Origin of the sequence: Alloalcanivorax balearicus MACL04, assembly GCF_025532145.1 — a bacterium.
GTDB lineage: Bacteria > Pseudomonadota > Gammaproteobacteria > Pseudomonadales > Alcanivoracaceae > Alloalcanivorax > Alloalcanivorax balearicus.
Genome location: NZ_ARXS01000005.1, coordinates 172,187 through 229,857 on the forward strand (window position 1 = coordinate 172,187; position 57,671 = coordinate 229,857).

Below are 57,671 nucleotides of genomic sequence, written 5' to 3' on the forward strand. Positions count from 1 at the left end.
ACGGCCATCAAAGACGTGAAGTTGCGGAGCCACCGGCGTGCCGGTGAGCAAATGCATGGCCAGCAGTGCCTGCAGGGTGCCCACGGCACCCACCACCGGTCCCAGAATCCCCGCCTCGCTGCACAGCAAATCCCCTTCGGTACCGTCGCCAAACAAACAGGCGTAGCAGGGGCTGTCGGCTTGCCGCAGATCGAACGCGGCGATCTGTCCTTCCAGACGAATGGCGGCGCCGCTCACCAGCGGTTTGCGATGACGCACGCAAGCGGCATTGACCGCTTGCCGGGTAGCGAAGTTGTCGGTGCAATCCAACACCAGATCCACCTCCGACAGTTGTTGATCGAGCCAGGCGGCATCGACACGGACCACCACGGGGGTGACCGGCACATCGGGATTCAACGAACGCAATTGCGCCGCCAGAGCCAGGGCCTTGTGCTCTCCCACCTGATCGGCGCGGAAAGCCACCTGACGATGCAGGTTGGAGACTTCCACGCGGTCGTCGTCCACCAGCAACAAACCGCCGACACCGGCGCCGGCCAGATACAGGGCGGCCGGATTGGCCAGACCGCCGCATCCCACCAACAGCACCCGGGCGCGACTCAGCGCTTCCTGACCGTCCAGATCGAAGTCCGCCAGCAGCAATTGGCGGCTGTAGCGCATTAACTGGTCGTCGTTGAACATGGTGTCTCCGCCTATCGTCGGCCCCGGTTAGGGTCAGCGCCGTTATCTTTGCCCGAAAGTAACGCGATCCTGTCCTCCCAGATCGCAGAGCGTCTCCACCTCGCGATACCCTCGCTCCGTCAACAGGGTGCGCACCGCCTCTCCCTGATCATAACCATGCTCCAGCACCAGCCAACCGCCTTCCACAAGGCGCGTTATTGCCTGATCGGCAAGCACGCGAATATCCGCCAGCCCCCGTTCCGCCGCCACCAGGGCGGTACGCGGTTCATAGCGGACATCCCCTTGCCCCAGATGCGGGTCTTCGGGATCGACATAAGGCGGGTTGGATACGATCAGCTCAAACGGGCCGGGCAGCGCCTCCAGCCAGGTTCCGCCGACGACCCCAACTTCCGCTCCCAGAGCCCGGGCATTGTCCTTCGCCACCCGCAGGGCGGCATCGCTGATATCCACCAGCAACACCGACCAGGCCGGCCTTTCCAGCGCCAGAGTAATGCCGATGGCGCCGGTGCCCGTGCCCAGGTCCACCGCCCGCAACGGCGATTCCGGCAGCCGCTCCAGCACGGCGTCAATGAGGGTTTCAGTGTCCGGGCGCGGGATCAGAGTATCCGGGGTAACCTTGAACAACCGCCCATAAAACTCCCGCTCGCCGATCAGATAAGCCACCGGCTCACCAGTTTCACGGCGAGCCAGCAATTCCAGGAAGCGCCGCTGCTGGGATTCGCTCAGGGTCCGTTCCGGCCAAGTGAACAGATAGGTGCGGGATTGGGACAGTACATGGGCCAGCAGACACTCGGCATCCAGCGCCGCACTGGGCGAGGCCCGCAAACGGGAACGGGCCTCTCGCAACGCCTGGTCGATGCGCACCGGTTACTCCGCACCACCGGCGCCCGCCAACGCCGCCAGTTGTTCCGCCTGATGTTCGGCGAGCAGCGCGTCCAGCACTTCGTCCATGTCACCGGCGACGATTTCGTTGAGACGGTACAGGGTCAGGTTGATGCGGTGATCGGTGAGGCGGCCCTGGGGGAAATTATAGGTGCGGATACGCTCGGAGCGGTCACCGGACCCCACCAGAGACTTGCGCTGGGCGGCCTGTTCCGCCTGGGAGGCGCTTTCGCGAGCGTCCAGCAAACGTGCTTTCAGCAGGGACATGGCCTTGGCCTTGTTCTTGTGCTGACTGCGTTCGTCCTGGCATTCCACCACCACCCCGGTGGGCAAGTGGGTGATCCGTACCGCCGAGTCGGTAGTGTTGACGTGCTGGCCGCCGGCGCCGGAGGAACGATAAGTGTCGATGCGCAAATCCTCGTTGCGGATCTCGATATCACCGGCCTCCTCGGCCTCCGCCATCACCGCCACGGTGCAGGCGGAAGTATGGATGCGACCCTGGGATTCGGTGGCGGGGACACGTTGCACCCGATGGGCACCGGATTCGAACTTGAGGCGGGAATAAACGCCGTCGCCCATCACCCGTGCGATCACCTCCTTATAACCACCGTGTTCACCCTCGCTGGCGCTGACCGTTTCCACTTTCCAGCCACGCTGGTCGGCGTAGCGGGAATACATGCGAAACAGATCGCCGGCGAACAGAGCCGCCTCATCACCGCCGGTGCCGGCACGGATTTCCAGGTAAACCCCGGCATTGTCACGGGGGTCCCTGGGCAGCATCGCCCGTTGCAGGTCGCTTTCCAGTTGCTCCAGACGTGCCTGCGCCTCGCGCACTTCTTCCTGGCCCATGGCGCGCATTTCCGGGTCGCTGTCCTCGGTGAGCGCACGGGCGGTTTCCAGGTTGTCCTGAGTGGCTCGATACTCCCGGAATCCCCGTACCACCGGTTCCAGCTCCGCGTATTCCTTGGAAAAGGCACGAAAGCGCTTCTGCTCGGCGATGACGTCCGGGTCGGACAGCAGGCCGCTCAGTTCCTCGAAACGTTCCGTCAATTTCTCGAGCTTGGCGCTCAGCGAAGCTTTCATAGAGGTTTCCGATGTTGAAAAAGAGGGATCGGGCGACGCGGCGTCAGGTCTGATCGGGCTCGTCGCCGAGCAGCAGTTCCCGGGCGGTGCGCAGATCCTCCACACGACCTTCGGCGGCCATCCGCCGCAGTGACACGCTGGGCTGGTGCAGCCATTTGTTGACCAGATTGTGCTTGAAGCGGCGTAGTACGTCCTCCGGATCGGCGCCGTTCTGCAGCTGCGACAACGCGCGTTCCAGTTCCTGGTCCGCCAGCACCCCACGCTGTTGTCGATAATCACGCAACACACCGGCGGCACGTTGCTCACGACGCGAACGACGATGACGGTGCACCGCCTCGCGGATCAGCTCACCGGCCTCGCGCGCGGCTTCCTGACGGGCGCGTACATTTTCCTCGATGGCTTCCTGAAGGTGATCCACCGTATATAAATAGACGTCGTCCAATTTACCCACTTCCGGCTCGATATCCCGGGGCACGGCAATGTCCACCATGAACATGGGGCGGTGCCGGCGCCGTTTCAGCGCCCGTTCCACCGTGCCTTTGCCCAGCACCGGCAGTGGCGAAGCGGTGCAGGAAATGACGATGTCCGCGTGCTCCAGCGCCACCGGCAATTCTTCCAGACCGATGGCGCGTCCCGCCACTTCGGCCGCCAGTTCACTGGCCCGTTCCAATGTCCGGTTGGCAATGACGATCTCCCGCACCTGCTGCTCATGCAGATGCCGGGCCACCAGTTGGATCATTTCCCCGGCGCCGATCAACAGTGCCCGGCTCTTCTTCAGGTCGGAGAAAATGTGCCGGGCGAAGGAGACCGCGGCATAGGCCACCGACACCGGATTGGCGCCAATACCGGTTTCGGTGCGAATACGTTTGGCCACCGAGAAAACGTCCTGGAACACTCGCCCCAGTTCGCTGTTAAGCAGGCCGGCCTCGTGAGCACGGGCATAGGCCTCACGCATCTGCCCGAGAATCTGGGGTTCCCCCAAAACCAGGGAATCGAGCCCGCCGGCCACGCGCATCATATGTTCCAGCGCCTGCTCGTCCCGATACTGATAGACCACATCACGCAGACGCTGCGAGGACATGCGCCGGGCACGGGCCAGCCAGTCGCTGAAGTCGGGGATGGGGCCGTCCACCAGGCAATAAAGTTCGGTGCGATTACAGGTGGACAATAGCGCCGCTTCGCGAACGCCGGGCAGCTCATCGCGCAAGACGGCCAGCACCTGGTCGGCCTGATCCGCTGAAAACGCCAGTTGCTCGCGCAACTCCACGTCCGCGGTGGTGTGATTGACCCCGACTGCGAAGAGATTCATAAGAAACGACGACGACCCGGCCTGGGTTGGCTACACGCGCAAGGGTCACGCATTTTGCGCGAAAGCGCCCGTGGAAACAATGAGAGCCTGTTTATAGTCTATACACCACCACGCCACCAAGCCCAGGATCAGCAGCGGGAAACCCGGGGAGAGGCCCCTTGGGTGACGCAAATGTCTGTGCCATGATAGCCGCTCACCCGTGCCGTGACAGCGAGTTCGATGAAACCACGTTCGCCGTTTTTTGCCGCGATCCCGCCACTGATCGCCAGTTTCTTACTTGGCGGTTGCGCCAGTCCGGCCCCCCGGGTCGAGGCTCCCGCCGCCACCGCCGAGCCCACGCCCCCCACCCGGCCGATCGAGTACGATGGCACCGATATCGGTGATCTACTGGTGGCGGAAACCGCCGCCCAGCGCCAGGCGCTGGCTCTGACCCTGGATTACTATGCCCCAGTGGCGGAGCGTACCGGCGACCCCAGGGTGCTTGGCCAGGCCACCCAACTGGCCGCCTATCTCGGCCACTTCGAGCAGGCCCGGGCACTATCCAACCAATGGCTGCGGCATTCCCCGCAAGACCCTGACGCGCTGCGCCTGGCCGCTCTTGCCGATATCCAACTCGGTGACGGCGACGCCGCCGCGGCTCATGTGGACCAATTGGTGGCCCATCATGGCACCGAAGCCCTGGTACCGCTGGTGGCGGAGGCTCAGAACCTGGACCAACAGGGCAATCGGGAATTACTCCATGCCCTGTCCAGCCTGGCCGACCGCTACCCGGAACATGCCCCGCTGTGGTATGCGCGGGCCCTGGAGCGGCGTGAGCAAGGCGATCTGGAAGGGGCCATGGAGGCCACCGACAAAACCCTCAAGCTCAACCCGGATCATGACGAAGCACTGCTGCTCAAGGCCCAGCTCTGGCATGACATGGGCCAACAAAAGCGCGCCCAGCGGCATCTGCGCAAGATCGTCAAAAAAGCACCGGAGCAACGCCGTTACCGCCTGGCCTATGTTCGTGTGCTGTTGGCCGATGGCGAGCACGAACGCGCCGAGGAGCAACTGGAGATTCTCGCCGCCCAGGACCCGGACGACCTGGATCTGCAGTATTCCCTGGCCCTGATGGCACTGGAGTCCGGCGCCGCCGAGGTGGCACAGGAGCGCCTCCAGGCCTTGCTGGATCAGGGTTACCGTCCGGATGAGGTGCGCATGCAGCTGGCCCAGGCGGCGGAACAGCAGGGCGTGCCAAGCCAGGCCATCGACCTTTATATGCAGGTGCAGGGCCCTCAGACCCTGCCCGCCCGGGTGCAGGCGGTACGGCTGATGTACGAACGCGGCCAGACCGCCAAGGGCCACGCCCTGATGACCAGTCTGGTGCAACAGCACCCGACCCACACTTCGCTGCTGTACGTCACCGAGGCGGAGATCCGCACCGATACCGGCGACGTGCCCGGGGCCATGGCCCTGCTGAATGAAGCCGTCGGCGAGCAACCCGATGATCCCGATCTGCTGTACGCCCGCGCCATGACCGCCACCTTGCTCAAGGATTGGGACCAGGCCACCGGTGATCTGCGCAAGGTGCTGGCGCTGAGTCCGGACAATACCGATGCTCTCAATGCCCTGGGCTACACCTGGGCGGATCTGGGCATCAATCTGGATCAGGCCCACGACATGATCCGCCAGGCCCTGGAACAGGAGCCGGACCATCCTGCCATTCTCGACTCCATGGGCTGGGTGCTGTTCCGGCTGGGGCGCCCCCAACAGGCGCTGGATTATCTGCAGCGGGCCTACGCCCAGTTTCCGGACGCCGAGGTCGCCGCCCATCTCGGCGAGGTATTGTGGAATCTCGGTCAACGCAACGAAGCCCGCACAGTCTGGCGCGATGCCCTCGCCGACGACCCGGAGAGCGAACTGCTGCACGGCACCCTGCAACGTCTGGGAGTGTCGTTATGATGCGCATCGCCGCCGTGGCACTGGCCTTGCTGCTGGCCGCCTGTCAGCAGCAGCCGGTCAGCACTGATTTCACCCGTCCCGACCAGATCCTGAAGTGGCGCATGTCCGGCAAACTGGGCTACCGCACCGAAGCCGACGGCGGCTCCGCCACCTTCGACTGGCATCAAACGCCGCGCCAGGGCGAGATCCAGTTTTCCGGCCCTCTGGGTTTCGGCAGCGCCGAACTGCGCTGGGACCCGGGGCTGGCCCATCTGCGCACCGCCAAGGGCGAATGGCAGGCCCGCACCCCCGGGGAGCTGGCCTGGCATCTGACCGGATTCTGGTTGCCAGTATCGGCGCTGGAGTACTGGAGCCGCGGTCTGGTCTGGCCGGGCGCGCCAGCGCAAAGCGACCGCGATCAAGCCGGCAATCTGATCACCCTGAATCAACTAGGCTGGCAACTGCAATTCGACCGTTATCAGCCGGTGGGCCGGGTCACCCTGCCCCATCGCATCAAGGCGGAGCAGGACGGCAACCGGTTCACCTTGTTGATCCGCGACTGGCGCCCTCTGCCATGACCACCTTCGATCTGCCGGCTCCGGCCAAACTGAATCTGTTTTTGCATATCACCGGACGCCGGGAGGACGGCTACCACGAGCTACAAACCCTGTTCGTGATGCTGGACCATGGCGATCGTCTCCACTTTGAACCGCACTCTCATCTCGACCTCCAGTGTGACGATCCCGATTTGCCCTCCGATGACGACAATCTGGTACTGCGGGCCGCCCGGCTTCTGCAGGAGCACACCGGCTGCCGCCAGGGCGCGCGCCTGCGCTTGCAAAAACGACTGCCAACCGGGGGCGGGGTCGGCGGCGGCTCCTCCGACGCGGCCACCACCTTGTGCGGCCTGAACCTGCTTTGGGATCTGAACCTGGAAGAGGCGGAATTAATCGCCCTGGGGCTGAAACTGGGTGCCGATGTACCGGTGTTCGTGGCCGGCCACAGTGCCTGGGCGGAAGGCGTCGGCGAGCGCCTGACCCCGGTGTTCATACCCGAGGAATGGTTTCTGGTGGTGCATCCCGGCATTGCCGTTCCGACCGCTCGAATTTTCAGCGACAAGGAATTGACAAGGCACACACCCCCCATTACAGTACCGGCCTCGCTGGACAGGGGCTCCTTGGACAGTCTGCAAAACGACTGTGAAAGCGTGGCCAAACGGCACTTTCCGCCCATAGCGGAAGCCCTGGACTGGCTCCAGCGAGAAGCGGGCAACGCCCGCATGACCGGCACCGGCGCCTGCTGTTTCGCACGCCTTGCCGGTGAGCAAGCAGCCCGGCAATTGCTGCCGAGGTTGCCACAGCACTGGACAGGTTTTGTGGCACGAAGCAAACAAATCTCCCCTCTCCGGGAGGCACTGGCAACGCTTCGGGCCAGACAGAATTCAGGAACGTCCTGAGCAAGTTAGTGTTGGGGTATCGCCAAGTTGGTAAGGCAACGGGTTTTGATCCCGTCATTCCCAGGTTCGAGTCCTGGTACCCCAGCCATCTTTCCTGTAGTACTTCAAAACGGTACTTTCAACATCCTAGGGGACGCCAGTGTCCAAACTCGTCATCTTTTCCGGTAACGCCAACCCGGTTCTGGCCGACGCCATGGCCAGACACCTTAGCCTTCCCCTGGGTGATGCCGAAGTCGGCACCTTCAGCGACGGCGAAGTCGCGGTGGACATCCAGGAGAATGTGCGCGGCAAGGACGTGTTCATCGTCCAGTCCACCTGCAACCCCACCAATAACAACCTGATGGAAGTGCTGGTGATGGCGGATGCATTGCGCCGCTCCTCCGCTGGCCGCATCACCGCCGTCATGCCCTACTTCGGCTATGCCCGTCAGGACCGCCGGGTGCGCTCCGCGCGGGTACCGATCACCGCCAAGGTGGTGGCCGACATGATCACCGCGGTGGGCATTGACCGGGTGGTGACGGTGGATCTGCACGCCGATCAGATTCAAGGGTTCTTCGATATTCCGGTGGACAACGTCTACGCCACACCGCTGTTCGTGGCCGATATCGAGCGCCAGAAGTACGACGACGCCATGGTGGTGAGCCCGGACGTGGGCGGTGTGGTTCGCGCCCGTGCCCTGGCCAAGCAGCTCAATGACCTGGATCTGGCGATCATCGACAAGCGTCGCCCGAAAGCCAATGAATCCCAGGTCATGCACATCATCGGTGAAGTCGAAGGCCGCACCTGCATCCTGGTGGACGATATCGTCGATACCGCCGGCACCCTGTGCAAGGCGGCCCAGGCCTTGAAAGACCACGGCGCCGCCAAGGTCTACGCCTACTGCACCCACGCGGTACTGTCCGGTCCGGCCATCGACAATATCCGCAACAGCCCTCTGGATCAGTTGGTGGTCACCGACAGTATCCCGCTGTCCCCGGAAGGCGAAGCCTGCCCCAACATCCGCGTGCTCAGCCTGGCGCCGATCCTGGCTGAAACGGTACGCCGGGTGAACAATGAGGAGTCTCTGTCCGCCATGTTCGACCGCCTGGAACTGGTGTGAAGGCAGTCGACAGCGGAAAGACAAAAAGCAAAAACAGGTAATCTTTAGCCGCTGTGGGAGCTTGCTTGCAAGCGAATATTTCCAATCGTTCGAGTGAGCCCCATTCGCTTGCAAGCAAGCTCCCACAGAAAGCGTATTGGCCGGGGCATCTGGCGTCCGGCGGCCTTTTCCGGCATAATCCGCCCCCTTCCGGCCCGTTGCCGGTTTTATTCGACTGATCCCTCCCGGTGCGCCTGGTCGCGGGGTGCCGTGGAGCTTTACTGGAGAACACTCATGAGCAATGAGTTTGTACTGAACGCTGAAGCACGCAGCGACAAGGGGAAAGGTGCGAGCCGCCGCCTGCGTCGTCTGCAAGACCGGGTTCCCGCCGTTCTCTACGGTGGTACCGCCGAGCCCACCATGTTGTCCCTGGAAATGCGCGAGCTGCGCAAAGCCCTGGAAAACGAAGCCTTCTACAGCCACGTGCTGACCCTGCAACTGGAAGGCAAAGAGCACCAGGCGGTACTGCGTGATCTGCAGCGCCATCCGTCCAGCGGCTTCCCGATCCACGCTGACTTTCTGCGCGTGGACACCAGCCATGCCATCACCATGACCGTTCCGCTGCACTTCATTAACGAAGAAACCAGCGTCGGCGTGAAGAAGGAAGGCGGTGAAATCCACCATAATGTGTCCGAGGTTCAGGTCAGCTGTCTGCCGCAGGACCTGCCGGAATTCATCGAAGTGGACATGGCCGACGTCGCACTGGAGCAGGTGGTTCACCTGTCCGATCTGGTGCTGCCGAAAGGCGTGACCCTGGTCGAGCTGAGCCACGGCGAGAGCCACGACCAGCCGGTAGCCGCGGTGCACAAACCGAAAGTGCGTGGCGGTAGCGACGACGCCGAAGAAGGCGGCGAGGCGGAAGAAGGCGAAGGCCAGGAATAATCGGCCCGAGACGAAACGGGGGCCTCGGCCCCCGTTTTTTTTGATTCCAGGATAAGGAAATGGCACAGGTTCAACTGATCGTCGGCCTCGGCAACCCGGGGCAGGAATACGAGCAGACCCGCCACAACGCTGGCGTCTGGTACGTGGACGCGCTGGCCCGTGCCCATGGGGTTCACCTCAACGAGGAGAAGAAGTACTTCGGCGTCACCGGTACTTTTACCTTCGAGGGCGAAACCATCCGCCTGCTGGTCCCCACCACCTTCATGAACCGCAGCGGCCAATCCACCTCCGCCCTGGCCAACTTCTTCAAGATCCCCACCGAGCAAATCCTGGTCGCCCATGATGAACTGGATCTGCCGCCCGGCACCGCCCGGTTCAAGCAAGGCGGCGGGCACGGCGGCCACAATGGCCTCAAGGACATCATCAGCCGCCACGGCAACAACCGGAACTTTTACCGGCTGCGCATCGGCATCGGCCACCCGGGCAGCGCCCAGCTGGTCACGCCCCATGTGCTTAACAAGCCGTCCACCGCCGACCGTACGCTTATTGAACACGCCATCGACGAAGCGGTGCGTTATACCCCCGATTTGCTGCGCGGCGATCTGAACAGCGCCATGAACCACCTGAACGGCTTTCGCGCCTGACCTCCGGATCCACGCCCCGCACTATCTATCACGCAGGTAACGTTCCTTCACCCATTGCCCGGCAGGGCGTTCACGGACCAACCGGAACTGATGCCGGACCGGCTCCGGCAAGCTGGAAACCTCGATCCCTTCCCAAGGGGTACCGGCAATTCCCATCATCGGCGCCAGCAGACTGGCGGCGGTAATGTCCGCCAGCGTCAGACGATCCCCCACCAGATAGTCTCCCCCGTTTTGTACCAGCAGCGTCTCCACCAGGGTCAGACCGTCCTCCACCCGCTCACCGGCATAAACCACCGATTTCGGATTGATGGCGTATTTGCGGCGGATGGCTTCACGCAATGGCGGCGCCAGCAATCGTGTCAGCCAGGGGGCCATTCCCGCCGGTGCCAGCAGTAACTCCATGGTTTCCGGGCGATCCAGCACATGCCCGTACATCCAGGTTCGCAGATGGACACCCAGGCGATCGAACTGCTGCTCCAGTTCAATGACCCGGTGACGCGAAGCCGCATCCTCGGGAATCAGGGAGCGCTCGGGATAGTACTTCTCCAGGTAATAGGCGATTTTGGTGGAATCCCCCACCTTGCGATCACCGTCGCGCAACACCGGCACGGTACCGATCCGGGCCAGCCAGCGGGTCCGTGGCCAGTGCGCCCCGGGCAGCAGGTCACGGGTCTCGTAGGCCAGTCCCTTATGCTCCAATTGCCAACGGCTTTTCTCGCAGTAATGGGAAATGGGAAACTGGTAAAGGATACGCATGATCATCAGACTCTTGGTTTTCTGACCGACCAGTCTAGCGGCGCCTCATAGCCGCCCTCCCGGCGCCAGCGCCTGGCCGCCCCGGCTCCCTGGCAACCCGCCGGGACGGTCGCTTTTTGCCGACGGCTTGAGTAGCATTGCGCCCTCGAACGTGGAGGTATGGCTATGGGTATTCAGTGCGGCATCGTGGGACTCCCCAACGTGGGCAAGTCCACTCTTTTCAACGCCTTGACCAAGGCGGGCATCGACGCCGAAAACTTCCCTTTTTGCACCATCGAGCCGAACACCGGCGTGGTGCCCATCCCTGATCCACGGCAGGATAAGCTGGCCGCCATCGTCAACCCGGAACGGGTGCTGCCGGCCACCATGGAATTCGTCGACATCGCCGGCCTGGTGGCCGGCGCCTCCAAGGGCGAAGGCCTGGGTAATCAGTTCCTGGCCAACATTCGCGAAACCGACGCCATCGCCCATGTGGTCCGCTGCTTCGATGACGAAAACGTGATCCACGTGTCCGGCAAGGTGTCGCCACTGGACGACATCGCCGTCATCAATACTGAACTGGCGCTGGCCGATCTGGACACCGTGGAACGCGCCCATCAACGCGCTACCAAGGCCGCCAAAGGCCAGAACAAGGAAGCTCAGGCACTGTTGCCGGTACTGGACAAGGTGCTGCCGATGTTGAACGAAGGCGAACCAGCCCGGGCCGTCGAACTGAGCGACGACGAACGCAAGCAACTGCGCAGTCTCAACCTGCTCACCCTCAAACCCACCATGTACATCGCCAACGTGGACGAGGACGGCTTCGACAATAACCCGCTGTTGGACGCGGTGCGGGAACTGGCGGAAAAGGAAAACGCGTCGGTAGTGCCAATCTGCGCCAAAATCGAAGCGGAAATCGCCGAGTTGGACGATGACGAAAAAGCCGATTTCCTGGCGGACCTGGGCATGGAAGAGCCTGGCCTGAACCGGGTGATCCGCGCCGGCTACACCCTGCTCGGCCTGCACACCTATTTCACCGCCGGCAAAAAGGAAGTACGCGCTTGGACCGTCAAGGTCGGCGCCACCGCCCCGCAAGCCGCCGGCGTCATCCACACCGACTTCGAAAAAGGCTTTATCCGCGCCGAGGTCACCGCCTACGACGACTATGTCGCCTACAACGGCGAACAAGGCGCCAAGGACGCCGGCAAGTGGCGCCTGGAAGGCAAGGAGTACGTGGTCAAGGATGGCGACGTGGTGCACTTCCGCTTCAACGTCTGATCCTGCTTGCTCCGCGCCACAGGCGACCAGGACCAGCCCGCCCGTCAGGCGGAAACCGCCCCGCCGGTTTCCGCCCATGAACCTTTCAGCCCACCTTCAATCAGACAGCAGCCTGCTTACGGATAGACACCGTTTAACTTTCAATGGGACGGCGCCATACTGCCTTTCCTGAATACGGATAAGAGGGCTATCGGTGCCAGGTGGGAAGATCGCGGTTGCCGGTTTGCTGCTCGCCGCCGGCGAGGCCCGCCGCATGGGATCAGGCGGACAACATAAACTGTTGGCCGAATTCGACGGCTGTGCGCTGGTAAGACGATCAGCGCAAACCCTGTTGTCGTCCCGCCTTTGCCCGGTCATCGTCGTCACCGGACATCGATACCGGCAAATCGAAGCCGAACTGCAAGGGCTCGAAGTGGAAGCGCTCCTCAACCCCGCCTACACCACTGGCATGGGGAGCTCGCTTGCCTGTGGGTTTTCCCACCAGGCGATCGCGGAAGCGGACGGCACTCTGGTGATGCTGGCTGATATGCCGGCGATCAACCCGGATCACATCGACCGGCTGGTCCGGACCTTCCGCCAGCACGGCGGCAATGTGATCGTGCGCGCAAGCTGCAACGGACAAAGGGGCAATCCCGTTATCATTCCCAAGGCCCTTTATGGCGCCATGCGGCACCTGTCCGGCGATAGCGGAGCGCGGTCATTGGTCGAGCGGTCGGAGCTGCCGATCGTCGACGTGGAAACCGGTCCCGCCGCGCTTCTCGACGTCGACACGCCAGAAGCGGTCATCCGGGCAGGCGGCGTACTGAAAAACTGACCGCCGCCAGCGCCTGGCACGATCAACCTTACCGATATTCAGACGAAGGTCGCCAAGCGTGTCGCGGCGACATCGGCGAGCACCGAAATGGCCAGGGAAGACGCCTCTCTTGCCGGCCCGAACAGGCCAATCGGCGCCTTGATCCGGGCCAGTTCCTCATCACTGAAACCCAGGCCGCGCAAACGTTCGATACGTTTGCGATGGGTTCGGGTACTGCCCAGGGCGCCGAGGTAAAAGCCCGGAGCCTTCAGCGCCTTTTCCAGGAACGGCAGTTCCGCGTCCAGATCGTGATGCAGAAGCACAATGGCGCTATAGGCATCAGCCACCCCGTCCAGCCCTTCCGCGGCCCGGGAGGGGTCGAGAACGACGGCATCATAGCCCGAGCATTCCGCCAGCAGGGCAACGCGTTCCGCTTCGATGCCGCGCCCCGATATCACCACGCGCGTCGCCGGACGATAGACCGAAACAAAGGTGTCGCCGTGCCAGCCCGCCTGTTCGGGCGGCGCCACACAGCTCAACGATTGCTGTTGTGGTGCGTAAGCCAGCCCGGCCGGGCAACGCTTGCCGAGACACTCGACAACCTGATCGATGGCGTCGATGTCTCTGAGCACATGAATGGCGACGGTGATGCCGCCTCCGCAGGGCAAAACGATGTCAAAAAATGGCGAGCCCTCGCCGTAGAGCACGGACCGATCACCACCCTCGGATATGGCAAGAAGCGCCTCGGCCGCGACGGCCGCTTCCACACAGCCACCAGAAACGAAGCCGGCGAATTCGCCCTCCTCGGTGACCACAACCTGCGAGCCAAGCGCGCGCGCCGCGCCTCCCCTTATGCCAACGAGCATGGCGATCGCCACACCGCCTCCGCGGAAACCGGCCCGCGCGAATTTCAGCAGTTCCAGCGGATCATCGGTCCGCAGCGTTCGGACCGGCGATGTGTTGACCCAGTGGCTTTCCTTCAAGACCGGCTCCGAAACAGATCCATCCGTGGCCCGGCTTGCGACATTCAAGCCACCGTCCCCACCGGCAGGCTGCGCACGCGCTTGCCGGTGGCGGCGAAGATGGCATTGCACAGGGCCGGGGCCACCGGTGGCACCGGCGGCTCGCCCACACCGCCAGGCGGCAAATCATGGTCATCGTTGACCAGATGGGTACGTATCACCCGCGGCGAGGCATTGTGGCGCAGCACCTGGTAGTCATGGAAATTACTCTGCTTTACACGCCCTTTCTCGAAGGTAATCTCGCTGGTGAGCGCCAGACTCAGCCCCATCACGGCGCCGCCTTCCATCTGTGCGCGAATGCGCTCGGGGTTGATCTGCGGACCACAATCCATGGCCATATCCACCGCCAGCACCCGTACCTGGCCCTTCTCGTCCACGGCCACCTCGACCACGGTGGCGGTGTAGCTCATGAAGCTGTAACAGAAGGCCAGGCCCAGACCATGCCCCTTGGGAAGCTCGCGCCCCCATTTGGCGCCTTGGCAGGCGGCTTCGATGACGCCTCGCAAGCGGCCGGTGTCATAAGGATAGCGTTCCGGTGACTCGGTGTAGTTCCAGGTGTCCGCCATGTCGCCGGGATCGATCTGGCGTGCTGGACCGATCAGATCGAGCGCGAACTGCCGGTGGTCCTTGCCGGCACGGTGCGCCAGTTCCGCGATGAAACACTGCGCCGCGAAGGCGTGAGGGATATTGGCCACCGAACGGAACCAGCCGATGCGGGCGTGGGCGGCAACCTCAGCGGTTTCGACCCGCACGTTCGGGATTTGATATGGCATGTTGATGGCCGACATGGCCGACTCGAAAAGCTGCTGCCCCTTGGCACCTTCGGCGAACAGCGAGCCGATAGTGGGGGCGGCACTGCGGTGCAGCCAGGACCGAACCTTGCCGGTCTTGTCGATGACCGCTTCCAGCCGTTCCGCCGAAACGGTGTGCAGGTAGTCGTGGTGGATATCGTCTTCGCGAGTCCACACCAGCTTGACCGGTGTCCCCTCGGGCATGGCCCGGGCAACGATGGCCGCTTCATCAACATAGTCCGGCTTGGATTTCCGGCCGAAACCGCCTCCCAGCAACAGCACATTGACTTTGACGTCTTCCGGCTTGAGCTTCAGCCGGGTGGCGACCGCGGTCCGTGCCGCCTCCGGGTTCTGCACCGAGGTCCAGACCTCGGCGCGGCCCTCCTTGATTTGCACGGTGGCTACCGGCGGCTCCATTGACGCATGCGCCAGGTGTGGGATGTAGTACTCGGCGGCGAACCGCTCCGTCTCGGCGGCGCCGTTCCACACACTCAGGGTGTCACCGTTATCACGAATGGTTTTACCCGTTGCACGTGAAGCCTCCGCCAACGTCTTGCGGAAATCGGCGGAGTCGTAGCCGCCGTTGGGGCCATCGTCCCATTCTATCTCCAGTGCCTCACGGCCCTTGATCGCGGCCCAGGTGTTGCGTGCCACCACGGCAACGCCGCCCAGCGGCTGAAATGCCGGCGCCCCCTGGAAAGCGGGAATCTCCACCACTTTCAAAACACCGGGCACGGCCAACGCTTTCTCACTGTCGAAACGGCGCAGCTTGCCGCCCACCACGGGCGGGCGCGCCACCACCGCGTAGACCATGCCGGGCAGGCGCATATCCATGCCATAGGTGGCCTGCCCCTTGCCGATGGCCTCCAAGTCAACCAGACGCACCTGATTCTTGCCAATGTAGCGATAGTCGGCGCGCGCCTTGAGTTTGAGCTGTTCCGTCCCGGGTACCGGTTGCCGGGCCGCGTCGGCCGCCAGCTCACCATAGCCCAGACGTCGCCCGGAGCTCTGGTGAACCACTTCATGCCGCACCGCCTTGACCTCGGACACGGACACCGACCAGCGGGCCGCGGCAGCCGCTTCCAACATCTGTCGGGCCGCCGCGCCCGCGCGCCGCATCGGCATCAGAAAATGGCGCATGCTACGGGAGCCGTCCACATTCTGGTTGCCATAGCGAGCCTCGTTGGCTTCCGCCTGCACCACCTGCACGCGGTCCCAACTGGCCTCCATTTCATCGGCCACCACCATTGGCAGGCTGGTACGCACGCCGGTTCCCATCTCAGCGCGGTGTGCCACGATGGTGACCGTGCCGTCCGCGGCGATGGACACGAAGACCAGAGGATCGTCCACCGTACCGCCCGGCATGGAGTCGGCACCGTACTTCTTGGAATCGGCATCAGCGGCTCTGACGATGGTAACCAGACCACCCGCCGTCACCGCCAGCGTCAGTGCTCCCAGGCTGCTCTGGAGGAAACGGCGCCGGGAGAGTTGCACGGTCGTGGACATTTATTCGTCTCCTTGCGCCAGACGATCCGCCGCCTGCAAGATAGCGGCGCGAATACGCGGATAGGTGCCACAGCGACAGATATTGCCACCCATGGCGCCGTCAATCTGTTCTTCCGTGGGTGCCGGTGTGGTCTTGAGCAGCCCCACCGCCGTCATGATCTGACCCGCCTGACAATAGCCGCACTGGGCCACGTTGTTCTCGATCCAGGCGTCCTGTACTACCTGACCGACACGGTCGGACGCCATGCCTTCGATGGTCGAAATCGCGCGCCCCGCAGCCGCGGACACCGGCGTGACGCAAGAGCGGACAGGCGCTCCGTCCAGGTGCATGGTGCAGGCGCCACACAGCGCCATGCCGCAGCCGAATTTGCTACCGGTCATGCCAAGTTCGTCGCGCAGTACCCACAACAGCGGCATATCGTCGGGAACGTCGACCTCCCTGGTCTGGCCATTGACGTTAAGCTGGGGCATGGCGAACTCCTTTGCGTTGCACAATCAGCGTGGTGACCATAACCAATAAGGGCATGAGCCCCTACCGCAAATCAAGAACAGTGCAAAAAAACACTCATCCGATTACGACGGTGCCATGGCTTCTTTGCCACATTCGTCTCCGAATGGTGTTTATCAACATCCGCTAAAAAGCGATGTCAGGTCAATACCGCACCTTTGCCTGTTCCTGCCACGATCCCACCGCTTTGAGACAGTACGCTTACACGCAACACGCTGGCACGCGAACACGCCAATCGCCTGTACCTTCTGAGTTCGTCGGTGCCTATTATGTGACTGATCATGTAGGGCCTGTTCACACTACTTGCATCGTGCCTGCTGTGGCTAAAAAGCCGCCAATGAAGGCGCGATGCAAGTAGTGTGAACAGGCCCTAGCCAGCCGGCAGTGTGAGTAACAAAGATGGCGGGATTCCGATGGATTCATTGATCACGGCGGCGGCGCGTGCTCTCGCGGCGGGCGATCCGCTGGCCGCGCTCAATCAGGTCGCCCTGCGTGATGACGCCGCCGCGCTTGCCATGCGCGGTATCGCGTTGGCGCAACTCGGCGACCTGCCCCGTGCCGGAGCCTTGCTGAAAGCCGCGGCCCGGGCCTTCGGGAAGAAAGAAGCCCTGCCCCGGGCCCGCTGCATTGTCGCCCAGGCCGAGATCGCCCTGGCATCGCGCGATCTGGGTTGGTCCGAACAACCCCTCGAGGCGGCAAGATCGACACTGGAAAAGCATGGAGAGCGGATCAATGCCGCCCATGCCCGGCATATCCGAATCCGGCGCCAACTCCTGCTTGGCCGTCTTGACGAAGCGGAGCGGGGACTGTCCGGAATCGATGCCTCTTCCTATCCTCCCCCGCTGCAAGCCGCCCATGAATTGGTGATCGCCGGCATTGCTTTGCGTCGTCTGCAAACGCGACGGGCCCGGTCCGCTTTCGCCCGTGCCGATACGGCCGCCCGCCAAAGCGGTATTCCTGCCCTGATCGCGGAGGTGGAACAGGCCGCACTCACTCTGACGGTTCCGGCGGCGCGTCTGATTCATAAAGGCCGACAACGGGCTCTGCTTCTTGAGGAAGTGGAAACGCTGCTGGCTTCCAATACGCTGATCGTGGATGAATGCCGCCATCAGGTCCGTAGCGGCGGCACCTCGATCCTGTTCGTGGGACGCCCGATACTGCTCGCTCTCGCTCGCATGCTGGCCGAGGCCTGGCCGGAAGACGTGCCCAGAGACGTTCTCATTGAGAAGGTATTCCGAACGCGCTTTGCCGACGATTCCCATCGCGCCCGGCTGCGGGTGGAAATCGGGCGTCTGCGTCAGCGCCTGCGAGGTCACGCCGGAATAAAAGCAACCCGCCGGGGCTTCACCCTGACCCCCGAACCCGACACTGACGTGGCCGTGCTCGCCCCTCCGGTGGACGAAAAGCACGCGGCGATTCTAGCCCTGCTTGCCGACGGCGAAACTTGGTCAAGTTCGGCTCTGGCCCTGGCACTGGGCGCCAGTCAGCGCACCGTGCAGAGAGCCCTTGAATCGCTGGCACGGGAGGAGAAAGTGCAATGTTTTGGTCGGGGTCGCGCCCGCCGCTGGCTGCTTCCCCCCATTCCAGGATTCACGACAACCTTGTTACTCCCGGCCCCGCTGCCGGGTGGCTAGGATGAAAGCACCTGGCCCATACGCGGGCAGCAACGAGGACAACAGCATGAACACATCATCAGCCGACCTGATCCGTGAATACGGGCCTTTCCCCGCTATCGACGCCGTCCATGGGGTGTCCTTCGACGGCCAGCACGTCTGGCTTGCCACCGGAGAAACACTGACCGCCCTGGACCCCGACAGCGGCCAAACCGGGCGCTCATTGAACGTCCCCGCGGACGCCGGAACCGCCTTCGATGGGCAGCATTTATTTCAGATCAGCGGAAACCAGATCCAGAAGATCGACCCTCGAAGCGGCTCGATCATCGCTACCCTCCCCGCTCCCGAAGGCGGCAACTCGGGGCTCGCCTGGGGTGAAGGCGTACTCTGGGTGGGCCAGCATCGCAGCCGCAAGATCCATCAGGTGGACCCGGAAACCGGAGCGATTCTCCACACGCTTGAATCCAACCGCTTTGTCACCGGGGTCACCTGGCTGGAGGGAGAGTTATGGCACGGCACTTGGGAAAATGACGAAAGCGAACTGCGACGTATCGACTCCGACACCGGAGAACTGCTGGAGCGAATTGAGATGCCGGCCGGAATGGGTGTGTCCGGGCTCGAGTCCGATGGCCGGGACCGTTTCTTCTGTGGCGGCGGAGGCAGCGGGAAGCTGAGAGCCGTACGCCGCCCGGGATAGTGCTGGAGGGTATCGTCGACGATATCAAAGAGCCGCCCGGAAAAATGGCCAAGGGACAGGATGGTCATCTCACTTGGCCTGGACTGTTGCGTACACTGGATTGGGGTTCACGCCTCCTATAACGATCCTAAAAACGCCAACAATGCTTCACGGTGTTTGCTACTGAGGTTGATAAAGCGATTTTTAATCACCTCGGCTTCGCCGCCGTGCCAGATGATGGCTTCGGTAAGTGTGCGGGCGCGGCCGTCGTGCAAATAGCCAACGGGTATGTCGCCGGCCACGTATTTTGTATAGCCAATGCCCCATAACGCTGGTGTGCGCCACATACGGCCGCTGGCGAGACCTTCGGCAAAGTCATCGGCCAGGCCTTCGCCCATATCGTGCAACAACAGGTCGGTGTATGGGCGAATTGTCTGGTTGCGGACTTCGGCGAAGCGCGAACGCGCACTGGTTTGTATTTCGCTAACATGGCAGGCGTTACAGCGAATATCGTTAAACACTTGCTCGCCTTGTGTCACTTTATTGGGATCGACGTCCAAATAGGGCAATGGCGACACGCCCTGTGGAAAACCGCTTACCTGGCTGCGTTGCGCGGGTACCGCCAGCAACTGCAAGTAGTCGGCCATCAATTGCAGCGCGTCGTCGGGCAAGCCGGCTTCGGTGCCGCTGGCGGGATCGCAGTATTTCGGGCCGGCCAGACAGTCACGGTTTGGATAAAGCGATGAGGTCACCGACATATCAAGCAAGGCGGCGTTGGCTACCTGATGGCGCAGGCTGACCTTGCCTGCTTTCCAGCCATAGCGGCCTAAACGTACCTCGCCGCTTTCGGGATCGTAAGCGTAGTTGGCTGTGCCGAGTACGCCATCCTCATCCGGCGTGCCGCGAACTCGCGCCAGAATGGTGTCATCAGCAATGGCCTCCAACAGCCCCATGCCAATCAACGGTTGCGCCGCGCGCAGCGAATAGGAGGCGGGTGACGGCCCTTCAAAGGCGATAGTGGGTTTGCGCAGTGTAACCACCGTGCCATCGGCAAGGATTACATCGTGGCTGTCGAAGCCAGCCACATAAGCGGCGTTACCCCAGTTTTCGCTAGTGCCGCTGGTGGTTGAACGCGCATTCATTTGCAGGCTTTGGCCATAGACAGGGTGCGGTAAATACAGACCGTTGGCCGGGTTACTCTCCGCACCCACACGTACCACCATGGTGTCTAACCGTTGATTGGCAACCACCGGCGCGACGCTGCGGCCATTATTGATGTGGCAACTGACACAGGTCGATTGGTTAAAATGTTGGCCTTGCAGCTCCCGGCCCGCGTCATTACGGTCGTTACCGGCTTCATTATGCGCGCCGCTCCACAGATTGGTGTGTAACCAGCGTCGCCCCTCCATAAAACGCTGAATATTCCGCATGCCGACGTTGTTGTGGGGCTGCTGAAAGATAAAGCTGGCATTGTCGGCGTAATCGTATGATACCGAACCCAACCCGCCTTGCAGGGCGTACCTGGGCAAGGGTTCGTTCATCAAGCGTGGCTCTTGACCGTACCAAGGGCGTAAGCCTTCACCCATTACGTAAGTCAGTTCGTTGGTATAGTAACGAACAGCACCGTCATCGCCGATGGCATCCATGGCCTCGCGGGTCGAGAAAAACGAACTGGTGAACTCAATGATATCGCCTTGTTTCAGCGGCCGTGCTGGCACGTTGTCACCGTTGGGAACCAACACGCCGTCGGCATTCTCAGCCAAGGCACTGTGACCGGGATAGGTGTCGAACACCACGCTACAGCCATCGTTGGCGCCGATAATCCCATGAAAACCGCTATCGGGGTTCAATAACTCGTTGTTAGCGGGCTTGGGCACTACCGGACAGGGCGCGCCGTCGCTCAGGTAGGTTGAATCGTCAAGCAGATCACCCGGACTCATCCAGCCAAAACCGGTGACATTGGGGTCATCGAAGCGGCGCACAAAGGAATGTCCTCCCCCTTTTTGCGCCTGTTGAAAGTATTGGTTAACGATAATGCGTGGCTCGGTGACGCCCGCGACGTTACTGTTGTCGATAAATTCAACGCCCCAGGTGCGATTTTTGAAGTAGTTGGCGACAAAGTTTAAGTGCGCGCCTGGCCCCTTATCGAGCGGATTGCCTTGACCATCAACGGTATCGTTGCGGCCAAAACCGTATTCATTCCACTCCTCGCCGCGTTCACGAGCGTGACGTGAGCGGCCCACCATGCCAAAACGGGTGACCAGCGTACCATCGGCCAGGGTAAAGCGGATACTTTCAATGGGCTCCGCTGGCGCTGGCAGGGGCTGGCGGCCTCTGCCGTCTACGGGATAAGGCACATAAGAAGTATCCAGTATTGGCATTGAGTTACCACAACCGGGCGTTTTAAATTCGGCTTCAAATAGCGAGTAGCCATAATGGGTATGGCGGCGAATGCCTTGCAAACGCACGTAGCGAACGTCGATATTGAGATTGAAAAAGGTCTCTGTGTTGCCCTTTCCGACGGTGATGTAACGCACTTGATACCAGTCTTCCGCATCGTCGGAAATATAGATGGCGTATTCGTCGGCGTACGCGTTTTCCCAGTATAGTTCCATGGAACCGATGGCGGTTTTGGTACCAAAATCGAACTGTAACCAGGCATCGTCAGGGTCGGCGATATCGCTCCAAGCACTTTCCCAGCGGCTGCTCGGGTCGCCATCTACGGCTTTTCCGGCAGTATTATTGTCGTTTTCGTCGCCGGACGAACTCGCGGTGATGCCAGTGATGGGTTGCGCTGGCTGACATTCGCCATCGTCAGTTGCCGTTGCCAAGCGCAGCTCCGGCGGTGGCGCGGGTCGTACCGGCGCATCAGCGGACGGCAGCGGACTGATATCGCTGACTGGCGCTGGCTCAAAGTTCGGTTCGGGCAGTTCCTCGGCAGGCGGGGAATCGGGGGCGGACGCGGGTGGTGTGCTGCCGCCACCTCCGCCGCCACAGGCCGATGCCGTCAATGCTAACAATAGGATGAGCAACCTGCGCATGGTCAATTTCCCCCCCACTTGCGATCCGTAATGGACAACACTGTGATAACAGCCTCATTTTACTGGGCATATTTTTTCTTATTATGACAGGCCGTTCATAAAAAAATGTGAGCCTATAGCGTAAATAGGGAACCTCTGAAAAGCACCCTTCATCCTGGGCGTGCCCCGTACCGTCAGCCCAGGCTTGACCCGGGATCTCCCTCCGCAGGGCGCATCACTTAGTAGCAGGAGATGCCGGATCAAGTCCGGCATGACGTTTTTCAGAAGCTCTTAACGCTTTGACAGGGTCAGTGGTGAAGGGGTATTCGTGAATGTACGCTGCTGCTCGGAAACGGAGACCCCGGAAGGTCCCCGTACAGGTCCGCGTGTATGACCGCGCCACCCGTTCTTTCTACTCAGCGGGAACCCGCTCCCGCTGGCCATGCACCACCGCCAGCCCGGCCAGGATCGCGATCATGCCGGCCAGCGACATTACCGACGGAGCATTGCCGAATACCAGGTAATCCAGCAATACCGTCACCACAGGAACCAGATAGAACAGGCTGGTGACATTGACCAGATTACCGGAGCGGATCATCCGATAAAGCAGCAACTGCGCCACCACCGACACCCCCAGCCCCATCCATACCACCGGCACCAGGAACCCCACGCTCCATTGCCAATGGAAAGGCTGGAACGGGATCAGCAAAGCGCATAACAGCAGCGTCACCGCGTATTGCAACGGCAGCACCTCGCTCGGCGGCAACGCGATACGCTTCTGCCACAACGCGCCGACAGTGACACAGAGCAAAGCGCCCAGAGCAAACGCCATACCGGTCCAGGACAACCTGGCCAGGACCAGACTCTGGTAGACCACCAGCGTCAGCCCCAGCAAAGCCAGCAGCAACCCCGCCAGGCGCCACGGCGCAAAACGCCGCTCGGTGAGTACCAGAGTGAGGATCGGTTGTGCCCCCAGCACCGTGGCCAGGAGTCCCGGCGTGACCTCATGCTCCAAAGCCAGGAAGTAACACAGGGTGTAAAAACCGATCAGCAACAAGCCGACGCCAGCCACGGGCAAACGCTGCCCTCGCGGAGGCAACAAACGACCGCCACGGATCAACAGCAAGGCGCCAAGCGCGAGAGCGAAACGCAGAATCAACAGGGCGAGAACCGAGCCGTGGTCCAACCCCCAACGCGTGACGATGGCGGCACTGCCCCACAGCAACACGAACGTGGCCATGGCGCCCTGGGCCGCCCAAAAGGTATTTTCCGTTTTCATGAAAGCTCATCCATCGAATACGAACGGCCCCGACCTGACACCGCGGAAACCGGGCGGCGAAGCCGTTAAAACAGATCGGGGAGGTAAATCGGCGATATCAGCCGCGAACGACTTGGCGTACTACGGCGACTGACGTTCGGACCGCGGCAACAACGACGGAAGCAAGCGGAGGAGACATGCCATGATCCCGCACGCGGTCGCCGGAAGACCGGACAGCTACAGCAACGATGCGTGCGACAACATTCATGAGAGGGAATCCGTTCGTAACGATTTGACGTTGCCCATGGTAATACGGGAACAGGCCGCGCACCAGTATGATGCACGGCCGTCTTTCGTGGCCATGACACATCAGCAGCCTTCAAACCGCCGGTTTCGCCATCGGCGGCACCGGGAACACCCGGTCATAGGCCCAGTTGAAGCTGAAGGCATAGAACAGATAGAACAACACCATGGCGAGGTCCATCAGCAGGGCCTGCAGCAAACCGATCCCCAGATACCAGGCCACCATCGGCAGCAGCATTACCAGCAGGCCGCCTTCGAACAGCAATGCATGCCCTACCCGCATACGCAGGGTTTTCCTGGTATGGCCCAACCAACGCAACATGGCGTGGTCGAACCCCAGGTTGAATACAAAGTTCCAGGCCGTGGCGATAGTGGCACCCACCACCCCCAGCACGCCCATGTGACCGACCGGCAACTGAAACAGGTAAGCGCCCACAGGGACCATGATCGCCAGGCCAATCAGCTCGAACAGTACCGCGTGACGGACCCGGTCCTGAGTCGTACGCAATGCCATGATGAAACACTCCTCAATGATTTGACTGGCGCCTAATCTATCTTCAATATCGCGGAAACAAAGTTAGATACCATCTAAAATTCAGATAGATGACTATTTCCCTGGACCAATTGCAGGCTTTCGTCATTGCCGCCGAGACCGGTTCGTTCTCCGCCGCCGCCCGGCGCCTGCGCAAGGCTCAATCCGCCGTCAGCACCCAGATTTCCAATCTGGAAGAGGATTTGGGGCTGGCGCTGTTCAGCCGTGCCGGACGCAGTCCTATCCTGACCCCGGCCGGGGAGCGCCTGTTACTGGAAGCCAGAGTGATTCTGGACCGTCGCGAGCATTTGATTGGCGTGGCACGCAGTTTCGAGGCCCACGTGGAGCAGCGGCTGGTGGTGGCGATTGACGAGATCTACCCGGAACAAGTCATGGCCGAGGTCTTCGCCGAATTCGCCAAACACTTCCCTCACGTGGAGTTGGAGTTGCTGTTTCCCATGATGGAGGACGTCAGCCGGTTGGTGCTGACCGGCAAGGCCGACCTCGGTGTCATGTGGAGGCAGGAGATCCTGCCCACCGAGCTGGGCTTCCAAACCCTGGGCTGGGTCCCCATCAAAATGGTCTGCGGCCAGAACCATCCCCTGGCTGAGGTGCGGGTGGACTGGGAGGACCTGAAACGCCATCGCCAGATTCTGGTGGCGGCTCACAGCGACGGCCCGGAGAAGCAACGCCTGCGGGTGGCACCGGAAGTGTGGTGGGTGGAAAGCCACTGGGTGATCCTGCAGTTGGTCCGTCAGGGTATTGGCTGGGCGTTCGTGTCCAGCCACGTGATCGAAGCGTCGCCGGTGGCCGCGGACCTGGTGACACCGGAGTTGCAGTTCGACGACTTTGATCTGCCGGTGGCGGTGGAGATGGTCTGGCACAAACAGCGCCCCTGTGGGCCGGCGGCCAAATGGCTGCGGGAGCGATTCGCCGCCACGGTGCTCTCCTGACTGCTCCTGACTGTGCCAGCCACCGTAGTCTCAGCCCGGTCCAGCGGGAGAAAACAAAACACCCTGGCGTCTCGCCCCATCGATGCCAGTCGGCTTCTCGCCATGAACCCGGTTCAAGGCATGATTTCTCCGGCGTCAGAAAAACACCGAGCCCAGGGCTCCGGCGCCAGCCGTGCCGTGTTGGCGATAAAACTGACCGTCGAATAAAACCCACACAAAGCAAGCACTTCCAACTGCTGCTCGGTTTCCCAATGCCGGACGAACAGCGAGTGCGCCTCCTCACTCAAGTTACCTTCGCCATGCAGTTCATCAACCACTCGGATCAAGGCCTGTTCCTGCTCGGTCCAGCACGGCGCTTCCGCGGTCCCGTGCCGGGTGGCAGCCAACTGCGCTTCATCCAGCCCCGCGGCCTTGGCGAACACCTTGGCGTGCACTCCCCATTCGTACTCGCATCCGTGATGCGCCGTGGTACGCAGAATGACGATTTCTCTGTCCCGCAACGGCAAGGGGCTGGCTTCATCCAGCAATCCCGCCGCGCCGAGTTTGCGCAACAGACGGGGACTGCGGGCGAAAACCCGGAACAGACTCAACACCTCGCCGTCCCGCTGCGGGTAGTACTTGTCCAGTATGGCCTGAGTCTCGCTGTCGAATGGCGGCCCCGAAAGGGGCCTCAAGTCGTGTGTCACTGTGGTCTCCTGTTCGCTACAATATGTGTAGCACATCTTTAGTCTCCGCTACTTTTTATGTAGCAGTCAAGCCAATAAAAAAGGAACCTCTATGGGCAAGAAGACCGTCAGCCAACCGGTACGAGGATCGACCACCGGCCGCCCGATCATGGTGTTGCTGGATATTCTCGGGCAGCGCTGGACGCTTCGTATTTTGTGGGAGTTGCGCGGTGAGCCCCTGTCCTTCAGAGCCTTGCGCCAACGCTGCGACCAGGTGTCGCCCACGGTCCTGAATGATCGATTGAAAACCCTGCGCGAGCTGGATCTGGTTCAACGGGAAGACGGAACCGGTTATCGTCTCAGCCAGGCCGGTGAGGAACTGGAGAGCACACTGCTGGCGCTCAACCACTGGGCCGAAAAGCACTGGGCCGGGCGCTGAGCCCCCTCTGCTTTGCCCCATCCGGCACCGGAAGGAAGCCCCATTGATGGATCGTGCTCAACTGCAGGGAACAGGATACGCCTTCGCCACCAGCGCCTTATGGGGCGCCACCGGTATCTGGGTAGCCCTCCTGACGGTTCTGCCGGTGTCTTCCACGCTGCTGTTCCGCTTCGTTACCGCCGCCGTGCTACTGGTACCGGCACTACTGCTCTCCGGCGGTATCCGCAAACCCACTCGTGATGGCTATGGCGCGGGAGCCTTACTGGCTGCCTACTATCTGTTCGCCACTGTCGGCTTTTATTTCAGCAATGTGGTCAGCGTCTCGCTGCTGGTATCTACCTCACCGTTCTTCGTCATGTTGATTCGTGTTTGCCGACGAGAGGCATTACGCAACCAGGAGATGGTGGGCGGGGTTCTGGCTTTTGCCGGCGTGTTGGTGCTGATTGGCGGCGGCGCGGCGGCAACCGCGGGCCGCCTTCCCGCTCTCGGTAATTTCTGCGGCCTGGGCGCCGCTCTGACCATGGCACTGTATTCATTGGCCGGGCCGCGTTTGCAGGGCCAGGGTTGGACCGTGGTGTTGATCAGTTGCCTGCTGGGCGCCCTGATAAGCCTGCCGTTCGCCGTGCCGATGCTGACGTTGCCCGATTGGCCACAATGGGGATTGTTCGTGGGCCTGGCGCTGTTCTCCACCCTCGCCCCCGGCTATCTCTACCCGCTGGCGTGCCAGCGCATCACTCCCACGGCCGCCACGGTAATCCGCCTCAGCACACCGTTTTTCACCGCCCTGTTCGCCTGGTTGATCCTTGGCCAGACCCTGGGGCTTCACCATTTGCTTGGCGCGCCATTGATGCTGGCCGGGGTTTATCTGACATTGCCACGGGCATCTTCGTCAGCCTGAGCCGCTTCGGCGGACTCTTCCTGACGCCGCCAATACCAGGCCAGCACCGCGCCGGAGAGGTTGTGCCAGACGCTGAACAAGGCACCGGGCAAGGCGGCCATGGCGGTAAAGTGCTTCACCGCCAGCGCCACACCGAGACCGGAGTTCTGCATGCCCACCTCGATGGCGAGGGTACGGGCACGGCGCGGGTCGAAACGGAACAGTCTGGCAACGCCATAGCCGGCGGCCAGGCCGATACTGTTGTGCAGCACCACCGCCAGCATCACGAGGGCACCACCACTGGCGATACGGGATTGGTTCAGAGCCACGATGATGCCGATCACCAGGACGATGGCGGCCACGGAAATCAGAGGAAAGGCATCCCGCACCCGATCCAGCCGCGCCCCCAGTAGCGAATTGATCAGGGTGCCACCGACCACCGGCAGCAGCACGATCTTCACCAAGGAGAACAACATGGCGGCCACCGGCACCGGCAGGGTTTCACCCAGATACAGCCAGACCAGCGCCGGTGTCGCCAACACCGCCACCAGGGTGGAGACAGCGGTCATGGCAATGGAGAGCGCCACATCGGCACGGGCCAGATAACAGATCACGTTGGAAGCGGTGCCGCCGGGACAGGCGCCGACGATCACCAGACCGACCATCACCTCCGTGGGCAGAGCCAGAACCTTGGCCACCAGCAGCGCGGCCAGCGGCATGACCAGGTACTGCAGTGCCACCCCCAGGCCAATGACGCCGGGCGCCCTGAATACACGCAGGAAGTCTTCCCAGGTCAGGGTCAGCCCCATGCCGAACATGATCACCATCAGCAGCGGCACGATCCAGTCGGACAAAGCCGCCAGTGGCGCTGGCATGAAATAGGCGAAGATGGAAAACAAAATCGCCCACAGCGGGAAAAGTCTCGCGATCATGCCCTGCCCTCGCTATCTGATGTTGTTGTTCTGGATACCGTCTCGCGGGAGGGTGTCAGTCGGTGCCCTCCCGGGCCTTGATGGACTCGAAGTCCTCATCCTTCAATTCCGGTAGCTGCTCGTCGCAGCCCTGGATACCCTGGCGGCGCAGGTTCTCGCAGACCCGGTCCAGCTTGCCGTCCACCGCGTGCATATGATCCAGCAGCGTGCCAATGGCCTCCGCCACCGGGTCGGGCATATCGTTGCTGACGCCATAAGCCTGGAAGCCGATCTTCTCCGCCATCTCCCGGCGGTTGCGCTCCTGCTCGTCGGCCGGCTGACGAATCACGCGGCCGGGAATACCAATTACCGTGGCACCTTCCGGCACTTCCTTGGTAACCACGGAGTTGGAACCGATCTTGGCGTTCTTATGCACCACGAACGGCCCCAGCACCTTGGCACCGGCACCGACCACCACGCCATCTTCCAGCGTCGGGTGGCGCTTGCCCTTGTTCCAGCTGGTGCCACCCAGGGTGACGCCGTGATAGAGCGTGACGTCGTCACCGATTTCCGCGGTTTCGCCGATCACCACGCCCATGCCGTGATCGATGAAGAAGCGCCGGCCAATGCGCGCTCCGGGATGAATCTCGATGCCGGTCAGCCAGCGGCTGAAGGTGGAGATCAGGCGAGCGAGCAGTTTCATACCGTGCCGCCAGCACCAGTGCGCCAGCCGATGGAACAAGACGGCGTGCAGCCCCGGATAATTCAGCAATACCTCAAGGGTGTTGCGCGCCGCCGGGTCACGGTGAAAGACGGATTGGATGTCCTCTTTGATCTGCTCGAACATAGTTACCTCAGAGAGCCTGTTTGCCTGCTCTATGAGCGGTCATCCAGGGCCTTGTCAATGGCCACCAGAGTGCCGCGCAGGATATTGATTTCCATTCTGTCGGGGCGGGCGCGCAGGAACAATCGCCGCATGCGTGTCATCACCTGGGCCGGTTTTTCCGGGTCCAGGAACTCACTGCGCACCATGATTCGCTCCAGATGATCGAGGAAGTGCTGGACGGCGTCATTACTGGCCGCCGGCTCGTCCCAATACATCCGGGGTGGCGTCATGGTGGCACGATTGGCCCGCGCCGCCTTCGGCACGGTATCGTCGTCGGCCAGTACCAGACGCAGTTCATAGGCAATCAACTGCACCGCCGACGCCACATTCAGCACACCATACTCCGGGTTGGTGGGCACGGAAACATGCAGGTTACAGCGGTGCAGCTCTTCGTTGGTCAGGCCACGGTCCTCACGTCCGAACAGCACGGCAATGCGGGCGTCGGCGGGTTCCTGCTCCAGTTGCTGGCCGAGTTCGCGGGGCGTCAGGCAGGGCCAGGGGATACGGCGATGACGGGCACTGGTGCCCACCACCAGAGTGGCACCTTCCAGGGCTTCATCCAGGCTGTCGCACACCCTGGCCGCGGCAAGAATGTCGCCAGCACCGGAGGCGCGGGAGGTAGCCTCGGCGCTGGGATGGATTTTCGGCGTCACCAGCCGCAGATCGCTCAATCCCATGGTCTTCATGGCGCGAGCCGCCGCACCGATATTGCCCGGGTGGGTGGTTCCCACCATCACCACGCGCACGTTGTCTAACATGATGTATCCAGATCGCGGGAAAGAAAGGGAGTTTAACAGATTCTCACCTGCCCACAGTCCTTCGCCTCTGCTAAACTTCGCGGCAATATGGCTCCTGGTGCCCGTTCAAGGTCGCCGGCCAACACCGCTCTTTTAAACCGACAGGATACCGGCATGCACGCGCCGCAAGTGAACATTGCTCTGCGAGCCGCCCGCCAGGCGGGCAATCTGATCCGCCGCGCGGCGGAGAACAACGATCCCCTGACCGTGGATCAAAAGGGCATGAACGACTTCGTCACCCAGGTGGACCGGGCGGCGGAAGCTCGCATCATCGAGGTGATTCGCAAAGCCTATCCGCAACACGGCATCCTCGCCGAGGAAGGCGGCGAAATCACCGGCACCGGTGAAGGTACCGACTATCAGTGGATCATCGATCCTCTGGACGGCACCACCAACTTCATCCACGGTTTTCCGCAATATTGCGTTTCCATTGCTCTGTCCATCAAAGGCCGGGTCGAGCACGCGGTGATCTACGATCCGTTACGGGATGAGGAATTCACCGCCAGCCGCGGCCGCGGCGCGGCGCTCAACGGCCGCCGTATCCGGGTCAGCAAGCGCGCCGGTCTGGCCGGCGCCCTGATCGGCACCGGCTTTCCCATCCGCGCCGAGCAGGCCCAGCACCTGGATGCTTATCTCGGCATGTTCAAATCCATCGCCGAATCCACCGCCGGCCTGCGCCGCGCCGGTTCCGCCGCCCTTGATCTGGCCTGGGTCGCCGCCGGACGCATGGACGGTTTCTTCGAGATCGGCCTGGCGCCCTGGGACATGGCCGCGGGCACGCTGCTGATCACCGAAGCCGGCGGTCTGGTGGGCGATCTCGCCGGCGGCCACGGGCACCTGGACTTTGGCCATGTGGCGGCCGGAGCGCCCAAGGTCTTCAAGGGTCTGCTGCAGAAAATCCAGCCTCATCTCACCGCGTCTCTGCGCCGCCAATAAGCCCCGCGCGGGCCCGCTTCTGGCGGGCCCCCTGATTTGTAAATCCGATTTACCAAGGGATGGGATTGCGCGCCGGGCTCTGCTAGCGTAACCCTATACCTCTATTCTCACGGGCGCGGCCACAGGCCGCGCCTCTTGCCTTTGATGCGCTTTCAGGAGAGCCACACCATGACCCAGCACAACCTCAAGGACTCTGATCTGTTCCGCCAGCAGTGTTTCATCAACGGGCAGTGGTGTGATGCCGAGGGTGGCGCCACCCTGGACGTGGACAATCCCGCCACCGGTGAAATCATCGGCACCGTGCCGCGCATGGCGGAAGAGGGAACCCGGCAGGCCATCGCCGCCGCCGACAACGCCCTGCCCGCCTGGCGTGACAAAACCGCCGAGGAGCGCGGCAAACTGCTCTACGCCTGGTATGAGTTGATGATGGCGCACCAGGACGACCTGGCCACCATCATGACTCTGGAGCAAGGCAAACCGTTCGCCGAATCCAAGGGCGAAATCGCCTACGCCGCCTCCTTCCTGAAATGGTTCGCCGAGGAGGCCCGGCGCGCCTATGGCAACACCATTCCCGGCGCCCGTCCCGGCCAGCGTATCGTGGTGATCAAGCAACCCATCGGCGTCACCGCCGCGATCACGCCCTGGAACTTCCCCTCCTCCATGATCACCCGCAAGGCCGGCGCCGCCCTGGCCGCCGGCTGCACCATGGTGGTCAAGCCGGCCAGCGCCACGCCTTATTCAGCGCTGGCGCTGGGTGAACTGGCCACCCGGGCCGGCATTCCCGCCGGTGTGATCAATGTGATCACCGGTTCCGCCGCCGCCATTTCCACCACCATCACCCAGTCCACGGTGGTACGCAAAGTCAGCTTCACCGGTTCCACCGAAGTGGGCAGCCAGTTGATGGCACAGTGCGCCGAACACATCCAGAAGGTGTCCCTGGAACTGGGCGGCAACGCGCCGTTCATCGTCTTCGACGACGCCGATCTGGACAAAGCGGTGGAAGGCGCCATCGCCAGCAAGTTCCGCAACACCGGACAAACCTGTGTGTGCGTGAACCGGTTCCTGGTACAGGATGGTGTGCACGATGCCTTCGTGGAAAAACTGGCGGCGGCGATCAATCAACTGAAAGTGGGCGATGGCTTCGAGGACGGCGTCACCCAGGCACCGTTGATCAACGGTGGCGCGGTGAAAAAAGTGCTTGAGCACATCGAGGACGCAAAATCCAAGGGCGCCAAAGTGGTGGTCGGCGGCGCCGCTCATGAGCGCGGCGGCAACTTCGTGCAACCGACGCTGATCACCGGCGCCACCCAGGACATGGAGTTCTGCCACGAGGAAACCTTCGGGCCACTGGCCGCGGTAATCCGCTTCCAGGACGAGCAGGAAGCGATCCAACTGGCCAACGACACCCCGTTCGGTCTTGCTTCCTATTTCTACAGCGAAAACATCCACCGCGTGTGGCGCGTGGCGGAAGCGCTGGAAGCCGGCATGGTGGGTATCAACGAAGGTCTGATCTCCAACGCCGCCGCCCCGTTCGGCGGCGTCAAGGAATCCGGCCTGGGCCGTGAAGGCTCCCTGTACGGCATGGAAGAATACATGGAAGTGAAATACCTCTGCATGGGCTGATAACGTATGAGGTAATGACCATGGCAGTGCGCCCGCGCTGCCCGTTTCAAGGAGCCGTCCATGGTTTCCATCGCGTTACTGCCCGGTGACGGTATCGGCGGCGAGGTGATGGCCGCCACCGTGCCGGTGCTCGATACCCTGGTCCAGCGGCACCGGTTGCCGCTGGATTACCGGGTCCTCCCCTGGCCTGCCACCGAGTGGCATCGTCAACACGGCAGCATGATGCCGGACGACGCTATCGATCAGTTGCTCGACTACGACGCCTTGCTCTTGGGAGCGTTGGGGGATCCTGGCCCACTGGATCAACCGGACCGCTATCGTCTGCCCGACAGCGTTTCCCTGGCTCCCCTGCTGACGCTGCGTAAATCGCTCAATCTCTGGGCCTGCGAACGCCCCGCCCGCTATTACCCCGGCGTCCCCTGCTACCTGTCCGATCCCCGCGCCAGGGAACTGGACATGCTGGTGATCCGGGAAAACAGCGAGGGGGAATATGCTGGCCAGGGCGGCCGTCTGCGCGCCGGCACCGAAGATGAAATCGCCACCCAACTGGAAGTGTTCACCTATGCCGCCACCGAGCGGCTGATCCGCCATGCTTTCGAACGGGCCCGGCAACGAGCACGGGAGCGCCGCGATGAAAAGCGTATGCGCGCTTTCACCGGCCCCGGAGGCGAACCCCGGGAATCCCAGGTTTGCCTGATCACCAAACGCAATGCCCAGGCCTTCTGGGGCGAGCTGTATGACCGCGTCTTCCAGCAGGTGGCGACGGAGTACGCGGATGTGGCTACCCACCACGAACTGGTGGACGCGGCGGCGATGAAATTCGTGCAGTGTCCATGGCGTTTCGATGTGGTGGTGGCCAGCAATCTGCACGGCGACATTCTTACCGATCTGGCCGCGGTCCTGGCTGGCGGTTTGGGGGTGGCGCCTTCCGCCAATATCAACCCCGCCGATGCCAGTGTGCCGGCGCTGTTCGAACCCACCCACGGCTCAGCGCCGGATATCGCCGGCCGCAATCTGGCCGATCCCCGCGCCACTTTGTTCAGTCTGGCGCTGTTGCTGGAATGGTTGGGACAGCGCTCGGGCGCCACCGCAGATACTAAGAACTCGAACGAAAAAAACCGGCTTTTTTCTAGCGCGGGCCACCAATTGCATGAGACGCTGATAGCGGATCTCGCTGCCGGACATCCGGCCAGCGGCACCGACGCCGTGGGTCGGCGTATTGCCAACGCGTTACGGTAATCCGAGCAGCGCAACGCGATATCGACCCGAGCCACTTCAGGCACGGAGGAGAGAGCGATGCATCATCTGTCTCCATTGCTGGTGCAATCCAGCGGCATCTGCGCGGAGCGCGGTGAAGGAAGCTGGTTGTTCGATGCCGAGGGGCATCGCTGGCTGGATTTCACGTCCGGCATCGGCGTCACCGCCACCGGCCATTGCCACCCCAAGGTGGTGGCCGCCGCCCAGGAACAAGTGGCCCGGCTGGTCCACGCCCAGTACACCACCGTCACCCATCCCAACATGCTGCGTCTCAGCGACCGGCTCAGCGAACACCTGCCCGCCGGCCTCGACGCCGTGTCCTTCTCCAACTCCGGCAGTGAAGCGGTGGAGACCGCCATCCGGCTGGCGCGGCACGCCACCGGCCGCCCCAACCTGATCGCTTTTCAGGGCGGCTTTCACGGTCGCACCCTGGCGGCGGCCTCGCTGACCAGCTCCACCACCAAGGTGCGCAGCGGGTGGGGGCCGATGATGGCCGGAGTGTTCTTCGCGCCATTCCCGCACACCTACCTGTACGGCTGGGACGAAGAAACCACCAGCACCTTCTGTCTGCAGCAGCTGGATCAGTTACTGCTGACGCAAAGCCCCCCCGGGGACACCGCCGCCTTGATCATTGAACCGGTGCAAGGCGAGTTCGGTTACTACCCGGCACCGGCCTCGTTCCTGGCCGGTCTGCGCGAACGCTGCGACCGCCATGGCATCCTGCTGATCGCCGATGAGATTCAGGCCGGTTACGGCCGTACCGGCCGCTTCTGGAGCCATGAGCATGCCCGGATCCAGCCGGACATGGTGGTCACCGCCAAGGGACTGGCCAGCGGTTATCCGTTGTCCGCCGTGGCCGCCGCCAAGGGCTTGATGGCGCAGGGACGGCCCGGCTCCCAGGGCGGCACCTACGGCGCCAACGCGGTGTCCTGTGCCGCGGCTCTTGCCACCCTGGAGGTGATCGAGGAAGAAGACCTGGTCAACCAGGCCGCCGAGCATGGCCGCTATCTGCGTGAGCGCCTGGAGGCGTTGGTTCGAAAACACGACGATATTGATGAGGTACGCGGCAAGGGCCTGATGCTGGGCATTGAGATGGTCCGCGCCCCTGGCCAGCCCGATGGCGAACGCGCCCAGACGCTGCTGTCCCGGTGCGAACAAGCAGGCCTGCTGTTGCTGCGCTGCGGCACCCATGGTCAGGTGGTGCGCTGGTTACCCCCATTGACGGCGAGCCGTCAGGAAATCGATCTGGCGGTGGACACCTTCGAAGACGCCCTGGAGAACAGTGCATGACGTTGCCCCGGGTTACCGTATTGCTGGCCGAGGACGAGCCTGATCTGCCCGGTCTGGAAAGCCTGGAAGGCCAGGCCCGGATCCACCAGCACCGTGGCGTCGATGGTCTGGCGCCCCGGCTGGCGGAAACCGATGTGCTGGTGGTCACCGACTTTCGCGTCGAGGCGCTGGAACGGGCCTGGCCCTCCCCTTGTCCGATTCGTTGGGTGCATGCCACCAGCGCCGGCGTCGACGCACTGATGATTCCGCCCTTGCGGGACAGCGATATTCCGGTCACCAACGCCGCCGGCATCTTCGATCGCGGTATCGCCGAATACGTGCTCGGCGCCCTGTTGCTGTTCGCCAAGGACACTCTGGGCAATCTGCGCTATCAACGGCAACGACAGTGGCGGCACCGGGAAACCCACATGCTGCGGGACCAAAGCGCGCTGGTGGTCGGCGCCGGTTCCATCGGCCGGGAAGTGGCGACGCTGCTCGGCGCCCTCGGCATGGAAGTGATCGGCACCGCGCGGCGGGCGCGGCAGCACGACGAAGCTTTCGCCCGGGTCCATGCCCAGGAGGATCTGCCGGCTCTGCTCGGCGACGCCGACTATGTGATCATCACCGCGCCGCTGACCCGCCAGACCGAAGGACTCTTCAATACCGGCACTTTGGCGCGGATGAAACCCGGCGCGGTATTGGTCAACGTGGGCCGCGGTGCCATTGTGGACACCCGCGCCCTGCTCGCCGCTCTTGATGACGGCCATCTCGGCGGCGCCGCCCTGGATGTATTCGAGCAGGAGCCGCTGCCCGCCGATCACCCGCTCTGGGACTATCCCGATGTGATGATTTCCGCCCATATGGCGGGCGACGCCAAAGGCTGGCGCGCCGCCCTGGGCCACCAGTTCGTGGACAACTTTGAGCGCTGGCGCCGGGGGCAGCCCCTGCGCAATCCGGTGGATACTCAGCGAGGTTACGGTCAACGCTGACCTCTCCTCGTACCGTTCCTCCACCCCCGTGCCGGCACCGCCACCAGCGGAGGAGGCCATCCATGAGCGAGGATATACGCGCCCTGAGCGCGCGGGCATTGCGGCAAGCCTACCAAAGCCGGGCGCTTTCCCCGGTGGAGGTGAGCGAAACCCTGCTCGATCAGATCGAACGACAGGACCCGGCATTGAATGCCTGGTGCCTGATTGATCGTGAGACCACCCTGGCCTCGGCCCGGGAGGCCGAGCAACGCTATCTGCGCGATGATACCCAGGGGTTGCTGGACGGTGTCCCGGTGGCGATCAAGGATGTCTTCCTCACCCCGATGTGGCCCACCCTGAAAGGCTCCCGCACGGTTGATCCCGCCAAGACACTGGGCAAGCGCGCCCCGGCGGTGGCCGCTCTGGAACGTCACGGCTATGTGCCATTGGGCAAGACCACGACGCCGGAGTTTGGCTGGAAAGGGGTTACCGACAGCCCGATGTGCGGCGCCACCAACAACCCCTGGGACCCGGCCAAAACCGCCGGCGGCTCCAGTGGCGGGTCGGCGGCGGCGGTGGCCGCCGGCATGGCGCCACTGGCCCTGGGCACCGACGCCGGCGGTTCCATCCGTATTCCCGCCGCCTTCTGCGGCATCGTCGGGCACAAACCCACCTTCGGCGAAGTGCCGCACTGGCCCGCCAGTCCGTTCGGCACGCTGGCCCACGCCGGGCCGATGACACGCACGGTGGAGGACTGCGCATTGATGATGCAGGTGCTGAGCGAGGCGGACCCGCGCGACGCCCAGGCCGCGCCGCGCCGTCCACAGGATTACCTGGCCGCCCTGGACGGCGACCTCAAAGGACTGCGTATCGCTTACAGCCGCAACCTGGGCTATGTGGATGTGGCCGCCGACATCGAACGGGCCTGTGATGAGGCGGTGGCGGTGTTACGGGATCTGGGCGCCGAAGTGGTGGAAGCCGACCCGGGCTTTCGCAGTCCGCTGGCCGCCTTCGGCCACCTGTTCTACGGCGGCGCGGCCAACGCCTGCCGGGAGCTTGGCGCGCGTCAACGCTCACTGATGGACCCGGCCCTGATGGAGGTGGTCAGCAAGGCGGAGCGGCTGTCGATGCTGGACTATCTGGGCGCGGTGAACGAACGGCTGGCGCTGTCGGAGCGCATGGCGCTGTTCCACGAGAAGTACGATCTTCTGGTAACACCCACGTTGCCGATCACCGCCTTCGACACCGCCCGGGAAGTACCCGTGGACTGGCCCAGCACCCGCTGGCCCACCTGGACGCCCTTCACCTATCCGTTCAACCTCACTGGCCAACCGGCGCTGTCACTGCCTCTCGGCCTGGATCGCGCCGGACTGCCGATGGGGCTGCAGATCGTCGGCCGCCGTTTCGATGACGCCCTGGTGCTGCGCGCCGGGCATCAGTTCGAACAGCAACGGCCCTGGCGACGGTTTCCGCCGCTGGCCGGGGTCGACTGACCGGAGGCACTCTCAATGGGTAAGCACCGTCGACAGGAGGCATCGTGAGCGAACTGGACATCGACTTCTACGAATCGGAGGACCCGATCTGGAATCCGGCGCTGCACACCATGCCGGTGCCGGGGATCCGCCGCATGGTGAACCTGGCCGCCACCATGGATAACGTCATTCATCTGTCCATTGGACAACCGGATTTCAAACCACCGGACCATGTGGTGCAGGCGACGGTGGAGGCGCTGCAAGCGGGTCAGACCGGTTACACCATGGACGCCGGGCTGCCGGAACTGCTGGAAGCCCTGGCGGACTACTACCGGAATCGTTATCAACGGCCACTGGTGCCGGAAAACATCATGGTCACCACCGGTGCTACCGAGGCCATCTACCTGGCGCTTACCGCGACTTCCGCACCGGGCCGGGAATTCATCGTGCCGGAACCGGCCTTCATGCTTTACGCGCCCTTGATCCGCATGAATGGCGGCGTCGTCAAAGCCATTCCCACCCATGCCGAACAACACCACCAGTTGGACCCCGAAGCGGTCATCGACGCCATCGATAACAATACCTGCGCCATCGTGCTCAACTCCCCGAGCAACCCCACCGGTACGCTTTATCCCCGGGAAACCGTGGAGGCCATCGTCCAGGAAGCGGCCTACCGTGGCGTCTATGTCATCAGCGACGAAGTCTACGATCACCTGGTCTACGACGGGCGCGAATACCCCAGCGTGCTGTCGTGCTGCGCCGACCTCGACCATGTCATGGTGGTATCCAGCTTTTCCAAGACGTTCAGCATGGCGGGCATGCGCATCGGCTGGTTGATGGCCAGTCAGGGCGCGATCAAGAAGCTGCGCCGCTATCACATGTTCACCACCACCGTGGCCAATACGCCCTGCCAGTGGGCGGGAGTAGCGGCCTTGACCGGGGATCGCGGTTTCGTCGATAACATGCTCGCCGAATATCAGCGACGGCGGGATCGCCTGGTGGAACTGGTGGAGCGAACGCCCCATCTCACCGGCTACCGGCCTGACGGCGCTTTCTATCTGTTCCCGTCACTGCCGGAAGGCGTCAATGGCGGCAACGTTGCGCTGAAATTGCTGCGCGAAACCGGCGTCTGCACCGTGGCGGGCGACACCTTCGGCGAGTCCTGCTCCAATGCCATACGGATCAGCTACTCCACCTCCCTGGAGCAGATCGAGGCGGCCTTCGAACGCATTATTCCTTGGATGGCCAAGCAGGATTTCTGATTCTGCTAGCGCTCCCGGACCGCCGCGCGCCGGCGCGCGGCGCGCTCCGAGGACCAATCCACCGCCTGCTGCTCCGACTCCGGGGCACCGCAAGGCCCGGCGGCCAGCTCACAGCCGCAAGCTTCATCCAGAACAAAATGCCGGAACGCAAGCAAACGCTGATCATGGGCGGCACCATCGGGCCAGGTCAGACTGTAGACATGAGACGCCAGCACCGCCGGTGCATCCGTGAATGCCGGCACCAAACGACCGGAGTGCAGCTCCGCGTCAATCATCGGTGACCGGGCCAGTGCCACACCAAGACCGTCAATCGCCGCTGACAGCGCCACGCCATAATGACTGAAACGCAGCCTCGCCGGCGCCGGAGCATCAGCGACGCCCAGACGCTCAAGCCATTCCTCCCAATTACCGGCGCTTCCGGATTCCGGATCTTCCTCGATCAAGGTATACCGATGCAGATCGCGAGCGGACCTTAACGGCGTGTCGCCGTCGCGCAAACCCGGACTGCATACCGGGAAGCGCTTTTCACGGAAGAGCCGCAGTTCATTCTTGTCCAGAGCCCCCTCGGCGGGGCGCAATACGATTGCCGCATCCACACCATCGCGGGCAAAGTCCGGGCGCCGGTAGTCCAGGGTAGCGAGACGGATTTCGATATCCGGATGCAAGGCGGCGAAACGTCCCAACCGGGGTACCAGCCACCAACTGGCGAAGGCCGCTGGCGCGGCAATGGTGAGCACGCCGGCCTGATGACGGCGGCGCACCCGATCGCAAGCACACAACATCAGATCCAGCCCGGAGCGCACTCCCTCCAACAAGGTTTGCCCTTCTCCGGTCAATTCAATTCCAGGGTTGAGGCGATGGAATACCGGAGTCCCCAGGAAGGTTTCCAGGGCACGGATCTGGTGACTGACCGCGCTCTGGGTGATCGACAGATCCTGAGCCGCCAGAGTGAAGCTGCCCTTGCGGGCGACCACCTCGAAGGTGCGTAGCGTGGTCAAGGGCGGCACCGAACGATAGCTGTTGGCGGGCGCTTTCATCATGAATTCACCTAATGCGGCACTGAAAAATGCTCATTTGCAGCGGAACTTCTCAAACACCACGATTATCTGTACTCATCACAACCAGAACAAGGCCCGTCCTTGAAGGCACCCACCACCGCCTTTTCGGGCCACGGCCCGCACCAGGAGGCAAGACAACATGCTGGAACCCGGATTATTGCTGCTCAGGTTGGTGGTCGTCGGCGGCCTTGCCGTCTGGTTGACGCTGATTCTGATCAACGTGATCACCGATCGGAAAGGCACCGTGGCTAGCGTCGCTCTGATCATGACCATGAACCTCATTGCCCAGGATAACGACACCCATCCGTTGTTGCGCCGTCGTATCGAATCCCGCTTCTGGCATGTCATCGGAGCGGTCGCCATCATGACTCTGCAAGCTATTACCGTGGTACTGCTGTGGCGCGGAACCGTACTGCTTCTGAGCGACGCTTCGGCATCGGCGTTGAGTACTCAAACCGTGACAGCGGTCCAGCAAGGGCTCACTGCCTTCGCCGCGCTTTGGCTGTTCATGCTGATGGGGGGAATGTGGTTCGTATATTGGCTCAAACAGCCAGGCTTGCAGCAGTTGCATCTGACCTTGCTGCTCGTCGCCATTGCCACTGGGATACTTTTTTCGGTGGCCTGAAGCCCACGCCGGAACCCACAAAAAAGGGCGCCCCGCTGGCGCCCCTTTTTTTCGACTTCAACCACCGCTCAGGGCATGTCATCCACTTCCTTCTTCTCCGGAATGATGAAGTCCTGCTTGTCCACTTTCATCAGGAACAGCATGTTGGTGACCACGTAAATGGATGAGTAGGTACCCACCGCGATCCCCACCAGCAGCGCTTCGGAGAAAGCGCGCATCACTTCACCGCCAAAGAAGAACAGGGCAATCAATACCAGCAGAGTCGTGAAGGAGGTGTTGATGGTCCGGCTCAGGGTCTCATTGAGAGAGCCGTTGATGATCTTTTCCGGATCGGTTTCACGGGTGTCGCGAAAGTTCTCCCGGATCCGGTCCGCCACCACGATGGAGTCGTTCAGCGAGTAACCGATCAACGCCAACACCGCCGCCAGCACCGTCAGATCGAAGGTCCAGCGCATTAGCGAGAACAGGCCGAGCACGATGATCACATCATGCAGCAAGGCCACCACGGTGGCGACACCGAACTTGTTGGTGAAGCGGAACCAGACGTAAACCAGCATCAAGCCCAGTGCCATCAGCAGCGCGAGACCGGACTCGTCGCGCAGCTCGTCACCCACTTGCGGACCGACGAACTCCACCTGCTGAACCTTCAGCCCGGGCAGCTTGCTTTCCACCACCTCGGTAAGCCGGGGCCCTACCTGATCCGCGGGCATATCGTTCAGGGTGGGCACCCGGATGCTGATATCCCGGGGCGACCCGTAACGTACCACGGTGGCCTCTTCGAACGGCGTGCCTTCCAGCGCGGAACGCACATCGTCGATGATCACTTCGTTTTCGCCCTTGGCCACCACCGAGGTGCCGCCGGTGAAATCCATCCCCAGATTCAAACCCTGGGTCGCCAGCAGTCCGATGGAGCCGAGCACCAGAATGATCGACAACGCCGCGAACAACCGCCGTATACCCAGGAAGTTGATGGAGAAAGGAGCCTTGTTACTCATAAGCACCTCAAATACTCAGTTTGGCCGGCGGACGGGCACCGCGGCCGTAGACCATTTCCACCATGGCGCGAGTGCCCACGATGGCGGTAAACATGGAGGAGAGGATGCCGATAAACAGCGTCACCGCGAACCCCTGCACAGAGCCGGTGCCGGCGGAGAACAGGATCACCGCGACGATCATGGTGGTGATGTTGGCATCAAGAATGGTGCTGAACGCCTTGGCGTACCCTTCATCAATGGCTTGCCGTGGCCGCACGCCTTTTTTCAGTTCTTCCCGGATACGTTCATAGATCAGCACGTTGGCGTCCACCGCCATGCCCACCGTCAAGACGATACCGGCGATTCCCGGCAGGGTCAGAGTGGCACCGGGAATCAGCGACATGATGCCGACGATGATCAGCAGGTTACCGACCAGCGCCACATTGGCGAAGATACCGAACACCTTGTACCAGACCAGCATGAACACCAGCACCAGGACCATGCCCAGCGCCATGGATTTGAGTCCGGACTCGATGTTTTCCGCCCCCAGGCTGGGGCCGATGGTGCGCTCTTCGATGATGGTCACCGGCGCCGCCAGGGAACCGGCGCGCAACAGCAGAGCCAGCTCGGACGCTTCCGCCGGGCTGTCCAGACCGGTAATCCGGAAGCGGCTGCCCAGGGTATCCTGGATAGTGGCCACGTTGATCACGTAACGGTCGGTGGTGCTTACCGGCACCTGCTCGGTTTCACCGTTTTCATTGGTGCGCGAGCTCATCTCGGTCTTGGTTTCGATGAACAGCACCGCCATCGGATTGCCGACGTTCTGTGACGTCACCCGCTGCATCCGGCGGGCGCCGGCGGAGTCCAGGGACACGTTCACCTGCGGGGTGCCGTTTTGTGGATCGAAGCCCATTTGCGCGTTGGTCACTTCGTCGCCGGTAGCGATCTTGGAGCGCTCCAGAATAACCGGGCGATCCCCCTGACTGCGGAAGGGGAAAATCTCGGTGCCCGGCGGTGCCACGCCGGTGGCGGCACGGCTGGCCGGGTAGTCCTGATTGACCAGGCGGAACTCCAGGGTGGCGGTACGGCCGAGAATACGGCGGGCCTGGGCCGCGTCCTGCACCCCGGGCAGCTGCACCACGATGCGGTCCGCCCCCTGCCGTTGCACCACCGGCTCGGCCACACCCAACTCGTTTACCCGGTTATTCAGCGCGGTACGGTTCTGATCCACCGCGTAATCCTGCATTTCCTTGAGGGCGGTCGGGTTCAGGTTGAACACCAGCACCCGCTGCTCGGGATCGGAGTCCAGCGAGAATTCCGGCAACGCGTTACGCAGCAGAGTGCGGGCGGAATCGGCGTCTTCGGAGTTGGCGAACTGCACGCGCAACTGCTGGCCATCTTGCTGCACGTCGCGGTAACGAATGCCTTCGTTTTTCAGCGACAGTTTGATCTGGCCGGCCCAGGCTTCCATGCGCTGGTTCACCACCGCTTCCATATCCACTTGCAGCAGGAAATGCACACCACCGCGCAAATCCAGGCCCAGATTCATCGGCGAAGCACCAATGGCACGCAGCCATCCTGGAGTAGTGGGCGCCAGATTCAGGGCCACCACATAGTCATCGCCGAGGGAACCGGCCAGAAGCTCGCGGGCACGAAGCTGGCTGTCATTGTCAGTGAAGCGCACCAGCCAGGAGCCGCCATCAATCTGTTCACCGGGCCCATGTTCCAGACCCGCCTGATCCAATTGCCGTAACACGCGCTGGCTGGCACTGTCGGATACGGTTCCACCGGGCTTGGCGCTGCTGATCTGCACGGCCGGGGCGTCGGGGAACAGGTTGGGAAGAGCGTAAAGGCCGCAAACAAACAATACGGCCATGAGCAGGAAGAATTTCCAGCGCGGGTAGCGGGTCATAATCGTCTTCCGGTATTGCCGGGAGGTGGCGGCCCGGAGCAACCGGGCCGGACACACCTCTTTTTATATGGATTTGATGGTGCCCTTCGGCAACGTTGCCTGGACACTCTGTTTCTGCAATTTGATTTCCAGATTGTCGCTGATTTCCACCACGACGAATTCGTCAGTGACTTTGGTCACCCGGCCGAGAATACCGCCGGCGGTCACCACCTCGTCACCTTTGTTCAGGTTCTGCACCAGATTACGGTGTTCCTTGGCGCGCTTCTGTTGCGGACGGATCAGGAAGAAATAGAACACCGCGATCATCACCACCAGCATGATCAGTTCGATGCCACCGCCCGGACCTCCGGCGGCTTGCGCATAAGCGGGCGAAATCAACCAGTTCATCTCAATTCTCCACGTTTTCGTGTTAAAGAGCGGGCACATCGCGGCCCATGGCCGCATAGAAGTCACCGACAAAGGCGCTCAATGTACCCGCTTCAATGGCCCCCCGCAATCCAGCCATAAGCCGTTGGTAATAGCGTAGATTGTGGATGGTGTTCAGCTGCGCGCCGAGCATTTCACCACAGCGATCCAGGTGATGCAGATAGCTGCGGGAAAACTGGCGGCAGGTGTAGCAATCGCAGCCCTCCTCCAGCGGCGACAGGTCGTCGCGGTGGCGGGCATTACGAATCTTGATCACCCCTTCACGGGTAAACAGATGGCCGTTGCGCGCGTTGCGGGTGGGCATCACGCAATCGAACATATCGACCCCACGGCGCACCCCTTCGACAATGTCCTCAGGCCGCCCCACCCCCATCAGATAACGGGGCCGGTCGGCGGGCATATGCGGCGTGATCCCGGCCAGGGTACGCCGCATCTCCTCCTGCGGCTCACCGACGCTGAGACCTCCAATGGCATAGCCGTCAAAACCAATATCCGTCAGGCCGGCCAGGGATTCGCGGCGCAGATTATCGTACATGCCCCCCTGTACGATCCCGAAACAGGCCGCATCGTTCCCTTCATCGGCCACATGGGCCGCTTTCGAACGGCGCGCCCAGCGCAGGGACAGCCGCATGGACTCGGCAGCCTGCGTCTCGGTGGCGGGGTATGGGGTGCATTCGTCGAAGATCATACAGATGTCGCTGCCCAGAGAGCGCTGCACCTGCATGGCCCTTTCCGGCGTCAGTTCCACCCGGTCGCCGTTGATCGGGTTCTTGAACACCACGCCTTGCTCGGAAATCTTGCGCAGCTCACCCAGGCTGAACACCTGGAAACCGCCGGAATCGGTGAGGATCGGCTTGTCCCATTGCATGAAGCCATGCAGCGAGCCATGACGTTCGATGATTTCGGTGCCGGGACGCAACATCAAGTGAAAGGTGTTGCCCAGGCAGATCTGCGCGCCGCTGTCGGCCAGGTCCCGAGGTAACATGGCCTTGACCGTACCGTAGGTGCCCACCGGCATGAACGCCGGCGTCTCCACCTCACCGCGGGGAAAGGTCAAGCGGCCCCGGCGCGCGGTGCCATCGGTGCTCAGCAGATCAAAGCTCATTCGGGACATGAAAAAACCTTATGTTCACACATCGGGCTGCCGTTCGATAAACATGGCATCGCCGTAACTGAAGAAGCGGTAGCCTTCACGGACCGCTTCCTGGTAAGCCGCCAGCACCCGTTCCCGACCGGCAAAAGCGCTGATCAGCATCAACAGGGTGGAACGGGGCAGGTGGAAGTTGGTGACCAGGGCCTCCACCTGACGAAAACGGTAGCCGGGATAGATGAAGATATCGGTTTCCGCTTCTCCCGAACTCAGAGCGCCGTCGGCACTGGCCGCTTCCAAGGCCCGCAACGCCGTGGTGCCCACCGCCACCACCCGGCCACCACGGGCCCGCGCAGCCAGCACCTGCTCCACCAGTGCCTCGCTGATACGGAAACGCTCGCTGTGCATGTGGTGCTCTTCCACCTTGTCCACGCGTACCGGCTGGAACGTGCCCGCGCCCACGTGCAGAGTGACGAAGCCGGTTTCCACACCCTGCCCCCGCAACTGCTCAATGAAGGCCTCATCGAAATGCAAACCGGCGGTGGGCGCCGCCACCGCGCCCGGCTCCCGGGCGTACACGGTCTGATAACGCTGCAGGTCGGCGTCTTCGTCCGGACGGTCGATGTAAGGCGGCAGCGGCACGTGGCCAACGCGTTCCAGCGCATCCAGCACCTGCTCACAACCGGTGAACATCAGGTGGAACAACTCACCGCGCCGGCCGCGAACCTCCGCCGCCACACCCTGATCGAACTCCAGCCAACCGCCGGCCTTGGGCGACTTGGAAGCCCGCACATGGGCCAAGGCCTCGCGACCGCCGAGCAGCCGTTCGATCAGCACTTCCACCCGTCCACCGGTCTGCTTGCGGCCAAACAGACGAGCCGGAATCACCCGGGTGTCGTTGAACACCAGCAGATCACCAGGCTTCAGCCAGGCGGACAGATCCGGAAACCGGCCATGCCCCATCCCCGCCCCGGTCAGGGTCAGCAAGCGCGCATCGCGCCGCTGCGCCGGCGGATAGCGGGCGATCAGCTCGTCCGGTAAGTCAAAATCAAAGTCGTCGACTTGCACGTATCACCCGTATTCAGCTCACATGTGTTCAGGAGCGACCTTTACCGTTTTTCGGTATTTCCACCGTGGCGGTGAGGGACAATCGGTCATGCAGAGTTTGGTGAGGGTGCACCAACACCACCAGGTAACCGGCCCCCAGCATCAGCCAGGACACACCAGCGGCGGCGAACCGGGCCAGGGTCTGCCAGAACCGCACCGGCCCGCCACGATAGTCACGTATTTGCAGCCGCCAGGCGCGCATTCCCAGAGTCTGACCGCCATGCAGCCAGAACCAGGCATAGAAGGCCCAGGTTTCCACCAGCAGCAGGGGGAACAGCACGCCCTTCAGCACCATCGGATCGGCGCGGGTAACACCGTTGATCTCCTGGGTCGGCAGCCCGGTGTGGTTATAAACGATGACGAAAATCCCGGCGGTTATGAACCATAACGCCAACACCAGAAAACCATCATAGACCAGCGCCATCAGCCGTTTGATCAGGCCCGCGGGTCTGGCATTTTCGATCATCGCTGCTCCATTACGGGTTACCCTGACCATCTGCTCCCGGCGATTTTTGACGTCGCCCCGGCGACAGACCGCAGGGGGACCATCATGGATGATGGTCACAAACAAATCGCCGGGAGCGATTTTTGACGTCGCCCCAGCGACGGCCCGGAGGGTGACCACCATGGACGGTGGTCACAAAAAAGCCCGCTCGGCGCGGGCCTTTCAAATCCTCGGCGGCGCGATCGGCTCGGCGACCGGCCCAAACGGCCGCTATTCTAGCAAACCCGGGACCTCCTGTCCCACCAGAGCGAGGGCGCGGACCGGCGTCACAGCCCGTCATCGCGGTCATTGCGAGGAGGCACCGGGCGGCGGTACAAGGACCTTATAACCCCGATCACCGGGGTGCCATCCGGAGGGAGTCCCATGTCCGGCTTCCGCCTGTACGCCCTGCTCATTCTTGTTGCCCTGTCTGCGCCTCTGGTCGGTCCGGCGGCGATCGTCGCCACTTCGACGCCTTCCTCCACGTCGTCCCTCGGCGAACAGATCCGGGATCACTATGAGACCGTGCTGCCCTCCCTGCCAGCGGACAAACAACGGCACTACGCGCTGCGTCTGTACCGACTGACTGGTGATGACGCTTATCTGGCGCCAATTCGCGATGAGGTCCTGGCCATACTGCCGCGCTGGCAAAAGGCCATGCAGGCCCTTGACGACGCTGGCCAACGGCAGGCCCTGGCCAGCCAGATAGTGGATGATTACCGCGACGACACCCCGAAATACCAACGCCGCAAGGCCTTGCTGCGCCGCAGCGGGGAGCTCCCCTTCGCCAAGCAGCTGCTGTACCGCGTCAATCAGCTCGAGGAGTTGCATCTTGCCGGCGAGCCCCCGTTTCAGGACACCGGCCGCGCCCTGGCCTATCTCAGGGCATTCGACTTTCAGTCCTTCGTGCTCGATCCCGAGGTCATCAAGGTGTACTCGGCGCAGACCGCGAACCTGGTCTACTACCTTTATCGGCTCGGGTTACAGGATTTGCGGGAACCCTACCAACAGGCGTTCCGGCGCGTCTATCCGCCCGGCACGCCACATCAAGGGCTGGATCTGCAGGAGAAAATCTACGGTATGACCCATCTGGTGATCGCCGCCAGCGGCTATTACCAGCATTCCGTGGCGCGCAAGGACTTTGGCTGGATTTTCGATTATTTCGAGCGCCGGGTCGACCACGTCATCCAAGGCACCAAGCCGGATGTGTATACCGAGATGGCGCTGTGTTTCCTGCTCGCGGAAGAGCCGGACAATCCGGCCATCGACAAGGTCAAAGCGGCTCTGGAGCGGGAGTTTGACGACGAGGCGGACATGATCCCGGCCACCGACGGCAGCACCGACCCCGCCCGCGGCGAACACCGCAACACCCTGGTGGTGATGCTCTATTACTGGCCGGAGAGGTTGCACACGGGGCCGGACCTGTCTCCCGGGAAAACCCGGAAACCGGAAACGAAAACGCCGGGCTCGGCCCGGCGTTTTCCCGACGCTATCACGCCGTCAATTTGGTACCAGAGGCCGGACTTGAACCGGCACGCCCGCGAAGGCAACGGATTTTGAATCCGTCGTGTCTACCAATTCCACCACTCTGGCAAGGGATGGCAACAGCCTGCATCAGGCCATCGGCCGGCGAGTATACCAATCTCGCCGGACAATGCCAGCCATTATGCCGTGGATATTGTGGCTACCGCACCCGCAACAATAACCAGACGCCCAGCATCAGGCAGAGCACTGGCGGCAGGCCGGCGGCGAGCAGCGGCTCGGTGCGGAACACCAGGGAAAGGTGGCCAAAAAACTGCTGTCCGTAGTGGAATATCAGGCCGGCCACCACCCCGGCCGCCACCCGCAGCCCCATGGTCACTTCCCGCAACGGGCCGAAGACAAAGGAGATGGCGATCAGCACCATGCCGATGGTGGCGGCGGGCATCAGCAGTTTCTGCCAGAACGACAGCATATAGTCGGCGGTTTCCAGCCCCTGCCGCTTCAGGTAGGAAGCGTACTCTATCAGCTTGGCCATCCCCAGCCGCGCCGGGTCCAGCACCACGATACTGAGCAATTGCGGTTTGAGGCTGGTCTCCCAGACGTCGTGTTCCTCACGGTAGGTCTCGGTGCGCTCGCCCTGAAAACGGGTACCCTGCACGCCTTCCAGGGCCCAGGAATCACCCTGGTAGATGGCCCGCTCCACATACAGGCTTTCCGCCAGCTTGTGCTCTTCGTCGAAGCGGTAACGGGTCAGGCCGTACAGCACGCCGTTGGGTTGCACCGCGTTAATGTGGATGAACTCATCCCCTTCGCGGTGCCAATAGCCGTATTTGCTGCGGATGGTTTCACCCCCGCCTTCCTGCAACGAGCGATTGCTCTGCGCCACCTGCTCCGAGTACGGGGCCAGGTATTCCCCTACCGGCACTGACAGCAGCATCAGGAAGATCACCGGCCGCAGCACCATCCAGGCGATCCGCAAAGTGGATATGCCCGCGGCACGGATCACCGCCAGTTCGCCGTTATTGGCCATCAGCCCCAGACCGATCAGGGTCCCCAGCAGGATCGCCAACGGCAGGTACTCATTGAAACGGCGCGGCACCGTGGTGACCACGAATTGCAGCGCCTGCAACGCCTGATAGCCGCCACGCAGAAATTCCAGCTCGTAGACGAAACTGAACAGGCAGTCCAAGGCAATGATAATGCCGACGATGGCCAGGGACGGAATCAGCACCGCCCGCCAGAAATAGCCTCTCAGTAGTTTCATGTGCTCCTCCTGCGGCGCCACAACCGGTCGCCGTAATAAAGGAAGAACACCGCCACCGCGGCCAGCGCATGAATCCAGATCATCGAGTAATACCAGGGCCGCTCACCACCGGTATCCGCCATCCAGCTGCGCATGGTGAGCAACAAACCGACGTACAGCATGTACCCGATCACCGCCGGAATCATCCGTAGGAAACGCCCCTGGCGAGGGTTGACCTTGGCCAGCGGGATCGCCGCCAGGCACATAATCGGGACCGTCAATACCAGTGACCAGCGCCATTGCAACTCCGCCACCGCCTGATTATCCCCGGCGCTCTCCAGCAATTCGCCGGTGGTGCGCCCTCTTACCTTAGGCGGCCGGCTCGAGGTGTTTTCACTACCGATCCGGACCCGGGCCTTCTCGAACGCCACTTCCTGATAATCCGCTTCACCGGGCTTGCCCTGGTATTGATAGCCGTCACGTAATTCCAGGTAGTTGATGCCGTTCTCGTCCTGCACCAACCGCCCGGTATGGGCCCACACGGTAAGTACGCGCCCGGCCTGGGAATCGTCAAACCGGGCATCGGCGACGAATACGTTCTCCAGATAGCCGTCCTCGCGATTAAGACTCTCCGCGTAGGTGGCCCGCTGGCTGCCATCCGAGCCGCGCACCAGGAACCGGCCCGGTGTCAGCAATTCCAGCACCGAACGGCCTTTTTGTTCCTCGAAGATACGGTTTACTTCGGCATCGCCCCGGGGCGTGACGTACAATGAGAACAGCGCCACCACGCTGACCGCCACCAACACCGGTACCACCAGTGAGCGGATGATCCGGCCGTGCCCCTGGCCTCCGGCCTGCAACACCACCATCTCGTTGTCCATGTGCATACGTCCCAGCACTAGCAACAGGGAGATGTACAAACTCAACGGCAGAATCATTTGCAGGAATTCCGGCAGCCGGAACGCCATCACCAGAAACAGAGCGTCCGCCGCGATCTGACCGGCGGCGGCCTCTGCCAAATACTTGATAAAGCGACCACTGACCAGCACCATCACCAAAATGAAGGTCACCAGCACCGTGGTCACGAATACCTGACGATTTATGTAGCGGTGTAGTATCAACGTTGGTCCCGCCCGCACCTGTTCCATCTTTGCAGTGTGCGGCATTGTAACTCAGGAGAGAGCATGGAGTACGCAATTAGCCACTCGGCCCTGCCGAAACTGAAAGCAGATTGTCTGGTTCTGCCACTCGGTAGCGCTTCCACCCTGCCGGAGGCCCTTCCCGATGAGACCCGCGCATCGGTGCAGGCGTTCATCAAAACCGGGGATTTTTCCGGCAAACAGGGTCAGGTCAGCTGGTTGCACAATCCGCCGGGCGTCGCCGCCCGCCGTTTGCTGCTGGTGGGCTGCGGCGACAAGACCGAACTCGACGGCCAGGCCTGGCAGCGTCTGGTCACCGGCACCACCAGGCAATTGCTCGCTTCTCCGGTGAAGCAAGCGGTGTTGATGCTGGACACCGTCAACGTTGCCCGTGAGCTGGACTGGCGGGTGAGGGAAGGGGCCCGGGTAGCGGAAGAAGCCAGCTACCGGTTCGACGACTACCGCAGCAAACCGGCCAAGGCTGCCGCCCTGCGCAAGCTGACATTCTGGCATGCGCAACGCGATGCTGCCCTGCGCCAGGCCCTCAAGCAAGGCCGGGCCGTGGCCGCCGGCACCGCTCTGGCACGCGATCTGGGCAATATGCCCCCCAACGACTGCTATCCGGAGTATCTGGCCGAACGCGCCAAGGCCCTGGGCAAGGAATACGACAAGCTGACGGTGAAGATCGTCACTCAGGCCCAGGCGGAGAAGATGGGCATGGGGGCTTTCCACGCGGTGGCCAAGGGCAGCACCCGGGAAGGATGCCTCATCGTGATGGAGTACAAGGGCGCCGCCGGCAAGCCGGTGTCCCTGGTCGGCAAGGGGATCACCTTCGATACCGGCGGTATCTCCCTGAAACCGGGCGCCAACATGGACGAAATGAAATACGACATGGGCGGCGCGGCGAGCGTTTTCGGTACCGTCAAAACCGTCTGTGAGCTGGGCCTTCCGATCCATCTCGTGGCCGTGGTGGCCGCGGCGGAAAACATGCCCGACGGCGGCGCCACCCGTCCCGGCGACATCGTCAAAACGCTGTCCGGACAAACCGTGGAAATCCTCAACACCGACGCCGAAGGCCGCCTGGTGCTGTGCGACGCCCTCACCTATGTGCAGCAGAAGTACAAGCCGCATACGGTCATCGACATCGCCACGCTCACCGGTGCCTGCGTGGTCGCTCTGGGCAGTCACGCCCAGGCGGTGTACGCCAACGACGATGTGCTGCGCGAATCACTGCTGGAAGCAGGCCAGGACACCGGCGACCGGGGCTGGCCGATGCCGCTGTGGGAGGACTATCAAAGCCAGTTGGACAGCCCGTTCGCCGACATGCAGAACATCGGCGGCCCTAAGGGCGGCTCGATCACCGCGGCCTGTTTCCTGCATCGTTTTGCCCGGGACGTGAATTGGGCGCATCTGGACATCGCCGGTACCGCCTGGATCAGCGGCGGCAAGGACAAGGGCTCCACCGGCCGTCCGGTACCGATGCTGACCCGCTATCTGATCAATCTGGCCGGCAAGGGCTGAGACATTGACCGAGGTTTTGTTTTACATCACCGAGCAAGCCGGAACGGGGGTGCGTGACGCCCTCGCCTGGCGCATCGCGGAAAAGGCCTGGCGCCAGGGGCGCCAGATCTACGTCCACTGCCAGGACGAGGCCCATGCCCGTGAGCTGGATCAACAATTCTGGGCGCAGCCGGCTTCGGGCTTCCTGCCCCATGCCCTGCTCGGTGAGAGCCCGGCACCGATGGTGCTGGGCTTCGGCGACGACCCGGGCGGCCACCACGATGTGCTGATCAACCTGGCGGCGGCGGTACCGGACTTCGTCACCCGCTTTGAACGGGCCGCCGAGATGATCACCGGCGACCCACAGCAGCGCGAGGGCGGCCGTGAGCGGTTCCGTTTCTACCGGGAAAGGGGCTTTCCACTGAAAACCCACAACCTCTGACGGCAGGCCCCGGTTCCGGTATAATCCGCCTTTCGTTTTTGCGATGAAAGACAGCGGAGATCATGGACAAAACCTACCAACCCGATCGTATCGAGCAGGCCTGGTACAACACCTGGGAGGATGCGGGCTATTTCCGCCCTTCCGGCCAGGGTGATGCCTATTCCATCATGATCCCGCCGCCCAATGTGACCGGCAGTCTGCATATGGGCCACGCGTTCCAGGACACCATCATGGACACCCTGATCCGGTTCCGTCGAATGCAGGGGCGCAACACACTGTGGCAGGTGGGCTCCGACCACGCCGGCATTGCCACTCAAATGGTGGTGGAACGGCGTCTGGCCGCCGAGGGCAAGAACCGTCACGATCTCGGCCGCGATGCTTTCATCGAGAAAATCTGGGAGTGGAAGGCGGAATCCGGCGGCACCATCACCCGCCAATTGCGCCGCATGGGCGCCAGCGTCGACTGGACCCGCGAGCGCTTCACCATGGACGAAGGCCTGTCCAATGCGGTACGCGAAGTGTTCGTGCGCCTCTATGCGGAAGGCCTGATCTACCGGGGCAAACGCCTGGTGAACTGGGACCCGGCCCTGCATACCGCCATCTCCGATCTGGAAGTGGAAAACAAGGAAGAGCAGGGCCACCTGTGGCACTTCCGCTATCCCCTCTCCGACGGCTCCGGCCATCTGGTGGTAGCCACCACCCGCCCGGAAACCATGCTCGGCGATACCGCCGTGGCGGTGCACCCCGAGGATCCGCGCTACAAGGATCTGGTTGGTCAGACCATTCGCTTGCCGCTGGCCGATCGCGAGATTCCGATCATCGCCGACGACTACGTGGATCCGGATTTCGGCTCCGGCTGCGTGAAGATCACCCCGGCCCACGACTTCAACGACTATGAAATGGGCAAGCGGCACGATCTGCCGATGATCAACATCCTCACCATCGATGCCCACCTCAACGACCAGGTACCGGAAGCCTATCGCGGTCTGGACCGCTACGAGGCACGCAAAAAGGTGGTGGATGATCTGGATGCCCTGGGCCTGCTGGAAAAGGTCGATGATCATACCTTGCAGGTGCCGCGCGGCGACCGTTCCGGCGTGGTCATCGAGCCCTACCTCACCGATCAGTGGTTCGTGGCGGTGGAAAGCCTGGCCAAACCAGCCATCGAAGCGGTGGAAAACGGCGACATCCAGTTCGTGCCCAAGAACTACGAGAACATGTACTTTTCCTGGATGCGCGACCTGCAGGACTGGTGTATTTCCCGGCAGCTGTGGTGGGGACATCGCATTCCCGCCTGGTACGACGAGGACGGCAAGGTCTATGTGGGACGCAGCGAGGAGGAAGTCCGCGCCGCCCATGATCTCGATGATCGCCCGCTCAGCCAGGACGAGGATGTACTGGATACCTGGTTCAGCTCCGCGTTGTGGACCTTCTCCACCCTGGGTTGGCCGGAACAGACCGAGGAATTGCGCACCTTCCATCCCAGCAGTGTGCTGGTTACCGGCTTCGACATCATTTTCTTCTGGGTCGCGCGGATGATCATGATGACGCTGAAGTTCACTGGTGAAGTGCCCTTCAAGAAGGTTTACGTGCACGGCCTGGTACGGGATGCCGAGGGCCAGAAGATGTCCAAGTCCAAGGGCAATGTGCTTGATCCGCTGGATTTGATCGACGGCATCGACCTGGACAACCTGGTGGAGAAACGCACCCTCGGGCTGATGCAACCTCAGAAGGAAAAGCAGATCAGCAAGCGTACCCGGGCGGAATTTCCCGAAGGCATCAACAGCTACGGCACCGATGCGCTGCGTTTCACCTTCCTGTCTCTGGCCTCCACCGGCCGTGACATCAAGTGGGACATGGGCCGCATAGAAGGCTACCGCAACTTCTGCAACAAAATCTGGAACGCCGCCCGCTATGTGATGATGAACACCGAGGGCCAGGACTGCGGTGTGAATGAGGAAGGAAGTGACGTCAGCTTGTCACTGGCGGACCGCTGGATCATCTCTGCTTTGCAGCGGGCCGAGCGCGAAGTGACCGAAGCACTGGATCAGTTCCGCTTCGATGTCGCCTCCCACGCCGCCTATGAATTCATCTGGAACGAATACTGCGACTGGTATCTGGAGTTGTCCAAGCCGGTGCTCTACAGCGACGATTATTCGGAAGCGGAGAAGCGCGGTACCCGCCGCACCCTGGTGCGGGTGCTGGAAGCGATTCTGCGTATGGCGCATCCGTTCATGCCTTTCATTACCGAGGAAATCTGGCAGAAGGTGGCGCCGCTGGCCGGCAAGGTACCGGCCGCGGATACGGGTAAAGCGCCTGCTGCGGATACAGGTATAGAGAACGCCACCATCATGCTGCAACCCTACCCCCAGCCCGAACAGGACAAGGTGGATGAACAGGCGGAGCGGGACATCGAGTGGATCAAGGCGGTGATCACCGCGATCCGGAATATCCGCGGCGAAATGCGCATTCCGCCCAGCCGCACCCTGGATGTGTACTTGCACAACGGCAAGGACGAAGACCAGCGCCGTCTGCAAGCCAACCACAATTTCCTCTGCCGCCTGGCCAAGTTGGACAGCATCAACTGGCTCAATGCCGACGATTCCGCGCCGGCCTCCGCCACCAGCCTGGTCGGCGACATGGAAATCCTGGTGCCCATGGCCGGCCTGATCGACAAGGACGCGGAAATCGACCGCCTCACCAAGGAAGTGGACAAGCTGCGCAAGGAGGTAGGGCGCGCGGAAGGGAAGCTGAAAAACCCGGCCTTTGTCGACAAGGCGCCGGAAGCCGTGGTCGCCAAGGAAAAAGCCAAACTCGACGACTACCGTTCCCAGCTTGCCCGTCTGGAAGATCAGTTGGAAAAGATCAAGTACCTGTAACCTGTAACCGCCCGGCCCCGGGTCAGGAGTGCCGCTTCAGTGCCCCTGGAGTGGCTTCCTGGCCCAGGATCACCGATTCCGCGATCCCGATCATGGTGCGCTGGCAAAGATGCAGCCGCTCTTCGCTGAACTCCCCGCCTTCGAAGACATAAAGCGAATAGCTTTCCAGAATCCACAGCATGGTCCGCATCACCAAAGGGTCAAAATCACGGCCGGTAAGCCGGTTGATTTCGGCGGTGAGCACTTCGGCGGCAATGGTCTGCGCCCGGTCCCGATGCGGCGCCAATGCCGAATTGGAGCTGCGCGCCTCCTCCATCATCAGCTTGATCACCGGCCCCATGCTGATGTGGTAGTCGAAGTAGACCTTGGTGGTGTTGTGGATGATTTGCTGCACGGAACGGGCCTGACGCATTTCATGATGGAAATGCAGCAGCATATTGTCGATGAAGATGCGGTAGATATTTTCCAGCACATCCACCTTATTGCGGAAGTACTTATAGAAAGTGCGCCGTGACACATTCGCCGCACTCAACAGATGTTGCACCGTGGTGCGCTCGACACCGCGCAGGGCGAATACCTGCACGGAATGAATCAAAATTTCCGCCCGCGCCGGCGAGCGGGGGCCCCCTTCGTCCTCGGCATGAGCGTCCAGCACCTGATTAACCACCTGGCGGATGGCGTCCAGATCATCCCCTTGATTCCACACAGTAACTTATCCTTTGTTTTTGTTTACCGGGGCGTAGCTTAAACCAAGCCCCGGAACCCCGTAAACAAAGGGTCTATCAGGCAGCCAGAGCGGCGTTCTCCTCTTCCCGAGGAGCCCGGCGACGCTGCCAGCGTTTCCAGATCTTCTCGTGGAAGTGGTAAGCCACCGTGTTCACACAAGGTTCCACCAAAGCCGTGGCGCCACCAATGCGCCAGTCGCCGGTCATAGCCCACACCACAAGAAACGCCACACTGATATGCATAATGCCGAAACTGAATGTCTTCACCATGGGACACCTCCACCGTTATTTGTACATGATAACCATTCTCACAAATACAAAAAGGAAGATGATATTATACTTTCAATAGCCTGAGACTATGGGAAGGCGCCGCCATCGGGAACTCGCAAGCGCGACCTCCTCCTGGAGGGCCAAATAGGCGTTAACGGCTGAGGCTGACGGTTCCGTCAAAACCAATCTGGAATAGAATGAGTGGCGAGCCACCCGACAACTTTTTCTTGATCACCTTACCGGTGGCTGTTTTTTGTCCATTGCAAGGAGTGCCGATGGTGAGTGCGAAAACTGTTTTGATCCTTCACGGTAAACAAGCCACCAATGATGAGGTACGTCAGGCGGTCATGGCCCGCCGTGAACAGGGGCACCAACTCGATGTTCGGGTCACCTGGGAAGGCGGAGACGCCGAAAGGTATGTAGAGGAAGCATTGAACGCCGGCTACGACACCGTCATTGCCGGCGGCGGCGATGGCTCGGTGCGCGATATCACCGATGCCTTGATAAAAAACGGAGGCGGGGCCAACCTGGCCGTTCTACCGTTGGGGACCGCCAACGACTTCGCCACCGCCGCGAACATCCCCGTGCCGCCGAAAGACGCTCTGGCGCTGCTTGACCAGCCCGCGACCGCTATCGATGTGCTCGAAGTCAACGGCCATTACTTTCTCAATATGGCCACAGGTGGCTTCGGCACCGAAGTGACCACGGAAACCTCGGAGGAGTTGAAGTCCATGCTGGGTGGCGCCGCCTACCTGCTCACTGGCCTGACCCGCTTCACCGAGATCCGGGCCGCTCAAGGCCATTTCCAGGGCCAGGACTTTGAATGGGAAGGCGAGTTCATGGCACTCGGGGTCGGTAACGGACGGCAGGCGGGGGGCGGCCAGAGACTGTGTCCGGACGCCGTAATCAACGACGGCCTGATGGACGTGGCTATCCTGCCGGCGCAGATGGACCTGATGTCTGGCCTCCGCGGCCTGTTCAGCTCGGACAATGGTGCCAATAGAAACAACGGGAACGGTGAACAGGAAGGCTTGTTCGTCCGCGCTCGCCTCGAGTCCATGGAGATACACACTCCGGAGGCTATGTATCTCAACCTGGATGGCGAACCCCTGGAGGACACCCACTTTCATATAAAAGTGCATGCCGGTGCACTCAGGGTTCACCTGTTACCCGACAACCCTCTTCTTTCCTGATCAGGGTTTGGGACGTCGCAGCGTCTCCAACTGCACATTGAGCGCATTGGTGGAGATCAGCACCTCCCAAAGCGAAAAGATCAATGACAGTGACAGACTGATCAGGCTGGCGCCAAACAACACCACCCCAGGCATTTCCTGATGCAGATAGAGCGCGAACATGGACAGGGTACAAAGCAGGAAGCTAAGTACCCCCGCCACCTGCATCCGCTGAGTCAGCACCACTCTTTTGTGCAACAACTCGATCTGACGCGTGGCCACTTCTTCGTGTTGAGCTTTCTCTTCATCCGCCAGTTTTCGGATCAGCTGTGCCAAAACCAGGAAACGGTTGGTGTAGGCGAGCAATAGCAGCGAAATGGCGGGAAAGAGGAGCGCGGGAGTGGTCAACGACATAGGACTCTCTCTGAGTTCAGGGTGGCCTTACTTTAACCGATGATGACGCAAGGCGGCACGGGCTCACCAGCCCGCCCGCACTTCAGCTTTCCGCTCCCGGTATCGCAACACTTTTATGATCATCACCCGGACTGTGATCTTCATCACCCCCAAGGCCCGCTGATGTCGCGGCCCTGACACATTGTTTTTCCACGCTGATCAGGCCCGTCGGGTACCGGGCTTCTCATTATCGCTTTACCTGGAACCGTCGGGCTCCGGGGCAGAGACTTTCGCGCCAACGGGATGCTTGGCGCGCCTCTCCCCTCTCTCTTTCCAGCAATAACAATGGAGAACGGATCATGTCCTATCGTTATCGGATCGGGATGCCGCTGCTGGTCAGCTCGCTAC

The 57,671-nt window shown here is 62.0% G+C and carries 53 protein-coding genes, 2 tRNA genes and 1 pseudogene (2 of these 56 running past the window's edge); 28 read left to right on the forward strand and 28 right to left on the reverse strand.

Translation table 11 applies throughout. The features are described from left to right. The 4 genes in view from MA04_RS06495 to hemA are tightly spaced (at most 43 nt apart) and all read right to left on the reverse strand, a layout consistent with a single transcriptional unit that may run on beyond the window. On the reverse strand, positions 1–678 hold the 5' portion of the coding sequence (locus tag MA04_RS06495; RefSeq protein ID WP_262459850.1) for a HesA/MoeB/ThiF family protein. It extends 84 nt beyond the left edge of the window; only the first 678 of its 762 coding nucleotides appear in the window; the start codon lies at positions 676–678; its stop codon lies off the left edge, out of view. A gap of 42 nt (positions 679–720) precedes the next feature. Further along, positions 721–1,542: a peptide chain release factor N(5)-glutamine methyltransferase gene (gene prmC, locus MA04_RS06500; protein ID WP_262459852.1), complete on the reverse strand. Its 822-nt coding sequence runs from the start codon at positions 1,540–1,542 to the stop codon at positions 721–723. A gap of 3 nt (positions 1,543–1,545) precedes the next feature. Further along, positions 1,546–2,643 carry a peptide chain release factor 1 gene (gene prfA / locus MA04_RS06505; RefSeq protein ID WP_262459853.1) on the reverse strand — a complete coding sequence of 366 codons (1,098 nt, stop codon included), beginning with the start codon at positions 2,641–2,643 and terminating at the stop codon, positions 1,546–1,548. A 43-nt stretch (positions 2,644–2,686) separates the two neighbouring features. Beyond that, positions 2,687–3,952, reverse strand: coding sequence for a glutamyl-tRNA reductase (hemA, locus tag MA04_RS06510; RefSeq protein ID WP_163126462.1), 1,266 nt, complete (start codon positions 3,950–3,952; stop codon positions 2,687–2,689). A 219-nt stretch (positions 3,953–4,171) separates the two neighbouring features. On the opposite strand from hemA, the gene MA04_RS06515 reads away from it, so the two are divergent. The 7 genes from MA04_RS06515 to pth all read left to right on the forward strand — a co-directional run bounded on the left by MA04_RS06515 (position 4,172) and on the right by pth (position 9,992). After that, positions 4,172–5,893, forward strand: a complete 1,722-nt coding sequence (locus MA04_RS06515) for a tetratricopeptide repeat protein (RefSeq protein ID WP_262459854.1) — start codon at positions 4,172–4,174, stop codon at positions 5,891–5,893. After that, positions 5,890–6,450, forward strand: a complete 561-nt coding sequence (gene lolB / locus MA04_RS06520; RefSeq protein ID WP_163126464.1) for a lipoprotein insertase outer membrane protein LolB — start codon at positions 5,890–5,892, stop codon at positions 6,448–6,450. The genes MA04_RS06515 and lolB overlap by 4 nt, the downstream gene beginning before the upstream one ends. Next, entirely contained in the window at positions 6,447–7,328 is an 882-nt protein-coding gene (gene ispE, locus MA04_RS06525; protein WP_163126465.1) for a 4-(cytidine 5'-diphospho)-2-C-methyl-D-erythritol kinase, read from the forward strand. Before lolB ends, ispE begins: the two co-directional genes overlap by 4 nt. A gap of 12 nt (positions 7,329–7,340) precedes the next feature. Further along, positions 7,341–7,416: transfer RNA gene (locus tag MA04_RS06530), tRNA-Gln, on the forward strand. A 51-nt stretch (positions 7,417–7,467) separates the two neighbouring features. After that, positions 7,468–8,427: a ribose-phosphate pyrophosphokinase gene (locus MA04_RS06535; protein ID WP_022996311.1), complete on the forward strand. Its 960-nt coding sequence runs from the start codon at positions 7,468–7,470 to the stop codon at positions 8,425–8,427. Positions 8,428–8,700: 273 nt separating this feature from the next. Then, on the forward strand, positions 8,701–9,348 hold the full coding sequence (locus tag MA04_RS06540; RefSeq protein WP_163126466.1) for a 50S ribosomal protein L25/general stress protein Ctc: 648 nt from the start codon (positions 8,701–8,703) through the stop codon (positions 9,346–9,348). Between the two features lie 59 nt (positions 9,349–9,407). Beyond that, a complete protein-coding gene (gene pth / locus MA04_RS06545) occupies positions 9,408–9,992 on the forward strand; it encodes an aminoacyl-tRNA hydrolase (RefSeq protein WP_163126467.1) in 585 nt (194 codons plus the stop codon). Positions 9,993–10,013: 21 nt separating this feature from the next. Here the strand turns inward: pth and MA04_RS06550 are convergent, their stop codons facing one another. Then, the gene (locus MA04_RS06550) at positions 10,014–10,748 is read right to left on the reverse strand and encodes a glutathione S-transferase family protein (RefSeq protein ID WP_262459856.1); all 735 of its coding nucleotides are present in this window, start codon (positions 10,746–10,748) and stop codon (positions 10,014–10,016) included. A gap of 165 nt (positions 10,749–10,913) precedes the next feature. On the opposite strand from MA04_RS06550, the gene ychF reads away from it, so the two are divergent. Both ychF and MA04_RS06560 read left to right on the forward strand, forming a co-directional pair. Next, the gene (ychF, locus tag MA04_RS06555; protein ID WP_163126469.1) at positions 10,914–12,005 is read left to right on the forward strand and encodes a redox-regulated ATPase YchF; all 1,092 of its coding nucleotides are present in this window, start codon (positions 10,914–10,916) and stop codon (positions 12,003–12,005) included. A gap of 223 nt (positions 12,006–12,228) precedes the next feature. Next, complete coding sequence (locus MA04_RS06560) at positions 12,229–12,819, forward strand: nucleotidyltransferase family protein (protein ID WP_262459857.1); 591 nt, start codon at positions 12,229–12,231, stop codon at positions 12,817–12,819. A 38-nt stretch (positions 12,820–12,857) separates the two neighbouring features. Here MA04_RS06560 and MA04_RS06565 read toward each other — a convergent pair whose 3' ends face one another. Genes MA04_RS06565 through MA04_RS06575 form a run of 3 tightly spaced genes read right to left on the reverse strand, consistent with a single transcriptional unit; the run spans position 12,858 to position 16,588 of the window. Then, the gene (locus tag MA04_RS06565) at positions 12,858–13,781 is read right to left on the reverse strand and encodes an XdhC family protein (RefSeq protein ID WP_262459858.1); all 924 of its coding nucleotides are present in this window, start codon (positions 13,779–13,781) and stop codon (positions 12,858–12,860) included. A gap of 44 nt (positions 13,782–13,825) precedes the next feature. Continuing rightward, entirely contained in the window at positions 13,826–16,117 is a 2,292-nt protein-coding gene (locus tag MA04_RS06570) for a xanthine dehydrogenase family protein molybdopterin-binding subunit (RefSeq protein WP_262459859.1), read from the reverse strand. Further along, positions 16,118–16,588: a (2Fe-2S)-binding protein gene (locus MA04_RS06575; protein ID WP_163123819.1), complete on the reverse strand. Its 471-nt coding sequence runs from the start codon at positions 16,586–16,588 to the stop codon at positions 16,118–16,120. A gap of 450 nt (positions 16,589–17,038) precedes the next feature. Here MA04_RS06575 and MA04_RS06580 point away from each other — a divergent pair, with 450 nt between their 5' ends. Then, positions 17,039–18,259: a helix-turn-helix domain-containing protein gene (locus MA04_RS06580; protein ID WP_262459862.1), complete on the forward strand. Its 1,221-nt coding sequence runs from the start codon at positions 17,039–17,041 to the stop codon at positions 18,257–18,259. 46 nt (positions 18,260–18,305) lie between these two features. Continuing rightward, positions 18,306–18,935: a Vgb family protein gene (locus MA04_RS06585; RefSeq protein ID WP_163123812.1), complete on the forward strand. Its 630-nt coding sequence runs from the start codon at positions 18,306–18,308 to the stop codon at positions 18,933–18,935. Positions 18,936–19,051: 116 nt separating this feature from the next. Here the strand turns inward: MA04_RS06585 and MA04_RS06590 are convergent, their stop codons facing one another. From MA04_RS06590 to MA04_RS06600, 3 genes are all read right to left on the reverse strand, one after another. Beyond that, positions 19,052–21,955: a di-heme oxidoredictase family protein gene (locus MA04_RS06590; RefSeq protein ID WP_262459863.1), complete on the reverse strand. Its 2,904-nt coding sequence runs from the start codon at positions 21,953–21,955 to the stop codon at positions 19,052–19,054. 391 nt (positions 21,956–22,346) lie between these two features. Then, a complete protein-coding gene (locus tag MA04_RS06595; RefSeq protein ID WP_163123807.1) occupies positions 22,347–23,213 on the reverse strand; it encodes a DMT family transporter in 867 nt (288 codons plus the stop codon). A 358-nt stretch (positions 23,214–23,571) separates the two neighbouring features. Beyond that, entirely contained in the window at positions 23,572–24,009 is a 438-nt protein-coding gene (locus tag MA04_RS06600) for a PACE efflux transporter (protein WP_205475373.1), read from the reverse strand. Positions 24,010–24,098: 89 nt separating this feature from the next. Here MA04_RS06600 and MA04_RS06605 point away from each other — a divergent pair, with 89 nt between their 5' ends. Continuing rightward, positions 24,099–24,980: a LysR family transcriptional regulator gene (locus tag MA04_RS06605; RefSeq protein WP_163123804.1), complete on the forward strand. Its 882-nt coding sequence runs from the start codon at positions 24,099–24,101 to the stop codon at positions 24,978–24,980. A gap of 113 nt (positions 24,981–25,093) precedes the next feature. On the opposite strand, the gene MA04_RS06610 is transcribed toward MA04_RS06605, so the two are convergent. Continuing rightward, complete coding sequence (locus MA04_RS06610; protein WP_262459867.1) at positions 25,094–25,666, reverse strand: carboxymuconolactone decarboxylase family protein; 573 nt, start codon at positions 25,664–25,666, stop codon at positions 25,094–25,096. Positions 25,667–25,757: 91 nt separating this feature from the next. Here MA04_RS06610 and MA04_RS06615 point away from each other — a divergent pair, with 91 nt between their 5' ends. Then, the gene (locus MA04_RS06615) at positions 25,758–26,084 is read left to right on the forward strand and encodes a winged helix-turn-helix transcriptional regulator (protein ID WP_163123798.1); all 327 of its coding nucleotides are present in this window, start codon (positions 25,758–25,760) and stop codon (positions 26,082–26,084) included. A 46-nt stretch (positions 26,085–26,130) separates the two neighbouring features. Continuing rightward, positions 26,131–26,982: a DMT family transporter gene (locus MA04_RS06620; protein ID WP_262459870.1), complete on the forward strand. Its 852-nt coding sequence runs from the start codon at positions 26,131–26,133 to the stop codon at positions 26,980–26,982. On the opposite strand, the gene MA04_RS06625 is transcribed toward MA04_RS06620, so the two are convergent. The 3 genes from MA04_RS06625 to MA04_RS06635 are packed head-to-tail and all read right to left on the reverse strand — an operon-like array spanning position 26,946 to position 29,516. Beyond that, positions 26,946–27,893, reverse strand: a complete 948-nt coding sequence (locus MA04_RS06625) for a bile acid:sodium symporter family protein (protein WP_163123792.1) — start codon at positions 27,891–27,893, stop codon at positions 26,946–26,948. The genes MA04_RS06620 and MA04_RS06625 overlap by 37 nt on opposite strands. A gap of 55 nt (positions 27,894–27,948) precedes the next feature. Beyond that, a complete protein-coding gene (gene cysE / locus MA04_RS06630; RefSeq protein ID WP_262459871.1) occupies positions 27,949–28,719 on the reverse strand; it encodes a serine O-acetyltransferase in 771 nt (256 codons plus the stop codon). 29 nt (positions 28,720–28,748) lie between these two features. Further along, positions 28,749–29,516 (reverse strand): RNA methyltransferase, encoded by a 768-nt coding sequence (locus tag MA04_RS06635; protein WP_014995989.1) that lies wholly within the window; start codon positions 29,514–29,516, stop codon positions 28,749–28,751. Positions 29,517–29,669: 153 nt separating this feature from the next. Between MA04_RS06635 and suhB the strand changes: the two genes are divergently transcribed. From suhB to MA04_RS06670, 7 genes are all read left to right on the forward strand, one after another. Next, on the forward strand, positions 29,670–30,491 hold the full coding sequence (gene suhB, locus MA04_RS06640) for an inositol-1-monophosphatase (RefSeq protein ID WP_163123787.1): 822 nt from the start codon (positions 29,670–29,672) through the stop codon (positions 30,489–30,491). A gap of 168 nt (positions 30,492–30,659) precedes the next feature. Continuing rightward, positions 30,660–32,114, forward strand: a complete 1,455-nt coding sequence (locus MA04_RS06645; protein ID WP_163123784.1) for an NAD-dependent succinate-semialdehyde dehydrogenase — start codon at positions 30,660–30,662, stop codon at positions 32,112–32,114. 60 nt (positions 32,115–32,174) lie between these two features. Beyond that, positions 32,175–33,353, forward strand: coding sequence for an isocitrate/isopropylmalate dehydrogenase family protein (locus tag MA04_RS06650; RefSeq protein ID WP_262459872.1), 1,179 nt, complete (start codon positions 32,175–32,177; stop codon positions 33,351–33,353). Positions 33,354–33,410: 57 nt separating this feature from the next. Then, on the forward strand, positions 33,411–34,661 hold the full coding sequence (locus MA04_RS06655; protein WP_262459873.1) for an aspartate aminotransferase family protein: 1,251 nt from the start codon (positions 33,411–33,413) through the stop codon (positions 34,659–34,661). After that, positions 34,658–35,629, forward strand: coding sequence for a D-2-hydroxyacid dehydrogenase (locus MA04_RS06660; protein WP_262459874.1), 972 nt, complete (start codon positions 34,658–34,660; stop codon positions 35,627–35,629). The genes MA04_RS06655 and MA04_RS06660 overlap by 4 nt, the downstream gene beginning before the upstream one ends. Before the next feature lie 62 nt (positions 35,630–35,691). Next, the gene (locus MA04_RS06665; RefSeq protein ID WP_262459875.1) at positions 35,692–37,101 is read left to right on the forward strand and encodes an amidase; all 1,410 of its coding nucleotides are present in this window, start codon (positions 35,692–35,694) and stop codon (positions 37,099–37,101) included. A gap of 44 nt (positions 37,102–37,145) precedes the next feature. Further along, entirely contained in the window at positions 37,146–38,342 is a 1,197-nt protein-coding gene (locus MA04_RS06670) for a pyridoxal phosphate-dependent aminotransferase (protein WP_262459876.1), read from the forward strand. 5 nt (positions 38,343–38,347) lie between these two features. On the opposite strand, the gene MA04_RS06675 is transcribed toward MA04_RS06670, so the two are convergent. Beyond that, complete coding sequence (locus MA04_RS06675) at positions 38,348–39,382, reverse strand: LysR substrate-binding domain-containing protein (RefSeq protein WP_163123766.1); 1,035 nt, start codon at positions 39,380–39,382, stop codon at positions 38,348–38,350. A gap of 157 nt (positions 39,383–39,539) precedes the next feature. Between MA04_RS06675 and MA04_RS06680 the strand changes: the two genes are divergently transcribed. Continuing rightward, the gene (locus MA04_RS06680) at positions 39,540–40,025 is read left to right on the forward strand and encodes a DUF2165 family protein (RefSeq protein ID WP_163123763.1); all 486 of its coding nucleotides are present in this window, start codon (positions 39,540–39,542) and stop codon (positions 40,023–40,025) included. 68 nt (positions 40,026–40,093) lie between these two features. Here the strand turns inward: MA04_RS06680 and secF are convergent, their stop codons facing one another. From secF to MA04_RS06710, 6 genes are all read right to left on the reverse strand, one after another. After that, positions 40,094–41,020 (reverse strand): protein translocase subunit SecF, encoded by a 927-nt coding sequence (gene secF / locus MA04_RS06685; RefSeq protein ID WP_163123760.1) that lies wholly within the window; start codon positions 41,018–41,020, stop codon positions 40,094–40,096. 7 nt (positions 41,021–41,027) lie between these two features. Beyond that, a complete protein-coding gene (gene secD / locus MA04_RS06690; protein ID WP_205475372.1) occupies positions 41,028–42,911 on the reverse strand; it encodes a protein translocase subunit SecD in 1,884 nt (627 codons plus the stop codon). A gap of 63 nt (positions 42,912–42,974) precedes the next feature. Next, complete coding sequence (gene yajC / locus MA04_RS06695; RefSeq protein ID WP_014995999.1) at positions 42,975–43,298, reverse strand: preprotein translocase subunit YajC; 324 nt, start codon at positions 43,296–43,298, stop codon at positions 42,975–42,977. Positions 43,299–43,320: 22 nt separating this feature from the next. Further along, entirely contained in the window at positions 43,321–44,442 is a 1,122-nt protein-coding gene (tgt, locus tag MA04_RS06700) for a tRNA guanosine(34) transglycosylase Tgt (RefSeq protein WP_163124426.1), read from the reverse strand. A 24-nt stretch (positions 44,443–44,466) separates the two neighbouring features. Continuing rightward, positions 44,467–45,495: a tRNA preQ1(34) S-adenosylmethionine ribosyltransferase-isomerase QueA gene (gene queA, locus MA04_RS06705; RefSeq protein WP_163123757.1), complete on the reverse strand. Its 1,029-nt coding sequence runs from the start codon at positions 45,493–45,495 to the stop codon at positions 44,467–44,469. A 28-nt stretch (positions 45,496–45,523) separates the two neighbouring features. Next, positions 45,524–46,000 (reverse strand): RDD family protein, encoded by a 477-nt coding sequence (locus MA04_RS06710; protein ID WP_163123754.1) that lies wholly within the window; start codon positions 45,998–46,000, stop codon positions 45,524–45,526. Positions 46,001–46,402: 402 nt separating this feature from the next. On the opposite strand from MA04_RS06710, the pseudogene MA04_RS21795 reads away from it, so the two are divergent. After that, positions 46,403–47,389: pseudogene (locus MA04_RS21795) on the forward strand (DUF3541 domain-containing protein); the annotation flags it as partial. Positions 47,390–47,524: 135 nt separating this feature from the next. Here MA04_RS21795 and MA04_RS06725 read toward each other — a convergent pair. From MA04_RS06725 to lptF, 3 genes are all read right to left on the reverse strand, one after another. Continuing rightward, positions 47,525–47,611, reverse strand: a tRNA-Leu gene (locus MA04_RS06725). Positions 47,612–47,702: 91 nt separating this feature from the next. Further along, positions 47,703–48,764, reverse strand: coding sequence for an LPS export ABC transporter permease LptG (gene lptG / locus MA04_RS06730; protein ID WP_163123624.1), 1,062 nt, complete (start codon positions 48,762–48,764; stop codon positions 47,703–47,705). Further along, entirely contained in the window at positions 48,761–49,909 is a 1,149-nt protein-coding gene (gene lptF, locus MA04_RS06735) for an LPS export ABC transporter permease LptF (RefSeq protein ID WP_240342687.1), read from the reverse strand. The genes lptG and lptF overlap by 4 nt, the downstream gene beginning before the upstream one ends. An 18-nt stretch (positions 49,910–49,927) precedes the next feature. Here lptF and MA04_RS06740 point away from each other — a divergent pair, with 18 nt between their 5' ends. The 3 genes from MA04_RS06740 (at position 49,928) to MA04_RS06750 (ending at position 54,703) form a co-directional block, all read left to right on the forward strand. After that, on the forward strand, positions 49,928–51,403 hold the full coding sequence (locus tag MA04_RS06740) for a leucyl aminopeptidase (protein WP_262459878.1): 1,476 nt from the start codon (positions 49,928–49,930) through the stop codon (positions 51,401–51,403). Between the two features lie 4 nt (positions 51,404–51,407). Then, complete coding sequence (locus MA04_RS06745; protein ID WP_262459879.1) at positions 51,408–51,824, forward strand: DNA polymerase III subunit chi; 417 nt, start codon at positions 51,408–51,410, stop codon at positions 51,822–51,824. Positions 51,825–51,886: 62 nt separating this feature from the next. After that, positions 51,887–54,703 (forward strand): valine--tRNA ligase, encoded by a 2,817-nt coding sequence (locus MA04_RS06750; protein ID WP_262459880.1) that lies wholly within the window; start codon positions 51,887–51,889, stop codon positions 54,701–54,703. A gap of 22 nt (positions 54,704–54,725) precedes the next feature. Here MA04_RS06750 and MA04_RS06755 read toward each other — a convergent pair whose 3' ends face one another. Next, complete coding sequence (locus MA04_RS06755) at positions 54,726–55,409, reverse strand: TetR/AcrR family transcriptional regulator (RefSeq protein ID WP_014996008.1); 684 nt, start codon at positions 55,407–55,409, stop codon at positions 54,726–54,728. Between the two features lie 76 nt (positions 55,410–55,485). Next, on the reverse strand, positions 55,486–55,698 hold the full coding sequence (locus MA04_RS06760) for a DUF2061 domain-containing protein (protein ID WP_163123613.1): 213 nt from the start codon (positions 55,696–55,698) through the stop codon (positions 55,486–55,488). 275 nt (positions 55,699–55,973) lie between these two features. On the opposite strand from MA04_RS06760, the gene yegS reads away from it, so the two are divergent. Continuing rightward, a complete protein-coding gene (gene yegS / locus MA04_RS06765; protein WP_262459881.1) occupies positions 55,974–56,891 on the forward strand; it encodes a lipid kinase YegS in 918 nt (305 codons plus the stop codon). On the opposite strand, the gene MA04_RS06770 is transcribed toward yegS, so the two are convergent. After that, a complete protein-coding gene (locus MA04_RS06770) occupies positions 56,892–57,284 on the reverse strand; it encodes a DUF2721 domain-containing protein (RefSeq protein ID WP_163123607.1) in 393 nt (130 codons plus the stop codon). Positions 57,285–57,622: 338 nt separating this feature from the next. On the opposite strand from MA04_RS06770, the gene MA04_RS06775 reads away from it, so the two are divergent. Next, positions 57,623–57,671, forward strand: the 5' end (the start) of a protein-coding gene (locus tag MA04_RS06775) for a hypothetical protein (RefSeq protein WP_262459882.1). Its footprint extends 2,093 nt past the window's final position; only the first 49 of its 2,142 coding nucleotides appear in the window; the start codon lies at positions 57,623–57,625; the stop codon falls past the right edge of the window.

Coding starts and splice junctions, on each gene's coding strand:
- suhB (WP_163123787.1), top strand. CDS start 29,670: ATGCACGCGCCGCAAGTGAACATTGCTCTGCGAGCCGCCCGCCAGGCG.
- MA04_RS06750 (WP_262459880.1), top strand. CDS start 51,887: ATGGACAAAACCTACCAACCCGATCGTATCGAGCAGGCCTGGTACAAC.
- MA04_RS06660 (WP_262459874.1), top strand. CDS start 34,658: ATGACGTTGCCCCGGGTTACCGTATTGCTGGCCGAGGACGAGCCTGAT.
- hemA (WP_163126462.1), bottom strand. CDS start 3,952: ATGAATCTCTTCGCAGTCGGGGTCAATCACACCACCGCGGACGTGGAG.
- MA04_RS06540 (WP_163126466.1), top strand. CDS start 8,701: ATGAGCAATGAGTTTGTACTGAACGCTGAAGCACGCAGCGACAAGGGG.
- MA04_RS06740 (WP_262459878.1), top strand. CDS start 49,928: ATGGAGTACGCAATTAGCCACTCGGCCCTGCCGAAACTGAAAGCAGAT.
- cysE (WP_262459871.1), bottom strand. CDS start 28,719: ATGTTCGAGCAGATCAAAGAGGACATCCAATCCGTCTTTCACCGTGAC.
- ispE (WP_163126465.1), top strand. CDS start 6,447: ATGACCACCTTCGATCTGCCGGCTCCGGCCAAACTGAATCTGTTTTTG.
- MA04_RS06580 (WP_262459862.1), top strand. CDS start 17,039: ATGGATTCATTGATCACGGCGGCGGCGCGTGCTCTCGCGGCGGGCGAT.
- lptG (WP_163123624.1), bottom strand. CDS start 48,764: ATGAAACTACTGAGAGGCTATTTCTGGCGGGCGGTGCTGATTCCGTCC.
- MA04_RS06575 (WP_163123819.1), bottom strand. CDS start 16,588: ATGCCCCAGCTTAACGTCAATGGCCAGACCAGGGAGGTCGACGTTCCC.
- yegS (WP_262459881.1), top strand. CDS start 55,974: ATGGTGAGTGCGAAAACTGTTTTGATCCTTCACGGTAAACAAGCCACC.
- MA04_RS06615 (WP_163123798.1), top strand. CDS start 25,758: ATGGGCAAGAAGACCGTCAGCCAACCGGTACGAGGATCGACCACCGGC.
- MA04_RS06570 (WP_262459859.1), bottom strand. CDS start 16,117: ATGTCCACGACCGTGCAACTCTCCCGGCGCCGTTTCCTCCAGAGCAGC.
- MA04_RS06595 (WP_163123807.1), bottom strand. CDS start 23,213: ATGAAAACGGAAAATACCTTTTGGGCGGCCCAGGGCGCCATGGCCACG.
- prfA (WP_262459853.1), bottom strand. CDS start 2,643: ATGAAAGCTTCGCTGAGCGCCAAGCTCGAGAAATTGACGGAACGTTTC.
- MA04_RS06675 (WP_163123766.1), bottom strand. CDS start 39,382: ATGATGAAAGCGCCCGCCAACAGCTATCGTTCGGTGCCGCCCTTGACC.
- tgt (WP_163124426.1), bottom strand. CDS start 44,442: ATGAGCTTTGATCTGCTGAGCACCGATGGCACCGCGCGCCGGGGCCGC.
- lptF (WP_240342687.1), bottom strand. CDS start 49,909: ATGCCGCACACTGCAAAGATGGAACAGGTGCGGGCGGGACCAACGTTG.
- MA04_RS06635 (WP_014995989.1), bottom strand. CDS start 29,516: ATGTTAGACAACGTGCGCGTGGTGATGGTGGGAACCACCCACCCGGGC.
- pth (WP_163126467.1), top strand. CDS start 9,408: ATGGCACAGGTTCAACTGATCGTCGGCCTCGGCAACCCGGGGCAGGAA.
- yajC (WP_014995999.1), bottom strand. CDS start 43,298: ATGAACTGGTTGATTTCGCCCGCTTATGCGCAAGCCGCCGGAGGTCCG.
- MA04_RS06585 (WP_163123812.1), top strand. CDS start 18,306: ATGAACACATCATCAGCCGACCTGATCCGTGAATACGGGCCTTTCCCC.
- secD (WP_205475372.1), bottom strand. CDS start 42,911: ATGACCCGCTACCCGCGCTGGAAATTCTTCCTGCTCATGGCCGTATTG.
- MA04_RS06590 (WP_262459863.1), bottom strand. CDS start 21,955: ATGCGCAGGTTGCTCATCCTATTGTTAGCATTGACGGCATCGGCCTGT.
- MA04_RS06645 (WP_163123784.1), top strand. CDS start 30,660: ATGACCCAGCACAACCTCAAGGACTCTGATCTGTTCCGCCAGCAGTGT.
- MA04_RS06680 (WP_163123763.1), top strand. CDS start 39,540: ATGCTGGAACCCGGATTATTGCTGCTCAGGTTGGTGGTCGTCGGCGGC.
- MA04_RS06605 (WP_163123804.1), top strand. CDS start 24,099: ATGACTATTTCCCTGGACCAATTGCAGGCTTTCGTCATTGCCGCCGAG.
- MA04_RS06655 (WP_262459873.1), top strand. CDS start 33,411: ATGCATCATCTGTCTCCATTGCTGGTGCAATCCAGCGGCATCTGCGCG.
- secF (WP_163123760.1), bottom strand. CDS start 41,020: ATGAGTAACAAGGCTCCTTTCTCCATCAACTTCCTGGGTATACGGCGG.
- lolB (WP_163126464.1), top strand. CDS start 5,890: ATGATGCGCATCGCCGCCGTGGCACTGGCCTTGCTGCTGGCCGCCTGT.
- MA04_RS06665 (WP_262459875.1), top strand. CDS start 35,692: ATGAGCGAGGATATACGCGCCCTGAGCGCGCGGGCATTGCGGCAAGCC.
- MA04_RS06760 (WP_163123613.1), bottom strand. CDS start 55,698: ATGGTGAAGACATTCAGTTTCGGCATTATGCATATCAGTGTGGCGTTT.
- MA04_RS06515 (WP_262459854.1), top strand. CDS start 4,172: ATGAAACCACGTTCGCCGTTTTTTGCCGCGATCCCGCCACTGATCGCC.
- MA04_RS06550 (WP_262459856.1), bottom strand. CDS start 10,748: ATGCGTATCCTTTACCAGTTTCCCATTTCCCATTACTGCGAGAAAAGC.
- MA04_RS06625 (WP_163123792.1), bottom strand. CDS start 27,893: ATGATCGCGAGACTTTTCCCGCTGTGGGCGATTTTGTTTTCCATCTTC.
- MA04_RS06620 (WP_262459870.1), top strand. CDS start 26,131: ATGGATCGTGCTCAACTGCAGGGAACAGGATACGCCTTCGCCACCAGC.
- MA04_RS06600 (WP_205475373.1), bottom strand. CDS start 24,009: ATGGCATTGCGTACGACTCAGGACCGGGTCCGTCACGCGGTACTGTTC.
- ychF (WP_163126469.1), top strand. CDS start 10,914: ATGGGTATTCAGTGCGGCATCGTGGGACTCCCCAACGTGGGCAAGTCC.
- MA04_RS06650 (WP_262459872.1), top strand. CDS start 32,175: ATGGTTTCCATCGCGTTACTGCCCGGTGACGGTATCGGCGGCGAGGTG.
- MA04_RS06770 (WP_163123607.1), bottom strand. CDS start 57,284: ATGTCGTTGACCACTCCCGCGCTCCTCTTTCCCGCCATTTCGCTGCTA.
- MA04_RS06710 (WP_163123754.1), bottom strand. CDS start 46,000: ATGATCGAAAATGCCAGACCCGCGGGCCTGATCAAACGGCTGATGGCG.